The sequence below is a fragment of the Thalassoglobus sp. genome (assembly GCF_048270125.1).
GTDB lineage: Bacteria > Planctomycetota > Planctomycetia > Planctomycetales > Planctomycetaceae > Thalassoglobus.
On sequence record NZ_JBLWTN010000008.1, the window covers coordinates 1 to 57,671 of the forward strand.

Below are 57,671 nucleotides of genomic sequence, written 5' to 3' on the forward strand. Positions count from 1 at the left end.
GCGAGCCCCACACAACCAATAGACTAAATCACCAATCACCTCAAATCTACTGAAAAACTAAAAGAAAGATGCTCTAGTCGAGCACCCAGCGATGTTTCATTCAAGATCAACCCAATATCAGTCGCATTTCAAACGTGAACCTGCCTCAAGAAATCCAGCTAGCCCGTATTTCTCACGGGGTGGTCTTGGAGGTCGCTTTTTGGGGTGTTCGGGTGATTGACGCTCACTCGCGACAGACCGGGAGCGGTGAGCTGGGCTCCAGGGCGCGATTTCCATGGAGAGAACTCTCAACTCAACTGAGGTGGGGGGAGATTTGTTCGCAGGTTGCTCAGAATTGTTCCGAACATTCTCTGTAGCGGATGCGTAGCTGAGAGTCTCACTCAAATTCGTCGGACGCTGACCTTGATCTGAGCTCCGATTTTCAGCACTCGTGTGCGGACGGTTTCTGCCTGAGCCGACTCGAATTCCGTCCCGCTCAACCCGAACGTCCGCAACGCATGGTGCAACACGTATGCAATCGTCGAGAAGGTCAGCCGTAATTGATTCGCACGCATCGTGTGAGCACTTGTGCGATCAGCGAACAACATCAACTGTTGCTCTTTGATCGAAGTCTTACTACCGCTCAGCAAGTGACTGCTCAGCCGCAGTCACGCCGATTGCTTTTCACCCCGAACACGATAAATCTGTTCATACAAAGACTGTGGATCAGCCCGAGCCAACTCGAGACTGGTCACCACGAACCGCGGCCACCCATCACAGAATGCATACAGCGGCAGGAAACAGTGGTGACCATAGTACCCGTGAAAGAACTTGCCGAGTTGGTCCCCATGCACCGGATCGTCGGTTGCATCGAAGTCGATGACCAATTCCTCCGGCGTCCCTTGCAGCGACCGCAACCGAATAAACAGATCGATCAGCGTGTCATGGATCGATTCCACATTGGCTGCAATCTTCTTGTAGCGGCTCTGTTCACTGGCTCCGGGTGGCGTGAGTTGCAGCCGATTGAGAGTACTTTTCCCCGCCAACGGCTTGCCGCGGTCCTGTTCGTCGCGTCGGTCTTGACCGGTGATGTCAGAACGTCCGACGATCAAAGCGAGCAACCGGTCGCTGCGCAGAACATCGTGATCATTCAGATCTTCATACCCCAATGCGAGTCCCATGATCTGCTGACTGAGCAACTCTCCTACAGAAAATTCAATGCGATCAGGGTCACGGTAATCTCGGAAACAATCGACAAAGGAGTCGATGATCCCCAGTCGCTGTTCGATCTCCCGCAGCAGCAACCCACCCCCGTCCGAAAAGATCGGCTCCGCCGAAAAATCAGCTTGGACAGAACGGGCCTGATGAGGTTGAAAAAGCGTGAGCTGCTCGAGACACTGTGTCATGACGAAACGGTCCGTTTAAAGTTGCGAAGGTGTTGTGTTCAAAATCACTTACGCAAAAAACGACCGTTTCGTTTATTCTTCCAGTGAGAAATCCGTGCTAATCACTTCTCAAACGCTTCAGTCAAGGAGACCACCTGCCTGCATTTCTTGAAATTCGTGAGCGCAGGCTAGCGGTAATCTGATTCTGCTCACGCCAACTCGTGTGTGGTTTTTTTAGCTATCAGAATAATCTCTTGCAGGAAGCGTCTGGCAAGCGATTATCAAGCAGGTCTCTGTCAGCGAAAACGGTCAACAAATGGGTGTCGTGACCGCGCCATAGTCTGGACCGTTCGTAATCGACCGGAATGGCAGTTCGCCGCTGAAATCGGATTTGAGATCAAACTTCGACTCGAGTGAATGAGACACGTTTCCTTCGCCAGGCATCGACGCAGAAATATCTTCGGCTTCTGGTTGATTGAGAACATCCTGTGATATCAACCTGAATCGATAGCAACGTGTTTTTCACCTTGTTTACCTCCACCGCGTTTTCGACATAGACCTTCTCAAGCAGAGACTTTAGAGGCAGGGCTAAGTGTTTAACTCGAGGGCGACATTAGGTAATGTTAGAAATCTACGAGAGGAATTATTATAAAAAACAAAGGTGCTGAGAATTCTCTTAGAGTCTTTGAGTTGACAACTGCTGCTTGAATTTGTCAATCTCTTTTCATCATGAGCAGGGCCACTCGAACAAACAGACATTTCTTTGCACACTCCGTTGAGGATGCGGACCAGAGTCAATGGGAACCACTTGAAGTTCATCTGCGAGAGGTGGCTGAACTCTCTGAAAAGTTCGCTGCCAGTTTTAATGCTGCCGACTTCGGTTATCTGGCAGGTCTGTGGCATGACATCGGGAAGTTCTCGCGAAAGTTTCAGGATTATCTGCTCACCGCGAATGGTTTTGAAGCACACATTGAACAGCGAACCAAAGTCGACCACTCCACTGCTGGGGCAAGACACGCTGCGGAAACGATTCCGCCTTGGGGACAAATCATTGCGTACGTGATCGCAGGTCATCACGCAGGGTTAGCGGATCGAGAAGGACCGCGTTCCAGCCTGACCTCTCGTCTCCAAGAGAAAGAGATCGAACCTTACAATCTCGCTCCGGCGGACCTATTGAAGCCACAGCGAGTTCTCGCAGTCCCCTCGATCAAGATGCCCGACAATAATCGCGAGACCATCGGGTTCCAACTCGCCTTCTTCACACGGATGCTCTTCTCCTGCCTCGTCGACGCGGACTTCCTGGCAACTGAACGGTTCATGAGTCCACAGCGAGCGAAACTGCGACCACAAGATTCATCACCATTTGAAGAGATGCAATCTGCCCTACAGTCGCTTCTGAACGAGAAAGCTGAAGCTGCTCCTCCAGGCAAAGTCAAAGAATGCCGGCAACAGGTTCTCGCAGCCTGCCGAGAAGCCAGCCTATTTCCAACTGGACTCTTCTCCCTGACCGTCCCCACCGGCGGCGGCAAAACACTCTCTTCGTTGGCTTTTGCAATTGATCATCTGCTAAAGCACGACCGTAGTCGCATCATTTATGCCATCCCTTTTACCAGCATCATCGAGCAGACTGCCAACGTCTTCCGCGAAGTTTTTGCAGACCTTGACTCCAGTCTCGTTCTCGAACACCACTCCAACGTTGATCCTGATAGTCAGCACGAAAGCCCTCAATCGAGACTCGCTGCCGAGAACTGGGATGCACCACTCGTGGTGACTACGAATGTGCAATTCTTTGAATCGCTCTTCGCAGCCAAAACCTCTCGCTGTCGTAAGCTGCACAATCTGACGAACAGCATCATCATTCTCGATGAAGCACAAACACTGCCGGTAGACCGTCTGAGACCATGCCTCGCGGTGCTGAATGAGTTGGTCCTCAACTATGGTTGTACGATCATTCTGTGTACAGCGACGCAACCCGGTATTCTGCATCGTGAAGATTTTAAAATCGGGTTGCAAGATGTTCGAGAGATTATTCCGAAACCCGCGGAGTTGTATCAAACGCTCAAACGCGTGGATGTCACAAAAGCGGGAACACTGACCGATGACGAACTCATTGAACGACTGAGCAAACACGATGCGTTCTTAACCATTGTTAATACACGGGCACACGCAGCCAAGTTGTACCGTGAACTCAGCGAGCAATTGGATTGCCAAGATTCAGTATTCCATCTCAGCACTTACATGTGCGGACAACATCGATCGGAAGTCATCTCGGAAATCCGTCAACGCTTAAATGATGGAGAATTTTGTCGAGTCATCAGTACACAACTCATCGAAGCCGGAGTTGATGTCGACTTCCCCGTTGTGTACCGCGCGATGACCGGAATCGATTCGATTGCACAAGCTGCCGGTCGTTGCAATCGTGAAGGCCGTTTACCGACCGGTGATGTCTTCGTCTTTGAACCGGCGGAGGTCAAGCTGAATGGGTATCTCAAGTCTGTTGCGCAAACAGCAAGGGAGATCGCCCCCGACTTCGATGATCTTCTCGACCCTGAAGCAGTACAGAAATACTTTGAACTGCACTACTGGAATCAAGCGGGTGAAAATAAATGGGACAAAACCAGCGACAAGGGTGTTATGAATTGTTTTCCGTACGGCAATAACATGCCGTTCAATTTCCGCACTGCTGCTGAACGCTTCCGCATGATTGAAGAGAACGGCCAGACCATTTATGTCCCTTACAAGAAAGAAGGAGAGCAACTCATTCAGCAACTTCGCGACGACGGACCTGACCGTTTCCTACTACGAAAACTGCAACGATATTCCGTTACGCTGCATGACCATCTCTTCATACTCATGCGACCTGATATCGAGATGATCCACGACCAATATCCTGCCTTACTCAACCCCAGCGCCTACGACGTAAAACTCGGAATTAGGGTCGACCGACCGGGGTACATTGAGTCTTCGGTCCTGATGCCATGATTCATAATAGATTAGTAAAAATACAAAATCTTGTTAAACAAAATTGAGTTCATCACTCACTTACGAATAACGCACGACTTCTGCTTTTCAATTCCTGACACGTCCATAGAAGATTTCAACTATGCCATCGACATCACCAATCAAACTCAAAGTCTGGGGCGAGTACGCCTGTTTCACCCGTCCTGAAATGAAAGTCGAGAGAGTCAGCTACGACGTCATCACCCCTTCCGCTGCGAGGGGAGTTCTCGAAGCGATCTACTGGAAGCCGCAGATTCGCTGGGTGGTTGACCGGTTGCATGTCCTCAAGCCGATTCGCTTCACGAACATTCGTCGCAACGAAGTCTCCTCGAAAGCATCGGCATCGAATGTCAAATCAGCAATGAAGAAAGGAACATCGGACAGCCCGCTCGGGATTTTCATCGAAGAGAACAGGCAACAACGGGCAGCGACGATCTTGCGGGATGTCGCCTATGTCATTGAAGCCCATATCGAACTCATCGACAACAGCGATCCTGTAGAAAAACATTTTAACATGTTCAAGCGTCGGGCTGAGAAAGGTCAATACTTTCATCATCCTTACTTTGGTTGTCGAGAGTTCCCCTGCGACTTCGACTGGATCGACGGAGAAATTCCTGCTTCAGAACTGACAGGTGAACAAGACCTGGGCTACATGCTGCACGACATCGAGTTTCAACCAACCAGCGGAAAGAAGTCGGACACCATCTCCGCCCACACCGGTGAAAGGCTCAACACCATCCCACATTTCTTCCGAGCTAGCATGACTAACGGAATTATCGACGTCCCCGCCCTCGAACGGACTCAACCAGAGGAGCAAGCATGATTCTGCAAGCACTCAATAATTATTACGAACGTCTCTCAGCTGATCCCGAAGCGGACGTCGCAGCGTTTGGGTTTAGTCGACAGCGCATTGCTTACGCTGTCGTGATTGAAAAAAATGGCGCCTTTCACAGCATTGAAGATCTTCGCACGCAAGAGGGCAAGAAACTTCTCGCTCGATCGCTTGTCGTCTGCGGTGGTGCGAAACCGTCTGGCTCTGGGGTCAACCCCTGCTTCCTTTGGGATAACCCAACATACATGTTGGGCTATAAGCCGGATGACCCAAAACCAGAACGAACGCTCCAATGTTTTGAAGCTTTTCGCCAACGGCATCTCGACCTCGAAGCCGCCATCAACGATCCCGAATTCTCTTCCGTTTGTCGTTTTCTGGAAAAATGGGAAACTTCAAAAGGCGCCGAGCAAGAAACCTTAGTCGATATCGCGACAGGCTTTGGTCTCTTCCGCATTCGTGGGGCAAAGCATTTCGTCCACGAGCAACCAGCCATTCGTGATTGGTGGTTAACACAAATTGGTAATAACGACGAGAGTTCAGAAGAAACCACCGGGCAATGCCTCGTGACTGGAAAGTCAGCGACCATCGCACGCTTGCATGAACCAAAGATTAAAGGAGTCATGGGAGGTCAATCTGCCGGAGCAGCGATTGTTTCCTTCAACCTAGATGCCTTCGAATCGTATGGGAAAAGCCAATCCAACAACTCGCCAGTCAGTGAATTAGCGACCTTCCAGTATTGCACCGCCCTTAATCGACTCCTCGCTGACCGCAGTCGTCGTATCCAAATTGGCGATGCGACTACGGTCTTTTGGACCGAGCAGAAGACTGAAGCAGAGAACATTCTCGGTATTGTCCTCGGTAACCCTCCCCCGGAAGATCAGGCACAATTGAACGTGCTGCAAGCGACTCTTAAAGCGATTGCCAGCGGTCAGTATCCCAGCAACTTCGGAGATCAGTCGACACCGTTTTACGTCCTCGGACTCTCTCCCAACGCAGCCCGAGTTTCTGTTCGGTTTTGGTATGTTACGACCTTGGGCGAGTTCGTCAAACATCTTCATCAGCACTTCGCAGACCTCGACATCGCCCGCAGCGAACGAGACAAAGAATTCATCGCCCCCTGGCAAATCATTCGCGAAACCGCCCGCGAATCGAAAGACATTCCACCGTTGCTCAGTGGGGCGCTCATGAGAGCCATCCTGACCGGGCAACCTTACCCAACGATGTTGCTCTCCGCCCTCATCCGCCGCATCCGAGCCGACCGCAGCATCAACCATACTCGCGCCGCAACTATCAAGGCGTGCCTTAATCGTAACACCCGTTTTAATATTTCCCCTCTTGAAAAGGAGCTTCCCATGTCCCTTGACCCTGACCGAGCAGACGCCAGTTATCGCTTAGGTCGACTCTTCGCAGAACTTGAGAAAACTCAGGAGGACGCCATGCCCGGAATTAACGACACGATCAAGGATCGTTACTTCGGAGCAGCCTCTGCCACTCCCGGAAGTGTCTTCCCGCGTCTTATACGGATGAGTCAACACCACCTGGGCATGCTCGAGAAGCCAACAAAAACCTACCACGAAAAGAGGATTCAGGAAATCTGTTCAATGCTTGATGTCTTTCCAAGCCATCTCAACCTGAAAGACCAAGGTCTGTTCGCCATCGGCTATTACCATCAACGACAAGACATCTTCACTAAAAAAAATAAACTAGCCACCACCAATTCTGAAGAGGAATAGAACCATGATTTCACGATACGATTTCGTTTACCTGTTCGATGTGAAAGACGGAAACCCCAACGGCGATCCCGATGCTGGCAATTTGCCCCGTGTCGATCCAGAGACAGGACAGGGCTTGGTCACTGACGTTTGTCTCAAGCGAAAAATTCGCAACTATGTAGGTCTCGTGAAAGAAGAGCAGCCACCATTTGAAATCTATGTGAAAGAGAAAGCGATTCTCAACAATCAGCACGCTCGCGCTTATGAAGCCCATGATATTGACCCCAAAAAACGGAAGTCGAAAGGCAAGGACAAGGCAGCAGAAGACAAGGAATTGACGAAATGGATGTGTCACAACTTCTTCGACATACGCAGCTTCGGAGCAGTCATGACGACCGAGGTCAACTGCGGGCAGGTCCGCGGTCCTGTCCAGTTTGCTATGGGACGCAGTGTCGATCCTGTCGTTGCTTTGGAACATGCTCTCACACGCTGTGCTGTGACTACAGAGCGAGAGGCGGAAAAGCAAGATGGTGGAAACCGTACCATGGGACGCAAGTTCACCATTCCCTACGGTCTCTACCGTGTCCATGGTTTCATTAACCCGCAACTCGCTGCTCAAACCGGATTCGATGAGAATGGAGAAGACCTGGAACTCTTCTGGTTGGCACTTCAGCAAATGTTCGAGACTGATCGCTCTGCATCCCGAGGAGAGATGTCACCGCAGGCACTGATCGTTTTTGAACATGCGAGTAAGCTCGGAAATGCGCCTGCCAACAAATTGTTCGAGCGAGTGACAGTCAAGCGACAAGAAACCGCTGACGGTGAAGCAGTTCCCGCTCGATCCTTCTCCGATTACGCCGTTGAAGTAAACGAACAGAATTTCCCCGAAGGAGTTACTATTCTCCGAAAGCTGTAAGTGTAATGATATGACCTACGCCGAAGACAATCTCATTCCACTCTCTGCCATGCAGCATTTGTTGTTTTGTGAGCGGCAGTGTGCGCTCATTCATGTAGAGCGGTTGTGGGCAGAGAATCTGTTTACGGCGGAAGGGAACTGGCTGCACGAGAAGGCTCATACCGGCAAACCTGAAACCCGCGATGGTGTCCGCATCACGCGGGGGTTGCCGCTGCAAAGCTTTTCTCTCGGGCTCTCTGGACAAGCGGATGTCATCGAATGGGAACCACCCACAGAGCAGAGAATTGGTCGTAAGACACTCGTCGATGTCTTACAGCGATCAACCGCAGAACAACGTGCCAAGTGGCGCGTCACGCCGGTCGAATATAAACGGGGGAAACCGAAGTCCAACGATTGCGACCGAGTACAACTCTGTGCACAGGCGATGTGTCTTGAAGAAATGCTCGGTGTTTCCATTCCCACCGGGCAACTTTTCTACGGAGAGAAACGTCGTCGCGTCGATGTCGCTTGCGATGAAAAGTTAAGAGCAACGACGACCGCAACGGCAATTCGTCTTCATGAAATCATTGACAACATGCTCACACCGCCCGCCGTCAGAGAGAAGAAGTGCGACACCTGTTCGCTGTTCCATCTCTGTCTGCCTGATGCCACATCAAACACCAAATCTGCCAAAGAGTACTTAAATCGAATGCTTCAGTAATATCACTTCTTATTACTCCCACACGTTTCTACTTACATCGAATGTCGACCACGGAGTTGAGGCATTGTTGTTCTAATTACGTTTCTGGTTAATAATAAGGGCACCTGTGAAAACGCATCTCAACACGCTGTTTATCACCACAGAAGGGACGTACCTAGCAAAGGACGGAGAAGCAGTCACAGTCAGGGTTGAAAAGGAAACGAAGCTCCGCGTTCCTCTCCACAATCTCGACGGGATCATGTGCTTCGGTCGCATCAGCATGAGTCCACAACTGATGGGGGCATGTGCCGAAGCCAACATCTCCATCTCATTCCTTTCACCAGAAGGACGCTTTCGTGCCGCTGTGGTTGGCTTCTCGCCCGGGAACGTATTTCTGCGTCGCCAACAGTACCGACTTTCCGACGCCTCTGATGCTTGCGGTGCGATTTCCCAGGCAATCGTCGTGGGAAAACTCGCGAACTGTCGCGCCGTTCTACTACGTGCAGCCAGAGACTCCACCGATCCAAACCGCAGCGAACGTCTGCAAGCTGTCGCCGGTCGATTAGCTGCGAATATCATTGATGTGCGAGCGACAAATGACGTTGATCGCTTGCGGGGTTTAGAAGGCGAAGCAGCTGTCAGCTATTTCTCGGCCTTTAATGATTTGGTGAACGCCGCTCCCGATGAATTCATCTACACGAAACGCTCGCGTCGACCGCCACGCGACGCACTGAATGCGTTGCTCTCACTCATCTACGCCCTTCTTACACACGATGCCCGCTCCGCTTGTGAAGCATCTGGCTTAGATGCGGCTGTCGGTTTTTTGCATCGCGACCGTCCAGGTCGTCCCGGCATGGCACTCGACCTGATGGAGGAATTTCGACCATTTCTCGCTGACCGCTTGGCATTGTCATTAATCAATCGACGTCAGGTGACCGAGAAAGGTTTTGATTATCTCGAAACCGGAGCAGTGAAGATGGACGACGCCACCCGCAAAACGGTTCTCGTCGCCTACCAGGAACGCAAGCAAGAGGTCATCACACATCCTTTCCTCGGAGAGAAAACGTCCGTCGGTTTATTGATTCACTTGCAAGCCCGACTCATGGCGCGCCACCTTCGGGGCGACCTTGATGGTTACCCTCCTTTCATCTGGAAATAAGAGAGAAAATTTATGTATGTCCTCGTTACATATGATGTCGCCACATCAACTCCGGGAGGCATCAAGCGCCTCAGGCATGTCGCCAAGACTTGCTTGAACTATGGGCAACGCGTACAAAATTCCGTCTTTGAAATGAAAGTCGATCCCGCACAATGGACTGACTGCAAGTACCAGCTAGAATCAATTATCAACCCCGCTGAAGACAGCCTCCGTTTCTACTATCTGGGAGCCAACTGGCATCGCCGCGTCGAACACGTTGGAGCCAAGCCCAGCTACGACGTCGACGGTCCCTTAATTGTCTAACGCGAACCCAAAGCGCACGCACCATCCCCTTTAGGTTCGCGATAGCCATAAGCACAATGAAGTCTGGAACTTAACACTTCCGCCCAGCAAAAGAACAATGCCTCGTGACTATCAAATCACCCGGTTCGCACTTTCCATTCCCTATCCCGAATGCTCGATTCAAGTTAACCTCTCGGTATCGCTCCCTCACAGGAGCGCGGATTGAAACTCATTCCCGTTTTCGTCAGTCACCATAACCGCGAAATCGCTCCCTCACAGGAGCGCGGATTGAAACTCTGGACGCCCACCGCCTAGACGTAAACCACCTGATCGCTCCCTCACAGGAGCGCGGATTGAAACACTCATATCGCCTACCAGTTTGAAAGATGTCCTAAAATCGCTCCCTCACAGGAGCGCGGATTGAAACAATCCGCCGTCGACGCCGTTTCGGCGAATCACGCATCGCTCCCTCACAGGAGCGCGGATTGAAACGCGCCAGGGCTCGGTTCCGTCGACCTGATCGGCGATCGCTCCCTCACAGGAGCGCGGATTGAAACTCGTCAATCGATGCCGTCTCGACTTACGGCCAGGATCGCTCCCTCACAGGAGCGCGGATTGAAACCGATTGTCCCAGTAGTCGCACGCCAATCTGCATATCGCTCCCTCACAGGAGCGCGGATTGAAACCGTGGTCAGTCGTGTCAATATCACCGTCACCGGATCGCTCCCTCACAGGAGCGCGGATTGAAACTGGTAGGTGGCGCCAACATAAACCTGATCTCATCATCGCTCCCTCACAGGAGCGCGGATTGAAACAATTCACGGAATCGACGGCGCGTCGCATCGTCCGATCGCTCCCTCACAGGAGCGCGGATTGAAACAAGACCTACGCGACAACAGGTTACACGGAACCGGATCGCTCCCTCACAGGAGCGCGGATTGAAACACTTCGGGGTTGAGAACTACGAGCAGAAACAAAATCGCTCCCTCACAGGAGCGCGGATTGAAACCGTTGCACCTGAAACCACAGCTTTGCGAAGAAGCCATCGCTCCCTCACAGGAGCGCGGATTGAAACTGTGCTGCCAGTGCCGTTGCTTCTGCGTCGCCAAATCGCTCCCTCACAGGAGCGCGGATTGAAACAGCAACCGGTGTTGATTATCTCGCTGGAGATAGAATCGCTCCCTCACAGGAGCGCGGATTGAAACTGTTAAACATGATTTTCGCCAACTCAACGACCAGATCGCTCCCTCACAGGAGCGCGGATTGAAACACGTCGATTACAGACATCTAGCCGAATGCTCCAATATCGCTCCCTCACAGGAGCGCGGATTGAAACTGCAACGACAACACGCTCCAAACCTCGCACTCCAATCGCTCCCTCACAGGAGCGCGGATTGAAACAAGGCGTCAGAAATCAACGTTGATAAGCAGCTGAATCGCTCCCTCACAGGAGCGCGGATTGAAACACCGAGCGGGGATTGCCAAGATCCTGTTCGTGGAATCGCTCCCTCACAGGAGCGCGGATTGAAACTGATTTGTTTTTCTTGTCCGTTCATTCCGCTCCCCATCGCTCCCTCACAGGAGCGCGGATTGAAACATTGCTCCACCTCGGTTATTCGTCGTCGCTGGAATATCGCTCCCTCACAGGAGCGCGGATTGAAACAACATTGGCGACGTGATTGGTGACTTGCTCGGTGATCGCTCCCTCACAGGAGCGCGGATTGAAACAATGACCGCAACTCAGCGACCATCTTGCCCAGCAACATCGCTCCCTCACAGGAGCGCGGATTGAAACTCAGCAGCCTCGGCTTTGGTGAGCTGCTGCTGACATCGCTCCCTCACAGGAGCGCGGATTGAAACAATGACTTCTGAGAATACGGCCTGCTTGTGCCAGTATCGCTCCCTCACAGGAGCGCGGATTGAAACCCCTCGAAAAATCTCTAAAAATCCGTCCGGCGAAGATCGCTCCCTCACAGGAGCGCGGATTGAAACCAGTCATTGCAGGAGGAGGCGAGAGAGGCGATTGATCGCTCCCTCACAGGAGCGCGGATTGAAACCCCGCACCGAAAGTGCTCAAGATTGAAGGCAGCCATCGCTCCCTCACAGGAGCGCGGATTGAAACTTTACAAGCAACTTGAGTCCGCGTGAATTGGTGCATCGCTCCCTCACAGGAGCGCGGATTGAAACGCTGTCGAATCTGAGGGCTGCTGAGGACTTCGTAGATCGCTCCCTCACAGGAGCGCGGATTGAAACTGTTTTTGTGATCGCCATTATTCTTGAGCACCTATCGCTCCCTCACAGGAGCGCGGATTGAAACGTCACCGCTTGCGGGTGTGCCTTGATGATCGACCTATCGCTCCCTCACAGGAGCGCGGATTGAAACAGCGGAGTGGACTCCCTTCCAAATTGGTCCAACTATCGCTCCCTCACAGGAGCGCGGATTGAAACTTTGATCTGCTGCTTCAACTCCTCCAGAAGAAGATCGCTCCCTCACAGGAGCGCGGATTGAAACACCAGTGTTGCGAACTCGATATCGTCACGTTTCCATCGCTCCCTCACAGGAGCGCGGATTGAAACCAGATGCCGCCTCAGAGAGTTCTGGAAGCGAGTATCGCTCCCTCACAGGAGCGCGGATTGAAACAATGGCCATCGAGGTCAGACGGCGGATTCGCTCGATCGCTCCCTCACAGGAGCGCGGATTGAAACACGAAAAACGGAAGCAACTGGAACAAGCTCTCGCATCGCTCCCTCACAGGAGCGCGGATTGAAACTTCCTGCTGCAAGGTCGACGGCATTGTTGTGACATCGCTCCCTCACAGGAGCGCGGATTGAAACATGTTGGATGCGATCAGGGCGTTTGACTCGCGTGTATCGCTCCCTCACAGGAGCGCGGATTGAAACGCAACGACTACAGAAACCTTGAATCGCAAATCCATCGCTCCCTCACAGGAGCGCGGATTGAAACTGCGAAAGTTGACCTCCGACGAAGTTGATGAGTTGGATCGCTCCCTCACAGGAGCGCGGATTGAAACAACTATGCTTAAAAACACAGCCGGGCAATCCGTTGATCGCTCCCTCACAGGAGCGCGGATTGAAACAGCGAAAATGGCGGAATGATCGCCGGAACTGGAGGGATCGCTCCCTCACAGGAGCGCGGATTGAAACGGTATTCGGTGGGCGTCACGCGTGAAGTCGAACAATCGCTCCCTCACAGGAGCGCGGATTGAAACGATTTGCCAATCGTTATTGGTGGTGTCTCCGATATCGCTCCCTCACAGGAGCGCGGATTGAAACGGCACTCTTAGTGACTGGTTGTCTTCAGGGTTGATCGCTCCCTCACAGGAGCGCGGATTGAAACGATGCCCTGCACAACTTCCGAGCCTCTGACCGGTATCGCTCCCTCACAGGAGCGCGGATTGAAACCGTGTCCCACCAAAATACACATCAGCAGTTAAGATCGCTCCCTCACAGGAGCGCGGATTGAAACCACGGAGGGATACATACAGAGGTACCTCGCTGACATCGCTCCCTCACAGGAGCGCGGATTGAAACCGGAATCCGAACCAACCGAACAATCACAAACCGAAATCGCTCCCTCACAGGAGCGCGGATTGAAACAGTCGGCAACGTACACGATGGACGGGAAGACCTAATCGCTCCCTCACAGGAGCGCGGATTGAAACACGACGGTCGGAACCGGAACGCATCGAATCGGCGATCGCTCCCTCACAGGAGCGCGGATTGAAACAATCCGGTAAGTCACTTCCGCAACAGTCTGCTTAATCGCTCCCTCACAGGAGCGCGGATTGAAACAACAGAAAATGAAGAGGATTACCCATGAGCGGGAATCGCTCCCTCACAGGAGCGCGGATTGAAACCAACCACTCCCCTGCGAGGCGGGGGAGGCATTATCGCTCCCTCACAGGAGCGCGGATTGAAACACCGTCCGCGAAGTCGTACACAAAAGCTAATAATCGCTCCCTCACAGGAGCGCGGATTGAAGCTCTCTGGCATGCTCAGGCATAATAGGCAACTGAAATCGCACTTCACAGCACCCCGTTTTGGTACCAGTGTTTGGTAGATATCTAGAATACCGAAAAAGTTTTAAACAAGGAGAATAATGCCATCAGTATGTTTTGAAAATTCTATCAGAAAGCTCTCCCGCATCGTTGTACGAACAAGACCATGTACACGACACCATGCGGGGATGCTTTCCAGTAAACTTTGATACTGCTACTGCCTACCCGGAAGGGACTTACACTCCATGCCATCTGAAGTTGTCTCACGCCATTCTGTTGAGTCTAGCTCTTTCTCACTGCTTAATGTTCAAACTCCCCTTCTCGCAAAGGGTTTCGTCAAGCAAGCTCCATCTGTGGTTCGATGCGACAGATTTGTTTGGCAGACAATTCGATCTCCGCGAACATCTATAAAGCCGCACCGCTCGTTTTCAAAGCGGAAGACCGCACGTTCAAATCATGTCGCCCCGACTCAACTGGATATGAGGCCGTTTTGCGAGCTCGCAAAACGGCTATCTCTTTTCTTGTAGACGTCAGTGAGAAAACGTGGCGCTCGACGGTCGAAAAGCGGAGCGCTGGTTCGAAAAAAGAACCCGACCAAGTGGATGTGAGCGACTCGACCGGAAGAGTAATCTCTCTACTTTTATGTCGTCTTTGTTTTGCTTGAGCGTTTTGTGCGTCGGCGTTTCGCATCTTGAAGACGGAAGCTTTCTCCGGAGGCCTCCAAAATGTGGCAGCGGTGAATCAGTCGGTCGAGAGTGGCACCTGTGAGGCGTTCACTCCCCAACACTTCTGTCCAGTTCTCAAACGGTAGATTGGTCGTGATCACCACGCTCAGGCGTTCGTAGGCGGTGCTGATGACATCGAAGAATAACTCGGCGCCCACTTTACTGGCTGGAACGTAGCCGAGTTCATCAAGGATCAGCAGGTCCAACTTGGAAAGTTGCTTTTTGAGTCTGAGCAGATCCCGTTCTTCACGAGCTTCCAAGAGCAGTCTGATCAATTCCGTGACGCGGTAGAACTTCACTCGCTTCCCTTGACCACATGCTGCGATTCCCAATGCAGTTGCAATATGCGTTTTTCCGGTCCCGCTATTTCCAACCAGGAGAATGTTTTCCTTCTTGTCCAGATACTCTCCACGCAGCAGTTCGGTAATCAGTAACTTGTTCAGCGATGGCTGCGATTTGAAGTCGAAGCTCTCCAACGTTTTGTGGTTCGGAAACTGTGCTGCTTTCAGCCTCCGGTCCGCAGCGCGACGTTCTCGATCAATCAGTTCCAGCTCACAGAGTCTGAGAAGAAAACCGAGATGATCAACATTGTCCGTGGCGCACTGGTTGGCGAGCTTCTCGCATTCAGCGAGCATCGTCGGCATTCGTAACGCCTTGAGATGGTGCTGCAAGAGCACCAGACTTTTCGTTTCGATCTTTTTCATGAGACGGAACATCTTTCAGGGTTCGTGGTCAGTAAGGATTGGTAAGCAGAAACGTTGGTTTGCTGGACGTTGACCTGTTTCAAATGAGGTCGACCATCCAAACAGAACAGGTCGATGGCTGGCTCCTGTTGGTACTGGAGGATCAACAGGATGGCCTCAGCACTGCTGGTGCCAATTTCCAGGGCATAGCGCACTGCTGAGGTTAGTGTGGCCAGCGAATGACGCTCTAAGAGTTGCAAGACTTTGATGAATTCGCGTGTTCCTAAACCGTTTGGTTCTGACTCCATACGCCTGCGGAGAATGCCAAAGCAGACTGGCAATTCCCAATCTTCGAACGGTTTGGCGTGATCGAAGCCTCCTGGCTTGCGTTCTAGAAGCTGCAAATAATGCAGCGGATTGAAGAAGAATTGTTCTTTCTCCCAACAGCGAGGGTGAGAGGCGATCTGTTCCTCGGCACAGACGATACGCACCTCATCAACGCTCGCCACGACAGTCAGCGACCGATGTGCATAGTCTGTCGGAACCGAATAGCTGTTTCGATCAAAGCGAATCAGAGACAACGAGTTCGCATGGACTGTTTGCAGGCGTTTGGCTTCAAACTGTTCTTTTGGATTCGACAGGAAACGCTGCTGTTCCTCTTTGAGTAACTCTCGTTTCGATGCCGCTTTTCCCCGGAGCGTGCGTTCCAAATCTTTTTCGCAAGAGGCCAGCAATTGTTCGTTCAAGGCTTCCAGAGAATCAATCTGTGGGACCGGTACCAGAAACGAGCGACGAGCAAAGTCCAACAGACGTTCAACATGGCCTTTCTCGTTTGGTCTTCGCACCAGACAAAAGTGATCTTCGTAGAGGAAATGGCTTTTGAGCCGCAGAAACTCCTTGGTGACTTCACGTTCACGGTTGCCGACGATTTTTCCGACAGCCACTTTGCTGTTGTCATAGCTGATGCGAGTTGGGACGCCACCAAAGAACTCAAAAGCCCGTACATGACCTTCCTGAAACGACTCGGTACATTCCCTCGGAAAGGCTTGAATGCAAATTGCGTCCGAGTAGGGCAGCGTCATCACGAACAACGCGACCTTTGTCTTCTCGCCATTCAACACGACATCCGCATACCCATAGTCCACTTGGGCTTCTCCTGGTGGGTGAGACAGCGGCAGGAAGACTTCCTTGTCCTGCTGCTTGAGCTTGCGGACTGCCGTGGAAACAATCGTGTATCCACCGGAGTAGCCGTGCTCATCTCGGAGCCGTTCAAAGATCCGCTGAGCAGTATGCCGCTGTTTGCGATGAACCTTCTTGTCCGACTTCAGAATCTCCTCAATGATCGACATGTAAGGATCGATCTTGGAACCACGAGGTTGACTCAACCGGTAACCTGGCGGTTCGATGAACGTCAGAATTTTTTCCAGCGTCTCCCAGTGAATACCGTATTCACGGCACGCGCCTCGTTTACTGATCTCGCCTGTCAAAACACGACGACGAATCTCCGCCCACTTCTGCATGTCAGTGAACACCCGTCCCTCGCTGTCTTGAAGTTCAAAGAGTTGGTCAAAAGACCAACAGTCTGAACACCTGACAACAAGTGATCATCTGGGCGCTACACTTTCATTCCGGAAAACATCCCCCCGACAGACGCTACATTTTCTAACCGGTGTCTACAGGTGAATGTCATCAGGTACATTTTGAAACATCTCTTAGCTGACCTTTCCAAAACAAATCCTGCTCCCAAGGAATACAAAGAATGGAAAAGTCTGATCGAAACTCTTTTGGCTGGTTTCCCAGTAGTCCCCATCATATGGATTCAAGGAGAAGACCTCATATGGATCAAGGAAGAAGGAAGATATGAAGTCAGGAAGAAAAATGATGATCGCTGAAGAAACTTACCTTTGACTTCAGGCTGATGAGGCATTAGACAAGAAAGCCGCACACTCGCGATCGGAGTCTCCAGTGGATTTTCAGACGCTCTCAGTCTCCTGTTGAGACCCATCACAATACGGGCACTTCCGTTCAATGCAATGGAAGTAGACATCAAGAAGTTCGACTGGACAATCATCTTGATCGAAGCTTGAGGATTCATCTCGGAGACTCTGCAGCAAACGGACACGTTCGGTCGAAGGACAAAATGCAGAGGTGTCACGCACGATCAGCATGTGAACGTGCCTCGAAGATTGCATGGATGCGATCTCTTCAGCGACTCGCTGAATGTCGTCGAGAGCCTTTGCGGTTGGTTCTCGATTTTCGAACCTGACTGGCGTTTCTAGATTCTGTTCCAGTCGACGTTTTGGAGTTGTGTCAAAAACAGTGTCGTGAACATCGTGCGAATTGCGAATACTTATAATTTCTCCCCATCCATCGGAAAGATCGCTTTCGTAGAGTTTTATCGGGGCTTTTGAATTTCCGTATTGCTGCATTTCCAGAATGGTGTCCTCTTTCATCTCGCCGAGAAAATGGCGCTCCAGAGTTTCTTTGATACGTAGCCACCGACCACCTTTCTCCTCGCAGAAAGCGACGAATTCTCGAAATGTGTCACTCAATTTCCATCCTTGTCGAACTCGTCGGTCTTCATTTTCAAGTGGTGTGAGTTTTACTGAATCGTCTGGTGTCAGGATTGTTTCAATTTCCATCGAAACTTGTTTTTTTGTTTTGTTCTGTTTCTTTCGTAAGAAGTTTCGAACTTCCAATTTCGCTGTTTCGGTCATCCATCCACAAGGGTTTTGAATCGGTTCTCCTTTGTGACCAGTCATCATCTTCTGACACGTCTTGAGCATACTTTCGTGAGCGACATCTTCGCAGTCTTCCCAGGATAATTGAGGATACTTCCGTTTTAAGTTGCGAGTAATTCGTTCTACGTACTCCACCAGAACATCTGCGACATCTGCAAAATCGTGGTCTAATTTCAATATCTCATTCATAGTTCAATTCGCCTTGCTGAGTGCAGTATGTCGGATTGTCATTGGAGCATGTTGGTAAGTTTTTTGAAAAAGTAATCGACAGTTGAGCCGGGCTGGGATTTCGAGTTCATCCTCATCGAGGACCTCCCCCAATTGCCCTCTGGATTTAAGAATGCCGCGATGCGCAACAGCAACAATGCATTTTTTTTCGTATGATTCTAAGTACTCGATAGATTTATCATCTTCTTCGCTTCCCGATGAATTATTTGCCTGTGTTCCAATGTGGAGTTTTTTGTCAAACAGCACGACACGTTTGCATTGGATTCTGTTGCAGACAAAATACGGCTTATTCAAGTCGTCTGTTGATCCTGAATGATCGAACTCAAGAGTCGTAGATGTTCTGTTTTCTGGAAACGACTGAAAGGAAAATCGTAAAGTGACGCTGCCTGACTCGTGGCGATCAGGTTTTCCATGCAAGTGGATGAGATCACCATGATTCAGTTTATCACTACGAGCATGACCATCTTTAAGTAGGTTTTGTTGATTTCCGTCAGGCCGTTCAATTGTGACATAATTATTGTCGTAACTGGGATGCGGGGTGATCCAATAATTCATCACTCCGCTGTGACTCAAGTGCCTGCAGATGACTCCATGCTGCTGATGGAGTTGCCCACTTGGAATACGGATATCTGCCAGCGTTCCATCGGACTTTGCGGAACCGATGACATGTGAGTGACCGAAGAGCACCAACGTGTTCATCTCTGGCGAACAGAAATCTAGAATGACCCCCTTGTCATCAGCTGAAATCGCTCGGTCCTGTTCGATTTTAGCGTCCTCGGAGTGCAGCGATTTCGCCAAGGTCTGAATTTTTGCCTCTAAGCCTGGCAGTCGTTTTCCACTCTTGTTGATCCCTTTCGCTTTCTCCAGCCAGGATCGAGCCAGGTCCAAATTCTCTCCTTCAAGGGCTTCGGAGCAGCTGTCACAACTACGCTCGTATGCCTTCAGGCCGGTCCCGATTCGATCGATGATTCGCTTGGCTTCGTCGAGATGACTCACTGACGCCAATTGTTCGGCTGCCGTTTGTAACCGCTTCGCTGCATGAAGTTGCCTTCCCAACTCAAGGTCTTCCTCTTCTGCGATTCGTTGTTTTTTCCTATTCTCCAACTCAACTTGAATGGCTGAAGCAATCTCCGCATCTGATCCACTAAGTACGAGTAACCTCTCGGCAATTCGGCTGTGCTTCGACGCGATTTCAAGATCGCTCTTGGCGTATGCGCGTTCTGCGAATTCGATGAGTTGGCGAACACACTGGATAACCAGCGGACGGACAGCCTTATGTTCTCGATGTTTTGAATTTAATAACGTCGCGGCTGCTTGAAGAGCTTCACCCTCATCAAGCCAATCCGCAACTCGCTGAACTTCAATTGGATCGAAAATCGACATCTGAATTCTCCTCACCAAGTCACGTTGTACATGGGTGCTTCTTCAATATGAAAAGCAGTGACGACACACAGGTCCGGAGTGCATATGACTCTCAAGTTTTCCAAAAGAGAACGCCAGTACTCGTCTTTGATTCTATTGAGGTTGGCAGACCAAATACAGCTTCCGTACTGATTCCGGAACCTTCCGTATGCCAGCAATCGGTAAACTTGGGCAACGGTGATTCCTCGAGCTTCCATTTGAATTCGAGCATGACTGGTGAATTTGACTGGCATGTTTTTCTCTCAACATGAACTCAATTGTTTGCCTCTGTACTCTCTTGAGTTCACTCCGAATCAATTCTGGCAGCTTTCTTATAAAAAACTTGAAAACTTCACCATATTGCTGTTTTCTTGTCTCGGTCAGAGTTCACTTCACCATTCCAACACTTCACTGGCCTCAATTTGCTCAGAGTTTGTTCTTGAAGAATCTTGAGATTGTTCCAATTTGATATTTTTTCAAATTAGTTCTCCAGACTACGCCTTGTCATGCTTCATTCATTCCAGAGGCCGCATTGGGCAGCCTTAGGAATAACTTAGATGAATTGGAGAATTGAACATGGTGTTGTCTACAGAGAGGGGCAAGTTTGTTGCGGGGGGAGCTGCGGTCGTCCTGCTGATCACCGCCTTGCTAGGCGGTGACTTGGCCTGGAGTTACTGGCAAGGAATGCAAGGGGTCGTGCAACAGGGGTTGCGAGATGCGACGAGTATTGAGTTCGACTTGCGACGACTTGACCAAGCGATTGAGGCATTGACTCCTCAGCTACAGAAGAACCGCAAAACCGCTGCTGAACTAGATGTTGAAATCGAATTTCTTGCAGCTGAAACTCAGAAGATGGAGAAGAAACAACGCCTTGCCAAAGCTGAAATGCAAGAACTGCGTGATGGCCTGAGCAGAGGTGTCGGATCAATCTGGATAGATGGTCACATGTACGCCCGGGCGACAGTTGAGTCCGACTTACAGCACAGGCTGGAGATCTACGAGCAGACCGACAAGCAGATACGGTCGCGACGTGACTTATTGGCAAAGCGTCGCCGGACACTGGAGCAAGCGGTCACATGTCTTCGCGACAATGAAAATCAACAGCGGAGTCTTTCTGAATTAGCGGACTCATTAAATGCAGAACTCAAACTTCTGGAAGTCGCCACTGCGACCAGCGGCATCAGCTTCGATCAACCAAACTTGGCAGCTGCCGAAGAGTTGGCGACAGAAATTGAAAAACGCATCCGTACGCTACAACTCATGCACGATCAAGGCGAATTGAAAAGTCAAATCCCTGTGAACTTGGATCGTAGAAGTGCCGCTGATCGATTCGACCAAGTCTTTGCGAACCAGTGAGAATTGTACGGTTCGCTTCTTTGAACTGAAGAAGGCCAGGGGCACTTCCGAATATCGCGCGGTGCCCCGCACTTCTTTCACAGTGCGATTCCTTGACAAAGATCAGAACATCCAAGATTGGCAGTACCGATATGAAACTTGATTACAGCCAGCTGATTTTCATCGCATTACTCACGTGGGGACAGAATGGTCGGGCAGAAGAACAGAGTACCGTTCACAACTTCAATGAGTTTGAAGTTGTCTCAAGTTGGTCTCTTGATTTCGATGAGGCGTATGAGGATGCCAGTTTGAAATTACGAGAATCGGTTCGACAGTTCGCAGGCCTGGACAATCAGAATTTTGTAATTCAACAACATCTTTGGTCTGAGTTAGAGGGCGAACTCTTTGAAGATTTTCAGCAAATAACTGAAATCAAGCGACGAGCGTATGGGGACCTCCACCGAGTCGTACTCAGAGGCACGATTTCTTCGGATTCGATCCGCACTTTTCATACTCTCTCTGAGAAGTCTGTTCGAACACGCTGGTGGAAATGGACACTCTCCCTCGTCATCGCCCTCGTAGGAATCTTTGTAGGTTTACACCTGACCATTCGGCTGGATCAGGCTTCAGGCGGAGATCGCCGCACCATTATGTGCGTGATTTCTACAGCCTGTGTGGTGCTCGCTGTGCGTATGGTGCTTTGCGGCATTTGGTAGGTTTGGTATATTCAAAAATCATCATTTCGAATGTTGGCCAAAATTGAGATATTCATTGATGCGGGAAGAATCGACCTTTCAAAAGCATGAAGAGATCTTGTTGAAGAAGGGGTACACAGTTCACAAGAGGCTGGGGGCAGGGGGGCAATACAACGTTCTTCTTGCGTCGAGTGAAGAATCGCATGGCAAGTGTGCCGTTCGCGTATACAAAAATCCAATTCGAGATCTGGAGAGCCTTCCTCGGGGAGTCAAAGAAGAACTGAATCTTGCACGCGAAATGGGACCGTCACCATATTTCGTAACACTCTTTGGTTACTTCTTTGAAGATGGCTGTTTCTTTACAACCTGGAACTACGCTCAACACGGTAGCCTAAGGGCTCGAATCAACCCTGAGAATCCTCTCTCTCGAGAAGTGGTTTATAAGTACCTGGAAAAGGTCGCGCGCGGTCTTGATGAATTGCATCGACCCGACGTTGGAAGGGAGAGTGGTGCACATGGGGATATTAAGCCTGACAATCTCCTGCTTCCTGCACCAGATTTTGCGATCATAGGTGATTTAGGGATCGCTCGGCTCAACGAATCCGCTACGAATGTGCGAACAACAGAAGTGGGAACCAGAGCCTACTCTTTACCAGGGGTACCTCTCGGAAAACCGACAAGAGAGCGTGACATTTTCGGCTTCGCAGTCACCTACGCGGAATTACGATTGGGACGGCACCCCTATGGAATTTATGATCATGAGATCGTGGCCAACCTGGAAAGTAATTCACCGAATCTTGAAGGTCTATCTAGTCATGAAATTAAGCTTCTTAGACTGATCTTAGTACCATCTCCAAAGGTCAAGTCAATTTATGAGTGGCTATTAGAAATATCAAAAGTGGCCGAATCTGATAGTCACAGGTCCATGTTTGTCTTAGATGGTGAATTTCGCCATGTCGCTACGAAATTAGAATCAGAACTCAGAGACCGCGATCGCTTGCAAAGGAAATCTAAGCGTGCGTTAAAATTTCAGGAGTTAGTAAAAGCAGAAGAGTCACTCAAGGACATTCGAGAAAAAGTCCTGGCATCAATTCAAATTCGCAACGATTGGGCTCATAATAATAATCATGGACACTCAGTTGATGAGATTAAACAAGCGGTGGAGATTCTCGACGAAGCTTTTTTTATAGTCGTGAACACTAGGAGCCAGGAAGTCGTGGAGCCTGGAAAGCCGGCGCCGAGTGAGCAAGACAAGAATCCTGAAAAGAAGCTTAAGCCTTCGCAGAATCAGGCTCATGAAAGTCAATCCAATCAAGCGAAGCCTCATGAACTCGAACCGGAGCGGGTCTCAACGGATGTTCCAGCGTGGATTCTGGAGTATCCGAGAGATATCAAAAGTGCCCAGGCAAAAAAGTATGGTGCAATTTTAAAGAGTGAACTTTCTGAAACCTTGCTGACGTCGCTGCCAATCTTGTTTTTTGCATACGGGTTATCACCGATGCAAATTCAAAAAGTCACGAACCTTCCAGATATGCTCCGCAAAAACTTGGAGTACTATCTCATCTCACTTTGCGAGGAATCTTCTGGCAAGCCATTCAAGGAAATATGGCATGCAAAGAGAGGCGAATTTCTAGGTGCCACTTTTCCGGATTGGATCAAAACCTATGTCCCTGCATCACAAATTTCCGGAGTCTCGAAGGAGACCGAAAAGGCGATCGAACGCCAGTTCCTCGAACTGAATGACTCTCCTGGAACGATTCGTAAAGCGCTGAAGCTCCCTCCGAGTTTAACGATCCGCATCGGTGACTATCTTGCTCACGTCATAGCTGAATCAGGAGGACGAGACGGAGATCTTGCATCTAAGTGGGGACAGGCAAAGGGTGAGTATCTACTGCGTCATATGCAGAATGGCGCAGTGATCGACGAGGCCTTTATTTCAAAATACTGTAATCTGGATACGATCCCGCATACTGAGACCATTTCAGTAGAACCGAAAGCGAAGGCTGCGCAGTCAAAGGGAAGCAAAAATAAAAAAGCAAAGCAGCCAAAGGGCAAGAAACAAAAAATTGATGTGAGCATTCCATTGGAATCAGCTCTGCGTAGTTGGCCCCAAAAGAAATGGAAAACCGGGGGGCTGGCGAAGCTGACAAATTCTGAGAAGGAGCGTCTGAAGAAAATCATTCTTTCAGATTCTCACCCAAGTACAGTCAAGGCGTTTTGCGTGGCGACGAAGATCGATGCTGGGAAAGCTCTTTCCGCACTCAATTACGCCTATCAGTTCATTCTTTCGCAGGGAGGAAAGGGGCTGAGCTTTGATGAACGCTTGAGCTACTGCAAAAGTCCTACAACTGACCATGCAAACAGTAGAGGTGAAGCTCAAGCTACCGTTTCGGCACCTCCCTCAAGCCCTTACCCCTATAAAACGCAGAAAGGTATTAAAAAAGTATATGATGCACGCCAAAGATTAAAAGGAAGCCCTGCTTTGGTCTTTTCGTCGCAACAAAAGTTGACGATACGAGTCGCTTTTCTGAGCGTGACAAAATCATTGAATTGGCCCGCTGAACAGATGGTCTATGATAAAATTCGTCACCTTGCGGGTGTCTATCCAGATTTCTTCAAAACAATTTCGAAGCAGCAATGCAAGTTAATTGGCATGTATGTCAATAGCTTGCTACGGGCCCAAGGTTGGCAGAAATCAAATAGCTCTGCATGGAATTGCGTTGTCGCTGAAACTCGGAAAATAATCTCTAGTAAGCAAGGAGTAACTCCCGTTCAAGTAGAAGAGCTCATGCAGCATATTCTGTCTTGGGAACAGCTGACAAAGTCGAAATCCCAGTATTCACAGGGCAAAGCTGCCAATGAACTTGAAACGAGCAATTCAATCTCCAACGAACACCCCAATGAACGCAAGCAGGTGGTTGAAAATACAAGTCTGCAATCGAAAACTGGAGGGCGTTGGCCTTTTACTGTCGGTACCACTTACTTGGGATTCATATTGCTCGTCTTTGCATTGGTCCCGAGTGGTGTGGTTCAATCAACAAGAACTGGACATACACACACAGCCGATTTCATCCTGTTTTTGGGAGTCATTGCACATTTTCTCGAGTTCAGTGACAAGCCAAGTGGAAGTCCGATTTGGCCACCATCTCGCGAATGGAAGAAGCCCTTTTCGATAGCTTTTGTATCTTTAGCAGGGATTCAGCTTCTGCTGAGTCTTTTTGTGATCATTTCCCGAGCACAACAATCCGAACTGCACAAAGAAACGTTCGTTGAACTTTCTATGATCTTAGTACTGTGCTTGCTCTTATTTTTAATTGAGAATTTCAAGTCATTTCGGAAAAAATGAGCGTTTCCCGACAAGCGGTAAACTCTCTACATGTACGTTCATGTCAATGAGCGTTTGAAGAGCAGGGGGCATCTCAATTGTCGGATCGAGCTTTGCCCCCAGTTCGTTTGTTCCCTTCGATGTTTGTGGCTGTAAACCACTTTTCTATTTCGTTCTGAATACGTCGAATAAATTCTGATGCTGCCGTAGCGGGTACTCCTTTGCCTGTTGGAAAACTAGAGGAATTCGCTCTACCGTGTGTCAGTGAAAAATGTATTTCACTTGTAGAATCGCTGATCACCACGAGTCAGAACCTGACACCAGTTCGCAAGACTCTTGGAAAGATATTTTCTCTAGAACCAGTCCGAAAACCTCTGGAATAGCCGCTTTCCTCAACGTTTGAGAGAGCAATTTCAGGTTTCAGGATCAGTTCTAAAAAAAACTGCCAGGATTTCGGCTCTGACGACTCATGTAGTTAGAGAACAGTATTTTAAACAAAAGGAGTCGTCATGGAAAAATCTGAATCTCAGGAAAACAGCAATCCAGTTCGTGCAACAGGAGTCGTTCGAATAGTGCGACGAGCACAGACCTTCCAACTTGATCTTCCCGTTCCCTGCATTGAAAGAACCTGCATCACTTGCGGTGAAGAAGTCAATCTGACTCTCGAACAAGCAAAGAGGATTCCACCCGATTCGACAGAGTGTGCGGACTGTTTTCAAAATTTAATTAGAGAGGGTTTTGAAGAACTGCAAAGGCGAGGAATTATCTTGTCTACGGTGACACGGTCAAGCAAACTGCTTTAGGTGAGAAAATTAGATGCCTGCGGTTGATTCTAAGTACGATCTCCAGGAACTGAAGGACGGTTTTATTCTCAAGGGCCGTGACCGTGTTCCAGTGACAGTCAAGCTCTGCGATACTGGTTTCCGAGTAAGAATACACCGCTTCCGACAACAGTCGTTGTTTTCAGCGGCGGAGTTCGGTGAGACAAATTTCAGCCAAACTCCAGCCACGAATCTGGTTCAGTATCGTCGATTATTAGACCTTGTAGTTCATGGAGTGATGCTGGAATGGCAGCCCTCTCGTTCCCGAAGTGCTCCCCATCGCATACGAAGTTGGGCTCTTACCCAAACACGTCAAGCACTTGGTAGGCGAATCCATCAACAGTGGGTGCGACTCATTTTAAAAGCCGACCCAAATGTTCTTGGTGTGCAAAAATCTGTCTTCGCTGCGACGTTCCGAAGCACTCCTTTGCTACATCAACGCTCACTTTACGAGGACGCATTTCTCGTTCAGGACATTTTGAATTATAGAGCTGCAGCTGCATTGGTTCCCGTCGCCGACGCTTTATGCAACGGTCATCCATTGGAGAGATGTTGCGAAGAACTCAATCCCGAATTCGACGCTCAGGGCTGGGCGCGGGGAGAACAGGTTTCATTGCAGCATCCAGCAGAAAAGACGATTGCGGCATTGTCGAAATGGCAAGAGCTATGCTCTCAGACGGGGAAACGTTATCGGAGCTTGAGTCGTACGCTCATGAATTTCCCCGGCGGAATTCCTTGTGACCTTCTTTTTTTCTTCCCCACTCTTCAGCTCATCCGGCCAGTCACGCATCGATTAGAATTACTCGCTTTATTGCTGACTGCAGGGGAACTACATGAAAAGGTTTCACAGAGAGCATCGATTTTGAAAATTATTCAGCAGAGTCATCGCCTAGAAATTCGTGACGGCATGCAACGTGTGTCAGAGAAGTTTGAGTCCCCCCTGACTCATCGTAGGACTTGGGATGTTGGCCAATTCATTGCATTTCTTTTAACGAATCCAGAGCCATATCATGGACGACTCTCAGGTCTGGTCAGCAGGGCAATTCGTTGGTATGAGTCACAAGAGAACGCTCCTCCTCTCCAAGCTTCAGTTCCAATTCGAGGATTGGATCGATCTGTGAGAACACGGATTCCACCAACTGGTATTCCCTGCATAGATGGGGTTCGTTTCCTGGAGACGATTGGTGATATCATTGATGAAGGCAATACTATGCAGCATTGTGTCAGTGCATATATTGGACGAGCAGTCGAGGGGACTTCATACATCTTCCACATCGAGCATCGAAGTGAACACGCTACGGTAGAGTTGGACAGTCGTGGTCAACTACGCCAAGCATTTGGCCCAATGAATTGCAAGAACGCTGCTACGGACTATGCGGCTAGAGTCTTCAAAGAATATTGCGAGTCACAAAAAAAATTGGACACCTTTTAACGAGAGAGCATTAGTTTGAAACTTGCAGTGAGAATTGAGTCGTCGAATGTTGGGAGCGAAAGTTTTCAGCAATTAACAACGGTGGGGAAACGTGTTAGACGCCACGGAGTACAAAAACCTCAAACAGACTTGAATGGGAAAATTTCGAATCGAAACTCGCAGCAGAGATTGACATGCTGGGTTTTCGAATGGCTGGTCTCCATCTGTCAACAACGTAGAAGTCATTTCCCCGAGTTACGAATTCCCTCCGCGCAGATCGCGAGCCCAGTTAACCCTCGATCTTCAATTAAAAGAGATTTCAAGCAGCCCGTCGCCAGTAGTGTTCCAGCAGTCCACCCAGCCAAGTCGAACAGGCAACATCCTTCAGCCTGATGGTCTGCACTTCTTCCGGTGGTTGTTTCCAACTCGGTGGTAAATTCTCTCTCGCCAAATGCCCACATTCATTGTTCTCCCCGTAAACAACTTCTTTAATAAGTGTTCACTTGTCGAGAGTCGTCGGAAGTCCTGATGGCGAAATAGGATCGGAGTTCGACTCTCAAGTGGGTGTTGGTTAACGCAAAAACAACTTTTGAACAGCGGGATGGTTCAAAAGCAGTTTGTCAACCAAGACCACAATTGCAGGCATTTCTGGAAGAGTTTTTTCGGTCGTTAGGCCATGCAAGTGATTTCCCAGTTGCCGAATCATCGATAGCGTTTCGGGGCCTCGGTTGATGCGAGATTGAGTTGTATTCTTGCGGACTCTCAGCGGGGTAAAAATACGTCACCGCCTCCAGAATACTTAGAGCCTATCCGGAATCTCAGTTATGTTGTAAGTCGATATTTGAAGGGAGCTTGGTTCGGCGAAGGGGCCAGGCGCCGGAGCATGCGACCGATGGAGGCCACATAGATCATCGCTTCGCTTGATTTGGTGTGATGCTCATAGTCTCGACTGAGTCGGCCCGGATGGCACCGACGAGGACGTCGTTGATCTTCTGGAGAGTGCCATCATCCCGCCAGCGTTTGAAATAATCGTAAACCGTGCTCTTGGGCAACAGGTCGTGCGGGAGCATGTCCCACTGGCATCCCGAGCGGCATTGATAGAAGATCGTGTTGAGCACTTCACGTCGATCAACCGTCTGCGGTCGGCCCCCCTTCTTGCTGCGGCGTGGCTTGGGGAGAATCATTTCGATCATCTCCCACTGCTGGTCAGTCAGATCACTTGGATACGCTTTTCGAGAGGTCTCGGACATCGCACAATCCCTTGCATTGGATGAACCAGAAAGCATGATTAGATCAAGACTTCCAAAAAACGCCAGTTACCGGATAGGCTCTGAGTGAACCATGACCACCATAATCATTCCCAGTGTGTCGACGACAATGTGGCGTTTTCGTCCGGTGACCTTCTTTCCCCCATCAAAACCGCGATCAAATCCCCCTTCCGCAGTCCGGACAGATTGTGAATCGATGATGCCCGCTGTTGGTGTCGGAGTCTTTCCGGACGCTTTGCGAACCAACTCACGCAGTTTGTTGTGAATGCGTTCCCACGTCCCATCGATTCGCCACTTTCGAAAGATGCCGTACACCCTATTCCAGTTTGGAAAATCGTTCGGCAAGTATCGCTGAGGAGGCAACCTGGAAATGATTCGCCATTGCCTGTTTGTGAGATGGCTGGGATACTTTTTCAACAACATCGCTGCAGTTCCTTCCATTTCCTTCCATGGGCTTGTAACACCCGCAGCGGGAGCGATTTTTCGTCGATCAATGCAATTTCAAAACGCGTTCATAGTCACAGCAGGCTCTGACCTATGCGGTTTTGCGCAACGCGATTGAGGTTAGAGAGGGAGTGCTTGATTGACAATGGACAACCCTCTTCGTGCCTCTGGTGACACAAGATCAAATTCGATAAACTACCCAATAAAGCAAAATTCATGACGTAACAACAAATGGGCCACCAGAATGTTTCCTGAACTCGAAAAGACCAAAGATGCGTTTGTTGAGTACATCGAAGCCACCTATCACATCACAAATCGGAATCTGTTGGACAGACGACGAAACCTTCTCCTCTCTGAAGGTGTCGTGACACAGAGCCCATTCATTGAAAGTACGGCGCGATACAGCCCTGCAGATCGATACGAGTCTCTCGAACTTCCTCCAAGTGTAAAGGAACTTTTCTGCCTTTTGGCTTCAGCCGAAGGCGATCGTGTTATTTTTGACCCGCCCTACTCACATCAGGCTGAGGCTCTCCAATCTGTCGTGGGTGCTGAACCAAGTAATCTTATTGTCACAACTGGAACCGGTTCTGGCAAAACGGAGACGTTCTTGTTGCCAATTCTAGGTCGTCTTGCTCGTGAGGCTGCAGACGTCCCCAACGGATTTCGCCAGCGTGCTGTGAGGGCATTGCTTCTGTATCCAATGAACGCTTTGGTAAACGACCAACTTGGGCGTCTTCGAATGCTATTCGGTGCAGATGCAACGAGGGAGTGGTTTATCTCTAAATCTGGCCGTCCCGCAAAATTCGGTCGTTACACGAGTCGGACACCCTTTCCTGGAGTTGTACCCGGGCCAAACGAGACATCAAAACTGACGCAGCGTTTTCGCGGACTGCGTTTCTACGCTGACCTAGAGGAGCAGGCATCTACAGGTGATGCAGTCTCGAGGCGAACAATTCAAGAGTTGAAGAAGCGGGGAAAGTGGCCTGCCAAAATAGATCCGACAGGTGGCGATCAAGGTTTCACTTCATGGTTCGGACGGGGTAGATGGCACGATGCTAATGGGCAACTCACTCGTACTAAGGAACGAGTTGCCGATCCTGAGTTGTTGACGCGATTCGAAGTACAGAATGCTCCACCGGATCTCCTGGTGACAAACTACTCAATGCTCGAATACATGATGTTGCGTCCGATTGAGCGAGGGATCTTCGATGCCTCACGGGACTATTATAAAGACAACCCAAACGAAGTGTTCCTGCTCGTATTAGACGAAGCACACTTGTATCGTGGCGCGCAGGGAACCGAAGTAGCTATGCTAATTCGAAGACTTCGGACACGACTTGGACTGACGCCAGACCGCGTTCGAGTAATTTGTACAAGTGCATCTTTTGAGGATCCTGAGAAAGCAAAAACCTTCGCGGCAGGTCTCAGTGGAACATCTAGAGACTCCTTTTTATGTCTTAGTGGGAACAAGGCCTACACCTCGCCATCGGGTGATGGTGACATTGCATTCGCAAAAGGACTCACATCGGTTGACCTGGCCAGTTTTCGGGCAGAAACAACATCTTTGCGTCTGTCTTCCTTAAACGGTTTGTTTAAGCTGTGCAAGAAGCAGTTACGCGAATATGCGTACAACGTTGAGGTCCCTGTCCAAGACACAACTCTTCCGGGCACCATCGTCAAAGTTCATGGAATCTCAGGTCAACTCGAGAAAGTCTCAGAGGAGTTGCGAGTGCCTGTTGGAGGAAAAATCGCCACAGAACGAAAATACTTGGCGATCACCAATTTAAGCGCGAATCTCAAAGCAGTCGCAATGCGAGAAGACGAAAGTGCAGCGATCACCACTAAAGTTCAAGGTCAAGGTGAGACACCTGAGGAAATGGACGCTGTATCAAGGGTTTTGTTCGACATCTTAAGGCAGCAACCAGTTGTGGGTAGATTGATTAATCTAACGAGTGGGGCAGAGAATCCAAATGATTTCGCTACACAAGACCATGAAGGCCCAGCGCGTGAAGTGTCACACTTGGCGATAAAGCTTTTTCCTGGGGTTGATGAGGCCATTGCGCGCGAGGCCACTGACAGGTTGATCGAACTAGCAAGTTACGCAAAGGAGAGGCCACACGGTACGCCGTTATTGGCTGCACGCCTTCATAGGTTTTATCGAGGCCTTCCGGGAATGTGGGCCTGTAGCGATCCGCACTGCTCAGAACTTGAAGCCCATGAACGAGGGAAAGCGCCCGTGGGCAGAATGTTCGTGCAGCCAGTGAGGACATGCCCGTGTGGATCTCGCGTGTTCGAGATGTACTCATGCCGAACTTGTGGTTCTGCCTTTTTTTATGCATGGAGTCTCGAGCCAGATCAACCGAAATACTTGTGGCACCAAGATGTCGGTGAGGTCGATGAAGTTGATGCCGCAGTTCAACCAGTGCACGTATTACTCGAAGATCCTGGGCCATATTTTGATCCGGAGGACGGTGATGCGCAGTCGTTTCAGGAGCGATACCTCGATCCTGTCACAGGTAGGCTCTTCGATCAAGAAACGGAAACGACTCGTCCTGTGTGGCTTCCTCCACAGGCGATTGAATCAACACCTGGCCAGTTCAACAAATGTCCACGGTGCCAAGCAACTGAACGAGGTGGGCGTAGCCAAATTCAAGATCTTCAAACTAAAGGGGATGAACCTTTCCAGCAACTGATTGCATCTCAGTTGCTTGAGCAGCCCCCTAGGCCAGACATTAACACTCCCCTTAAGGGCCGCAAGTCACTCATATTTTCTGATGGTCGGCAGCCAGCATCTCGTTTGGCAGGGAAACTCGGAAGTAATTCCTTGAAAGACAGCATTCGACCGCTAATGCTTGATGGATTTTCATTTCTGCGCACGAGATGGTCAGACCATCTTGACGAAGTTCAGTCCCTGCGATTCGCTTACATTGCACTTCAATGCGGTGCAATAGAGAACGACGTCACGTTGACTCCTCAACTTAAGGGAAACGAACAGTCCTTTTTTGATCACCGTGCAAGAATTTCCTCTGTCATTGAGATCGGAAGCGATTGGGATTCATTCAAGGACGTGGCTGATCAGGTGGCGAACGAATCGCCTCAGTCGATTTTACAAGCTCTTTATGAAGTCCTGTTCAATAAACAAACGGGAGTGCATTCGTTGGCATTGGCCGTGATGGTGCCTCGTCTCTCAAGGGCACAAGAGAAGGAATTTAAATGTCTCGGTGTACCTCCAGTGTCAGCGGAAATCTCGGAAGAAGACAGACGCATTCTGCTCTTAACTTTGTGGATCAGGCTCATGGCAGACAAGCGTGGAGTTTTCATTCCGGGGACCCCTATTCAATGGGTCGATTCCAATGAGGGGGCGACAATTACTCTTCAATCTGGAAAGTTTACTACGACCCTGCGTCCACTAATTACAAATGCTTTTTTAGGCTCGCAATTCACAGGGTCAAAACAACAATTTGGCCCTTGGCTTAAATTCTTGAGTACATCGCTTGGGTGCCACGCAAATGCGGGCAAATTCTTGCTCAACGGTTCGGCTGTGGGACTTGCACCTCCCGAAGATTTTGAATGGCAACGTTGTCGTCGTTGCAGTTGGGTTCAGCCGAGACTCGAACTTGCTCAGAATCACTGTTTTGGGTGCGGTGGTTCGCACACCGTCGCTAGCCTAGACGTCGAAACAGATGAAGCGTTTCGAAAACGAAAGGCGTTCTATCGTCGGCTTACCGAGCGCATGCATGCGTCCGATAGAGGAGTTTGGGCACCTCATCCATTCGTAGCGAAAGAGCACACGGCGGCTATCGGTGCAGTGGATTCGCAGAAGTCATTTTCACTAGCAGAGTGGTACGAAATGCGATTCCAAGATCTGCAAGTCCCTGGGCCAGTAGATGATCTCGGTGGACCGGTAGATGTCTTATCTTGCACAACCACAATGGAAGTCGGAATCGATATTGGCAGTTTAACTGCCGTTGCGCTACGAAATGTTCCGCCCAATCGGGCTAACTATCAGCAACGCGCGGGACGCGCTGGCCGGAGGGGATCATCACTTTCTACGGTTATCACTTACGCTGATCAGGGTAGTCACGATCAGAAGTTTTTCGACGATCCTGCGGCCATGATAAGTGGTCCAGTTACGGATCCTATTCTGAACTTAGACAATCCAGACATCGTGATCAGGCATGGTTTTGCGTTCTTGCTGAGTCTATTTCAACAAGAGAGAATTGGTATTGCCCCAAGCCAAAATGCTAACATTTTCTCATCGCTTGGGTTGGTGGATGACTTTCGCCGAGGAAGTGAGGACGAATTCTCGTTCCGAGGCTTGGCGAAATGGATCCAAGAAAACTCACAACGATTGAATGACGCATTGCGAGACTTGCTGCCGCAAGAGTTTGCGTCAAACAGTGACAGCAGTATTGAAAAAATTCCGGAAAATTTATTGAGACAACTTGAGAGAGTTGGCGCCGGTCCTCTTGAGAATGCCCCCTCTGACTCAACAGGTGTGGCTACTAATTCGGAAACAATCTCCTCTTTTGGAAACGATTGGGGGTCCTTCAATGAACAGGAGTTCAATGATGGTGAACAGAAACAGATTGCTCCTGCGGAATCAGTACAGTCAGACACCGCGGAGGTAGCAGACGCTCCACGTGATGTGGCCAAACTGCTCGATCTTCTGTTCGACAAGGCAGTCTTGCCTTCGTACGCATTCCCCACTGATGTAGTCAGTATGACCGTATTTGACCGATCGTCTACGCCATACAGGGCAGTCGTCAAGTATGCTCCACAACGTGGATTGAGCCAAGCGTTGTCGAGCTACGCTCCTGGCCGGGAGATTTATATTGACGGACTCCGACATCTTTCATTTGCCATTTGGACGCCGTTCGATCGAGAGCGTAGAGAGGCTTGGGAGAATCGGTCTCTTTATTATCAATGTAGCCAATGTGGCTTTGTCGAAGTTAAATCTCCAAACGAGGAAGGCCGCTTTGAAGGGGAAGCAAGAAATTGCCCTGCCTGTGCTGAACCGAAAGGACTCGGACCAGCTTTGTGGTGGGTAACGCCGCCAGGGTTTGCACATCCCTTTGATCTTGAGGAACGTCTGGTAGATGACCCTCCCGAACAAACTCGACCAACTCAGGCCAAACTGAGCGCAGAGTTTCAACAAACTGCAGTTCCTGATAAGGAAATCAATCAGAACGGGCGCGGATTTCTGAAGTGGGCGAGAAAGGAAGATCTCTTCATAACTAATGCAGGATCACGCGATCCACAAAACTTGGGCTTTCGTCTCTGCACATTTTGCGGGCGTATCGAACCGAGCGGTTGGATAGCAGATAGTTCCCAACTGACGCATTCGACTCACGCGAAACCGTACCCTGATCATCGCGGTCAGGATGGTGGGCAAGTGTGCTCGCATCGTAACGCAATAAAGACAACAACCCTGGGAACCAAATTCCGCTCTGATGTAGTGCTTTACCAGTTTCGTCTCGGAGACGAAGTGCGACTCCGGCCAGGTTCAACTTTGGCGCGAATTGTCTTAGGGACATTGGCAAACGCGATGAGTGCGACCGTGGTGAACTCGCTTGAGATCGAACGGAGCAATGTAGGAGGGGAGTTTAGACCTGCTCTGACCCCCGGAGGTGAGGCCGGGAGTGAAGTCGACGTCTATCTTTATGATACTAATGCCGGGGGAGCTGGTTTCGTGCAGGCTGCCACCCGGAATGCAACAAAGTTTTTGGAACGGACACTTTCTCTTCTTGAAGACTGCGATTGCACCCACTCTTGTTACAAGTGTTTGCACACATACGAGAACCGATTCGACCACGCCGATCTGGACCGGCGTATTGCGGCAAGTTTTCTTAGGCACGTGCTGTCAATTGAAGAATTTCCTCAACTGGACTCTGAAACCGAAGACCGGTTGCTTTGCGCATTGGCAAGAGATCTTGAGGACTCAGGAAAAAGCGTGACATTGGAGAGCGGCTATATTGATATCCTTACCGACCCCAAACGAAGGATCGTGCTTGCAAACTCTTTGAGCCCAACTCGCGGCAGCACTGAGCGCGCAGACTTGGCTATCCGCGCGTTTAGTAATCATGTGGTGCTGCCCCACCTCTTGGTTGAAAGAGCATTACCCGTAGCTGTGAATCGCTCACTTGGTATCCCGGATAACCAACTCGTTGAGGTACCTACAGCGAATTTGCCAGTCGTCGAAAGTGGAGGCATCCCCGTATTCAATCTTGAGGGGCTCAGCGCCGGATGGGAATCAGCAAATGAACTCTATCAAGTCAATGTTCCAGAACTAAACGGAAAGGATGCAGTCTTGCTGCAACTCGATCAACCAGTTCTCGAACAACGTCCTGTGAAGGAACCTGTAGGGCGTACGGCAAAGCTTCAAACAGTCACGAGAATGAAAGCGGGCAGCATGCTTGTTATCCAGAAACTCGCTTCAATCTCTCCGACGCCGAAAATGAATTCTCACATCGTAGTCCTGCATCACAGTCACGATGTCTTTCGGGCTACAGAACTCTCTTCGACAGTTGGCTATTTACAACTACGAGGCGAAAATCGATTGCGCATCGGTTATGCGTCTTCAAAGAAGAGATGTCAACCCGAGATACTTGGTATGGACGGTATTTCTGCACTAGGCGTGGTTCGTGGAATTCTTCACCAAGGACGATTGATTACCACGCAGCGAGACGATAGCAACGATTGAGGTGGCCATGGCGAGAATGTATCCGGAAATTGACCCCGACTCGATCACAACTGAATCTGAGAAAATTCTCTATAGAGTCTTTCAGCGCGATCTACCAGACGAATTTGTCTGCTTCCATTCGTATCCATGGTTGAGGCCGAATCGCGACCTATTACTGCGCGAGGGGGAAGCCGATTTTGTCATTCTGCACCAAGAACTAGGAATGCTTGTTGTTGAGGCAAAAGGAGGCCAGATCGACTACCAAGCACCACTTTGGAAACGCAAGGTTGGCAAACGCTGGGAAGTCATTCAAGATCCATTCGAGCAGGCGAAACGCAGCATGCACAGGTTAAACGAAATCATTGAAGAGTCGGCGAATGGAGACTTATTATCGAGCGATTACACATACGGCTTTTGTTCTGCCTTTCCAACCCATGACTACGTCGGTCGAGTGCCCCTCAATGCTGACCCTTCAATCGTCATTTCTCAATCTGATCTCGACAGCATTCAGGTGAAGATCGAAAAAGCTTTCGCTAGTTGGGCGCGGGGGAAGACAGCATTGTCAAACGAAAGTTACTCGCAACTGGTGAATGCATTATTACCTCAGTTTCGCTTATTCCGACCGATAGCGGTGAATTTGCAGTCGGATTTTGAACAAATTAAAGAATTGACCGATGAACAATCGCGATTCTTCAAAAGCATATATGGTGCGAAACGAGTCTTTGTGGAGGGAGTTGCTGGTTCCGGAAAGACTCTTTTGGCTCTCGATCGAGCACGAGACTTTGCGCGACAAGGGATGAAAACGCTATTAGTATGTTACAACAAGCAATTAGCTTCGTGGTGGAAAGAACAGTTTGAATCCTCGGAACTTGACCGTCAGTTCCTCCATAATATCGAGATATTGAACTTTCATAGTCTGGCCCGGCGGCTTGCTAAAAGAGCATCCATTGCGTTTGAGGTTCCGAGCGAAAAAACAACACAACAAACGTTTTGGCGAGATGAAGTTCCTGCAATCATCGAGCAATCGGCTGTAGTTTTGATGGACGACGATTTTCAGTACGACGCTATTGTGCTTGACGAAGGACAAGATTTTCACACATCTTGGTGGGACTGCCTAAACTACTGCTTGCTGAAAAACGAAGATAACGGCGTGTTTTACGCATTCTGTGATCCAGACCAAAGTCTTTGGGACTGGTCAAACACGAAACCGAGCATCTCTTTTGGTACACCAGTTACTCTTGGCATCAACTGTCGAAACACTCGTGCAATTGCCCAATCAAGTTCCACACTCGCACACATCAAGGCTGAGGTGTACGGGAGATCGCCCCTGGGGCTGAAGCCCACAATTAGTCGCCCTCCCACGATCGAAGCCAGTAAAGGCATTTTGCTCCAGGCAATACGGGATTTAACCACAAAGCATAAAGTGAAATCTCAAGAAATTGTTCTAATTGGCGCCCGGAGCCACGCGCAAGGATCACTGTTTGGACGCTGTGAAATTGAAGACATCCTACTCACTGATTCCGCCACTGAATGGCGATCAGGCAAAGGAGTTCTTGTAACGACGTCGCGATCGTTTAAAGGCTTAGAGGCTGATGCAGTTATTGTTTACGACATTGGGAATATCGGTTCACATTTCAGCATTACTGACCTCTACGTGGCTTGTACTCGTGCGCGATCTTACCTGCATCTAATCGTCCACGAGACTGAGACGGCGAAAGTGATTCAGGAAGCGATTGAGAACGGTTGGGATCAAGCCTCCGGAGCGACTGGGAATGAATCCGCTTAGCTCAAATCAAGTTGCCCAACGATTAGGGCTGGAAATAACTGAAGACTACGAAACTTTCCTTCAGGATGAGTTCGGGCTCGCGAATTTAATTCGCATGTCTTTGGTACGCAGAGGAATTGTGACCAGGAGGGAATTGCTGGCAGACTGGAGGCCGCACTTCACAATGTTTGGTTTTGATGTTGATGCCATACGTTCCAGTCTGGTTGATCTTGCTAATTTGCTTAGCGATATGGGTGAGTTCACACGTGTACGTGTGGGGAACGAACACGGTTGGGCAAAAACTCCGCGACGTTGGCTCCAGCACTGCGATGCTTACGCAATTGCTTTTGGAGCGATTGATCAGCCACTTCAAAAAGCACTTCGGAATTCGGTACCTGAGACGTCGCGTCGCGACCCGCTTATAAGGTTCGATCCGAGTTCCGAAATCGGTACAGAATTTGTTGAAGACGCTGAAGCTATATCATTTGACACATGGTTGGGACCTCCAGGTTGGTACGAACATTGGGAACGCAGAGGAGGGACGATGGAGAGTTTGCCATCGCTGCAAGAGTTTTGGGAGTTTTTAAGACAGAAGCTTCGTGAGAGTGAATCGACTGCTGGGGATGGCTCATCCCTTCGCATACTTGGGAAGACGGGCAACTTTTTCGGTCGAATTGATGCTTCTCAGTCACATGGACGTTGGGTCGACGGAGTTGATGGCCTGAGGGATGGCGATTACTTGGGGGCAATGCAAGCTTACAATGAAAATGACTGGAGGTTCCTTCTAATTGAAATCACAAACTCAGAACCTCGCAAAACGTTGCTACTGGAAAATTGGGATGAATTTTGCTGGTGTCTCTTGGCTCGGGGAGTAGCTTGTGGGCAGGAAGAACAGTACTCGCTCGAGGGTGACGAAGTTAGCTTCTCTTTCCCCATCCCCAAACAGGTTTCCCGCGTTATTCGATTATGGGGATGGCCAATTCTTCCATGGCGTTGGAAGTTTGTTGGCGATGTGAATCTTGAGCTTTTCGAGTACTGGAAAACCTAGCGTCCACTCTAATTCTTTGCGTCTAAGTTCTCCGGTTTGATCAATTCAATGAGCAAGTCAAGGCATTGGTAGAAATCCACATACGGAGATTCAAACCCCTGAAGTACTTCTGAAAAGTATTTCTTACGTAGATCAAGCCGTCTATTCGTTAACTCAACTTCTTCCTGAAGCCTGACTTGCTTAGGCCGAAGGTTGAGGCGAATGAGACGGTCATTTCTTTCGCTTGGCCATTCTTCGAATTCATGGATCCTACTCTCAACCTGCGCAATGCGAGAATTCAGGTCTGCTACTCGATCTCGGCTTTCGATCTCAATCAACAGCATGCGTTCGCGAAACATCTTGCGAGCGGGAAGCCGAAAAGGTTGCCACTTTGCAGTCACCTTTTGTGCTAGAGCATTGCTCATCGCGTTTATTATGACAGGAATTCGCTTTCTCTCCTGTTCGCTCCAACGAATATCTTCACACCAGGGTTTGTTTGATTCCTCCCAGACCAGTGTCACTAAGTCTACTAAATGCCGATCGTTGCTGATCCAACTCCAATCTTTCCCATCATGAGTTAGGCCAACTATGGGCAATTGAGTCGGAATGTGGCTTCGAACGAAACGAATGTCTGCTTCGATGTCGGTCGAGAATCGACGAGTTTCGAGATCCCTTGCTCTAGCTTGAGATTGATTCGGTGCCTCGTCTAACCCGTCTACCAGGCGTGATTGCCAATTGCCAGTTCGGATTGGATTGGCAGGGTCGGCCCAGCCAACGGCGATGCTGTAGCGGCCCACACTCACTCCGGTGTCCTCTGGTAGATGCGATGATGACAAATGCAATCGGAAACTGTGAAAGTGACGTCCGTTTAAATCGCTTGTTGCATGGCCAATTGCCAACCACCTTTCGACAATCTCCTCGTGAGTTGGACAACCGTGGTCAAAAAACTCAAGTGACCGCTTGAACACTCCCTTTGGACCATGTAGGTGCACGAATCGTCTTGGGGGCCGTTGGACGTGCTTACGCGCCACCAGAAACGGAACCCACGGAGGGTTGAGTGCTTCTAGATGGTGGACAACGCCCGCTGGCTTTGAGCGATTTATTCCAATCGTGTGGAAACGTTTTCGTCGGTCGAAATCTTCGGTCGCGTCAGTTTTAGTACGAAAGTGATACTGCTCCTGTAGGCACAAAAGCTTCAGCCATCTCGAAAGAGCTGCTTCGAGATTTGAACTCACAAATCCCAGCGTGCTCGCGGCACGCAAGATCGGCTCGGTGGGCTCTTGAAAACGGAGATCGTCGTACAATTGTGACGCGGCATCTGGATGACCGAAGACTGCAGGTTGGTCGATTGCCAGTGCGTCCTCCTGCTGCCGTCGCTCATCAAGTTCGCGTTGAACTTCATCCCAAGTCGAGGAGATTCCAAGTCCCGCCTCAGCGAGTTCCTCGCTAAGGCGGTTGGATTCATATGGATCTAGTTGAAGGGGCCGATCAAATACGCCACTTGTTTTATAAACATCGATCAATCGATGATCGATTTGTTCTCTGAAACCGATGGCTCCGATACAAACTGGAACCGGTGGTGTATGAGGTCGCTCAGGGTCAATTGTCTCCCTCCCTAGCCGATCAACCCGACCGATCCACTGATCGACGTGCCCTGGCTCCCACGGAATATTGTAGAAAATCAGAGCATCCGCGGATTGAAAGTTGTAAGCCTCCCGATAGTCTTCGTGAGCAATGGCGAGTTGAGCATCACCGTGTTCGAAGGGAGTAATGGAATCTTCTGCAGATTGGAAAGCGTCGACAAGATCTCGATCCGTCTCGTCAGTTGCCGAAAGCAGTGTCACAATCTCCAGGGGAACTCTTGCACCGCGTACACCTATCGTTGGCAGCCGAAGCATTATTTCCTTATGGAGATACCGTACGGTTGGATTATCTTGAGCCGCAACAAGAATTTTCTTCCTTGGAGCGTCCCGCCAGGTTTCGGCTAGCCAATCGACCAATTCATCGAGTCTTGAATTTCCATATTCCGCACGACAGAGTTCTCGAATTTCATCGAGTTGGTTTTGCGGATCTCGTCCCTGACGCTTCAACTCACTAATTCGCTCACGCAAGGCGTCTCCACCGACTACAGTTCGCCGTGCAATAAGTGCTGCTCGATGCCGGTCATTCTCTCGCTGGAGAAAACCGTCGAGATAGGACGAGATTAACTCTAAACGTCTTTCTTCTTCCTCCAGTGGTTCAATGATGAGAATGTCTTGCTGGCGGCGCGGCAGATGGTTTGGGTAGTCGCGTCGTCGAGTTCTGATTACGCGACGGAACATCCACCAAGCTTTGTCGTACAACCTCTCAAGTTCGAAGACTGAAAGTGAGGTAAGGTCTAATTCCTTGGATGCACTCAACGCACGCACTTCACGAAGCGACTGAAGATCTGCAATCACTTGCCCCTTTGCTTCGGTTGCAATTTCCACTGTTTCGTCTTCACCTTCAAACTCTGGCCGCTCTGATTCCGATTCAGCTTGCTTTGACTCTCGGTAATACCGGGCGTTTCGGTGAGCTAGGTCGACACGATCCGGCTCAATGATTTGCATTAGGCTACACAGATCAGTTTGTGATCGAAGGTCGGGCGTAGCAGTGAGTGCAAGGATATGCTGAAAACTGGCGGCGCGCCGTGTAACTGCTGAAAGTACATCCGCCCGTAGAGAATGAAGTTCATCCAAAATTAGCAGATCGATGCGCGAAGGATCAAGAATTTCGTTGGTTTTATCAATCTTGGCGGACCATAGGATCTGGACCCAATCGTCACCCTTAGGTTCATTATCAATAAAGGGAACCATATGCGCTCTTCGCCAGATCTCGTCCGCCCACTGTCGAGCCTGTTGTTCTCTGGGAACTATGACGATCGTACGCAATCTTCCGTCTCGTTGAAGTCTCAGGGCATTCATGATCATGAGCGCCTGAACAGTTTTACCCAGCCCTACCTCATCAGCGATTAAGTGTCGGACCTGAGTGTCTCGTAGAATTCTCAAAACAGTCTGCAATTGGTGTGGATAAAACTGAGCGCGCACACCCGTAGCCCCTTGGTACGGCGAGGAGAGTCGCTCGACACGCCGCCTAAGTGCCTGCACACCATGAATGATATTTTCAAGGCGCTCAACTGCCGTCACTTGCTGGTTTCTTCTCATAAATAAGACTGTGTAAGTAATCAAATTGGCCGATCCGCCATGCCAGGAAGGCGATAGCTCGGGCAGTGACCCTGTCGGTAACGAGGGCCGCAAGAGATGACTCCCATGGTTTCCTCCGAAGGGTTTGTGGTCGCAAGAGTAAGTCAAAGCATATCTGGACTCTGTCAGTTGTCCATGACATGGATGCTCGGTGATAAGGAAGGAAACGGTGACGCCATTCCATGACGATCGAAGCGAGTTCTTCCGTACTGGCACCCTCAATTCCCGAATACAAAAGAAAATCACCACCTTCGGCAGGATAAAGCAAATCAGCGAGGATACTCCCGTTCAACTCTTCGCAAGTTTGTCTAATAGTGGCTCGCCATTGATCGATATCAGTAAACGGTTGTGCTTGCCGCCACAATTGCGCAATCGAAGCCTTCTCTAGGTCCAACTCTGATGCTGCTGACAGATATCCGCTAGCAAATGCCTCGTCGAATTTTTCACATTCGTCGGCTCCAATAGGAAAAGCAGGCAATCGCCACCAATCATCTGGAAGAAGCGTTGCAAGACCCGTTTCAACTTTACTCAAAAGACTCGATGTGGGTGTTTGATCTACGTGCAGAGTCAGATCAAATCCTGCACCATTTCGGAATGCACAATCCAGAAGACTTCTGAATGGGTTTCCGCCAGCAATATCGTTCTGCCCTCGTTGAAATCGGCTCCATCGATCCCCGCAGCACGTCTCGATGATTAGACTTCTTAGAAACTGCTTGACTCGAATTCGATTGAATTCGCCTGCTGTATTTGCCGCTCGCGAATTAGCGATGCAGAGAAATAACTGACAAATTTTTCGCAGTCCAATCGTAGCTCCCTTGTCGTGTAATTGCCGCAATAACCTCTGTGGAAACGCAACGTCAATTAGACCTGATTGCGATGGACTCAACACCAGTCCACCGTCCTCATAAAGTGCCTCCTCCTCTGAGACTGCAACCCACAAATGTGGCATAGTAGCCCTAATTTCCGGGTCATGTCTGTCATTCGAAGCGTCAAGTAGGAATTGCAGTGGTATACCGATCGCCCCCAATTCCTCCTCATCCGTCACAACTCTAGGTGGATTGCCATTCGAACTAAGCCATCTTATCGAGGCGTTTTCGTTTTCGAGAAGAAATGTCCTGTCTGTGAGTCCTGGGACTTTGACCCTCAACTGCACATCCTTTCCCCGCACAATGCTACTTCGGGCAGTATCGTCAATCAGATAACTCCACAAGCGATGTTGTGGACCGATGCTTGTAGGCAAGTCATCAAGTTGAATGGACGCAACTTTCGTCGTGTTAGATAAGTGCACTTGAAGATTGAGAGCACGAAGCGGTCGTGAGGACGATACGGCAAGCGATAGCTGACGATCAAGCAATGCGGACACAGAGGGACCTGAACCGATTAACTTGATTTCGCAAAGAGGGGGGCCGCCGTCGGCGTTTGCAACGTCGATGACTTCAAACAACAACTCGTCGATTCGCTTACCGTTTTCCAATGCACTTACACGATAGCTTCCAGTATTGTTAGTACAAATCTCGTAGCTACCAGCAGGCCCAATTTCATGGATCGACTTAAGCGAGTCGTCGCGAATCGTTTGAAGCTGCGTCTTATTGTCGCTCGACAGGTCTTCTGGTATATGGAGTGCAACGAAGTCCCCAAGTGCAAGTTTGATGGGCGTACCAACTTCAAGTGAAGGCGGAAATAGCCATCGCCAGGACTCCTGCTTCGTCGTCGAAATGCCTTGACTTTTAAGCCACTCCTGGGTTTCATTGTGGCTTGTGTCAACGCGGACCACTTGAGTGGGCGAGCAACTCCCCAAGATTTGTGCACCTTCCGGGAGCGAATTCGCGACCGTAGCGTTTTCAACTAGAATCCAAGCAACCGAATTACGAGGTACGAAGGCACGGAGCCTTTGGATTCCCAAAGCATGCTCCTCATCTGGCTCGAATACCAGCGGTAGACTTGTTTTAAATGAAACTTCACGCAACCATTTGTTTGTAGACTCACCTTTAAACGCCATAGACTCTTCAGGTTTAAAGAATCGAGCCTCGCCTGACAAAGCGAGAACCTTACGAGGACTGACTTGAAAGGGAGTCGAATACAGAAGTTGGCTTAGTGTAAGGTATGGTTGCTCCCTCATTCCCCAAGGTTGCGGTCGCCACCGACTATTACGAATAGACGGTTCTAACTCGCGCCGAACTGGCAGTGTCGGTGGGGGAATTGTTGCCTCAAGTACAAATGTCCCCTGTGCATTCATGCGCAGTTGGAAACGTCCATAGCATGGTTTTGCCTCAGCTTCATCTGATTCTGGACGGATGAGGTTTGTTCGACTTGGCATCCCAGCCTTATTCTGCCGTCCTAGAATTTTCTGCCGCCGCATTGCGTCGCGCAGAGCACGTCGTGAGGCACTATCTCTCAAGATGTCTTGACGAATCCTATCTCGTGTTGAGTTAATTAAGAACTCGGACTGAGTCGGGTGCCCCAATAAATCGCGTGTGAGATCAACTGCTATGGATCCTGTAGCTAACCAACTAGCGTATCGCTGAGACCAGAAGTCGACTCGTGTATTAAGTAGAAGCGACTGCAGTTCTTCGTCAGAAAGGTTCCGAACATTTCGGCTTAGTCTCCCCAATGAATCCGCGAATGGTAGCCGCATGTCAAGTGGGAGTGCCGCGTTCGCTATCGGCCATGCGATGTGGCAGAAACTCTCAGCCCAAACTGTCTCTGGCTTTTTGACGCAGTTGTATTCTTCATGGCACAGTTGGAAGTACGAACTTATCTTGTGTCGCTCGTCGTGGCTGAAGTCAATCCCAAGCCTTTGCTCGAGTAGTGGCCAAAAATCAGTGCCGTTCCCCTCATATTCGTAGCCAGTTTCGGTCGCAATCACCAAGAGTGGTAGAAAAGCCTGCCTCCACCACGAGTTCTCTAGCGTGTGTTTGCAGAGTTCCTGCCTTACAGAAACCACTAATGCTGCAATTTCCGACTTAGAGAAAGTGTGTTCAATAAGGTAAACAGGACGCCCACTCGCTGATCGACTGTTTCGTAGTTCTGAAAACTCCGCATGCAACCAGCAATGGAGTTCTTCCACGCTTTGACCGTGCGGTGGCAGGGCGTTTGCGATCACGTTTTCCCCTCAATCCTCAACAGAAACTGTGATTGTACTAGCTTCTACAGAAAAACTCATCCTTGAGGAATGATAAGGGAGAGAGAACATGTCGTCGCAATCGAAGTTTTTCGTTTGAAGCGATAAGCCATTTCAAAGATCCCTTTGCTTTCGGGAGAAGGATAAGATGAGGGGTTAATACCAGGGTCCCCCCTCCTCGAGCGATCTCCCCTCAGAAAGGAGAGAAGGTTTTAAAACGACTTCCAGAGAAACTCTTGGTCATGGATGGACCAGATCTACCACCATCCAAGGAAGTTTTCAAAGGCAAAAAGACTACGCCTCCCTGTTCCAAAAAGAATCTTGACAGGTTTCCACCTGGCCATTTGTGTACTGGCCAATAAGCCTAAGCGATTATTCCTCAAACGTCTCCATTGTTGACTTTTTTTGGTTCGTTTGCACATACTGTCAGTCGGATTCACTGTCCTCCCATCACTCAACAATGTCGCCGTAAAGTGTTTTTGCAGAATGACTTCCGGTTTTCACCAGAAGTGAGGTAGACTCACCACGGTCGTGTCTATTCACATAAATGCCAGGAAGGAGTTTTCAGGAACATGACAACACCACTTGTCAATGAACAGAGGTTCATCGAGGCAACCCGTGACACGGGATATCGTTCTACCTCAACGGCAATTGCAGAGTTAGTTGACAACGCAATTCAAGCCGGGGCTTCCATAGTCCGAATCTTTACAGACCAAACTGGAGTGGGTGTTGACCGCGAGATTTCGATCGCAGTACTCGACAATGGAACGGGTATGGATACTTTGACATTGTCGATGGCGATGCAATTTGCAGGCAGCACTAGATTCAATGATCGATCAGGACTTGGACGATTTGGAATGGGACTTCCCAACAGTTCGGTGAGTCAGGCGAGACGAGTCGATGTTTACTCATGGCAAGACCGCGGCAAGGTCAACCATACATACTTGGACGTCGACGAAATCATCAAGGGCGATCTTCGTTCAGTCCCTTTTCCCAGGCGAAAGCCGTTACCAAACTGGGCAGACAAGCACGTTCGCAAGCGGACAGGAACGCTCGTTGCTTGGAGTCGATGTGATCGACTCGACAACCGAAAGGCTACTACTATTGCTGACAAACTGCATCGCTCACTCGGGCAAAAGTTTCGGTACTACCTCTGGGATGGAAACAAGATTTACATCAACGACACTTTGGTTGCGCCGTTCGACCCGATGTATTTCCGTGTGAGAACTGGACTGGAATCTGCAAGGCCGTTTGGAGGAACGCTCACACTCGAGTTTCGTGTTCCCGCTGACCCCCACAGAACGTCATCCGTGGAAGTGCGTTTTGCAGAACTGCCAATTGATGCTTGGTATGATCTTCCGTTGGAAACTCGTCGTGAATTGGGAATAACCAAGGGAGCGGGTGTGTCCGTCGTTCGATCTGGCCGTGAAATTGATCATGGCTGGTATTTTATGGGAACAAAAAGAAAAGAAAACTACGACGATTGGTGGAGGTGCGAGGTTCGTTTCGAACCTGAATTGGATGAACTTTTTGGAGTCACACATAGCAAACAAGAGATTAACCCATGCAATCTACTTCGCTTCGAGTTGAGTCAGCATCTTGAGGGTATCGCGCAAAGCTTGAATTCCAGAGTCCGAATGGCATTCGCAGCAGTTAAGAAGAAAGCTGATCGACCTCCCACTGAGGCGGAGTCGGTTGCAGAGAAACGCGAGCAAAAGTTGCCTGCATTGTCGATCCCCTTGAAATCCAATCAGAAGTTGGGAAGTCACTCTTTCTCATCAAAGCGGCTGAAGTATCGACTCGACTTCGAGTCACTGAACACTCCTGATCTGTATGTATGGAGCATCAGAAAAGATGGTACTCTGAGTATTACCGTCAATCAGAATCATGCATTCTGTGAACAATTGTTTGGAACGTTGAAAGAAGCAGAGCATTGTGTCATTCGTCATCGGCTCGAATGCCTGTTCTTGGCATTGGCTCGCGCCGAACTTGCTTGCACCGACGAAACTACCGCTGACATTCGTTTTTTTCGAAGAACGTTTGGCAATCTGCTTGCTACCTACCTGGGAGACTGACCATGTCCAAGACCAGCAGCATCTCAGGACGCATGTCTCCGCGGTTTAGTCGGAGCCGTAAAGCATGGCGACTCTTCACCGGATTCATTCAAAGCCTTATGGATGCCGATCCATTGAGTCCTGATGCTGACGGATTAGTGGAACGGGTCCGAAAAGAAGCGGGATTAGTTGAGATATCGCCTGAATTCGATGCAATGATGAAAGTCGCTGTTTCCGTCATTGCAGACCTCAGACTGCAAGGTTGGTCATTTGTAGTGGAGAAAAAGTCTGTTGGGTTGATCCGACCAACGACACATATTGACCCAGAACTCGAACGACATAGAGTTCGTCAGATGCACTCCGTAAACCGTAATGCACAATTGATCAAAGAGTCAGTGCGCGACTTCGTTCGAGGATTGGAGAGAAAACGGATTGGTCCGGCGGGATGGGTGTCGATCTTTTCCCTGATGAGAGATGGTCGAGAGCTTGGAGAGAAGTTACGGCCGCTGACGAAAATGGCGTCGAATGATGAACGAATCGCGCACCTTCAGACAGTCATCGAACCATATTTGCAGGTTGTTGCCAACGGCGTCAAATGTGAACATACCGGGATTCCCCTTGCAGATATTTGGCGTTACTTTCGGCATACCTGGAGCAACGAGTATCAAACAGTGCCTGGCCGTAATTTGATGTTACTAGTGCGGGATGCTGCCGTTGAACACCACCCAGTTATTGGAATTGCAGCTGTCACCAGTCCTGTCGTGCACCTCCAGATTCGAGATGAGTGGATCGGATGGACTTCACAGCAATTTACGAATCAACTGCGAGAGAATCCGACGACTGTATGGGCAAAATGGATTGAAAGCCAACTTGAGAATTTAACAAGCGATATTTTTATTGACGACTTGATTGAAGATGGAATTGTTGCAAAACCTGAATTAGTCATGCCAACAGAGGAAACATTGGCAGCGCTCGAAGAGGAGTCGGTTAGAGCAAGAGAACGTCATCGCTTGCACCCCGAGAAAAACATCCACAAGAATCCCAAAAAGCAGACTTCCGACGAGGAATGGTTGACTCGTGCCAAGACAGATCTCTTTCGCTCAAAGCGATGTTCGGCGCTCGCATCTCTTCTCCGTGCCAGGCTTCGCTTAAAGAATGCAGGATTTTCGCAACCTACCTCCGCATGCTTGCTAAAGGCTTTGTCGAGCAGTGAGGGCAGGTTAGCGATTGATACGATCAGAAAGCAGGTTAAGGCGATTCACATTGGCAACGATGTTCTCGATATCTCCGTATGTGGTGCAATTGCACCTTACTCCGAATTGGTTGGCGGCAAACTCGTGGCAATGCTGTTAGCGAGCCCGGAACTGGTGAAATTTTACGCCCATAAGTACGGCAAGGCCGCAAGCATTATCGCTTCGTCAATGGCTGGTCGGCGACTCACTCGAAAACCAAAACTAACTGCACTGACTACTACCAGTTTGTACGGAAGTGAGCCAAACCAATACACCAGAATCAAGATTCCCTCAACACAAGTTGGTGATGAAGGCGATGGACAAATCAAGTACTCTAGACTCGGATTAACGCGAGGGCAGGGTTCGTATCACTTCTCAGCAGCCACTGTCGATGCAATTGAGATATTACTGAGTCAATTGTCCGACAATCGAAGCGTTAACAGCATTTTTGGTGAAGGGGTCAATCCACGACTTCGCAAGATTCGAACAGGGCTGGACGTATGTGGATTCCCATCCGACGAAGTTCTAACCCATGGTGCGCCTAGAATCGTTTATGGCGTGGCTCTGACTGACAATCTAAGAGATGTATTGCTAGCGCGAGTGAAAAGACCTCGATATTTGTTCTCACACAATCGATCCGAGGAAACCACACAAGCAATTGCCACTTATTGGATGCGTCGCTGGCTCTTGAGGCGTGCCCAACGATCAGACATCGTTGATCGAGTTGTCGAACACACATTGGTTAGTCCCGTTCAACATGGAGCCCGTGTTACGCTTCCACGGATCTTCGATGAAGAGCCTCTTTTTTTTCACTCTGAGCAGTGACGTTACTCAATTAGTCGTCCCTGAAAAAGTTGTATTAGGGGATTTTATTTGTTTCTGTACTTGGGCGGCGACTCACTTTTTATTTGGAGCGGGGTACGGTGATGAATTCAGACTGCTTGAACGGGATTGGGTAAGCTTTTTTGCGCCCAAATTCCTCCTGAAATCATGCGCCTGAGCCAGAAATCGAGCGCACGCGAGAACGCGCGCAGCAGTTTCTGAATATTTGAATCGGCTGCTGCCAAGACAGCGTTGCTGGCATCCCCTGCCAAACCTTTCAGGTAACAACGCCGCATCCGTGTTCCAAATTGCAAGCTTTCGAGTTCCGACGGTCTATTTCCTTGCAATTTTAAACAATCATAAACTCACTTTCACCCCAGTTTCCATGCAACAATGGTATATATTCAGGGACGACCAATTAGGACTGCCAGCATTTTAAATGCTGGCAGTCCCTTGAGTTAATTTTCGGTAAGGGGGCAAAGAAATCAGGGGTTGACTTCTTCCTCTTCCATCTCAGCTGACTTTTCGTCTTCTGATTCTCCCGAACCGTCCAGCACTGCAAGCACATCTGTAAATCGCTGGGAGAGAAAGATGCGCCCCGCCTTGTAGAATGATTCCTGCTCAGATTCTGCGTCAAGTTCTGCTTCGGCGATAACGAACATTGCTGCCTCAAGTTTCGAGCATAATCCTGCGACCTGACGTGCTGGCTCATACACGTCATCATAGAATCTATGGCGTGTATTGATCACCAGTCTATATTGCCCTCCCATCCTCTCACCACGGAACACAGGGCCATCCGGTATACCCTCAAACGCAACCTTGTATGGCTCTTGCACTGTCTGTTCGACAATTCGTTCTTTAGCCTGTTCAACGGGTTCTCCCGTAATATCGGATTGTTTTCTCGCTTCGTGATCGAGTTGTTCTTCAGCTCGCTTTTTCTTCTGAGGTGATGACGTTGCCGAACGAGGCTTCCGCCTCTGTGCCTCTTTCATCGCCTCTTCACTGGCTCTCTTTTTCTCGCGATTCTCAAGCGCTGTCTTCACTTGGCTGCGGGACTTTTTCATCGCCGCTCGCAAATCCTTGATCAAATCTTTGAGTCCCTTGTTCTCAAGATGTCCGAGCATACTTTCGCTGAAAACAACTTGTTGTTTATGAGTCGTTATTCCGAAGTACTCATCGAGAACTGGATCAAAGTCAATCTCGATTGCAAAGAACCGGTCGAAGTTTACGAAAGTCGTCCAAGGGAGTCGCGTAACGCAGTCGATCTGCCTACCAGCACGGCAAACCAGTATGCCATTTAGATCTTTCATGATCGCATATCGGGCATTATGATTGGAGGAATTCAGCGGTCCATCTGGGGCTTTCAAATGAAAGTTGTAGGGGAACGCGGCGCCTCGAATCCGAACAACGCCGGTTTGTCCTTCCTTTCCTACTAACTCAAACTCGATTGACTCGACTGATTCGGCCATTATCACTGTTTCTTCGTACCATCTTGCATTTGGGTCCAGGAATAATGGGTCTACGGGCAGAACTCGGTCACCACCCACTTTGATGTCGATCTGTGGCATCAGTTTCCTGTAAATCACCCCTACGTGCTCTTTCATATTGTTAACGAACGATCGGGTTGTCTTGAACCCACTGCTTAGACGATCAAGCGTCTCGATCACGATGATGGTGCCCGAGACAAATGAAGTAACATCGAGATGTGCGGTAACGTACCTAGGTGGGGTCTTCTTTCGGACCACCACGTGGTATCGCTCTTGCCCAACTGCAGCACTTGCAACCTCGTCAATATCCACTCTCACTGCATGCCAATCGCCATCGGGAGTCTTTGAGTAGACGGTGTATGCTCGGCCGATGCTTACACATGCGCTCGGCAGGCCGAATCCATATCGTCCAAAGCCATTACGGTCGTCATGGCGGTGAGTGCCCCCCCATTTTACTGCAAGTCGGATCATGTCTGGTTCCATGCCATGTCCGTTGTCAGCAACTATCACATAATCCGGTTTGGCCTTACTCTTATTTCCGGAGCCATAGGCGAGGAACACGTCGACCATATTCGCATTTGCCTGCACAGCATTATCCACGAGTTCGTCAATCGCCGTGTAGGTAGATTTGTAACCCAAGTCACGGATGCTCTGAACGAAAGCTTCGGGAACAACAAGGCTAAACGCTTCTTCGTGAATTCGCTGCTCTACAACAAACGTGTGCTGGCGTTGCAGATCGTCCTCGATTCCTGGAATGATTGGGGTTGTACTCATCGATTTCTCCTTTTTGTGAGCCTCTTTTTGGACTCGTGAGAAACTGGAACCTGTGAAAATTACTGTGGAGTGATGGTCCCGGGATCACTTCACAGTGTAAGTTACGTGTTCAAAAAATGCCGTCCGCGGGCGAGTAAATCGGAGTGGATTTGGCTCACACGAGCAGGGCTGAGTGACAATTCGTCTGAAACTTCACCCAAAGTGCATCCTTCCCAATATATTAGGCGAAGGATTTGGTGATCCCTGACTTCGAGTTTCTTGAGCCAAGTGTCCAAGTCTAAAGTACCGTCCAGGCAAGAACCGTCCTCGGTAACCGCATGACAAAGATCAGTTGGACAGCAAAATTGAACACATGTAGCCGAAGCGGAATTGCGGCGACGGAGTTCAGAAATCATGCGATTCTGAACGGCGCGGTGAGCGTACGCCTCAAAGTTATGGTGTGTTGAGCAATCAAATGTCGACGAACATTCCCAGAGGGCAATTAGACCAATCTGTTTGTAGTCTTCAAAATCAACCGACGACATCTTGGATGCTTTTGCGCATATGAGAGGCATCCATTGATCTACGAACCTACGGGCTTGATGTTCGAATTGTGAGTGGAATACCGCGGCAGTGCGGTTAGTTTTACAGCAGATAGGATGGTGCGCAGAAGCAAACATTGGGATCTCCAGAGTGAATCAGGCTTTGACAACTGATACAGTTGCCAGGTAATGGCCAATCGGAGATCCGTCGAAGTGATAGGTTCAACCTTCTTCTTGGGCCACTATTTGGACCCGTGTCTGGCGAAACCCCGTCGGCGTCATATTCATATAGTCGCAGCAAACAGAAAAACATTCAATGAAAAACATGTTTTTGACAAAAAAACATGTGCCCCTCTGTATTAACCTTCTCAGCCACTCCTTACCTTCAGGGCTTTCAAACCCGATTCACCAGGCCGACGATGGTCTTTTATGCGAGCGCATTCTTCTCGGTCAGAAACGCATTGTCGTCGCGGACACCGATCTCGCTTCGCAGCACAAGTTGCTCTGGCGTAAGACATTCCTGCAGGCATTGAAGGAAGGATTTAATTTTCATTAGTTGCCTGCACACAACCTTTCCACAACTTCCGCTGCTTCCGCCAGTCCGGTACCCATGCGATTGGCTGTAATTGTCGCAGGTGGATCGAGTCGCGACCACTGGTTGCACGCGATAGATGCAGAATTTCTTCCTGGATGTCGGGGGCCAGCATCAGTAGGTTCATGATCTGCGAAATCCGGGCACGGGAGACGTGACCGAGGCGGGCGAGTTCCGCGAAGTTGGCCACCGTGCCGTTTCGAACGAGTCCTTCGAATCTTATCGCAAGGGCCATCAACTTCGTGACACGTGGCAACCTGGGCGGAACGGTGCCGTTTGGTGCGGCTCCGTCCTGAAACTCTTTCTTGGTTTTACGTCCTCGCGTGAAATGGACCTTGGTGGTCACGGTCAGTTCTTGCATGGTTCTTCCTCAGTCTGGAATTCTTGTTGGAACATCTTGATGCCATCGGGATGAAAGGTGACCGAAATAGTCCCCGCTTCCCCGTCGTAGTTGACACGTTCAATGAGCAGTTGCAGGACGTGTGTCTTCTCTCGCGTCGTCAATGATTCCCAGACAGGTTCGAAGTCCCGCAGGGAGTCGGCCACATCCTGTTCGGTGAAGGCTGTCGCTTCGATCCTTTGATGTTCTTCCCGGATCGCAGTCAGCCGCTGCTCACCAGTTCGGATTTGCTCATGCAAGTCCGCTAGCAGTCCCATCTCTGGATTTGGTCGGCTGGAAATGTGGCTGAGGAGTGCGGTCTTCGTTTCCAAGTCATGTTCGATGCCTTTCTTCTCCTCTGCCATCTGCTCGACCTGGGCTTGCGACTGCTTGCGTATGGCGTTAATCGTCTCGGTCATTAGCGAAGCATTGATGCCGACCCCTCGGATCTGGTTGACAACATATTGCTCCATTTCCTGCGCTGGTACCGATTTCGATGTGCAGGTATGCCAGCCTCGTTTCTGTGCATACATGCAGACGTAGTAGCGGTATCGCTTCGCACCTTTGGACGTGTAGGTGTGGATCATTCCACAGTCGCAGGAAGAACAATGCAGCAGGCCTTTGAGCAGTGCTCCGTATTTATTGCGGGTCTGGCTGCCGCCGTTGCGATAATTGTTCTTGAGCGTTCTCTGGACATTCTCGAATAGTTCTGCATCGACGATGGCTTCATGTTGACCTTCATAGGTCTCATCGCGGTAGCGAACTTTGCCGAGATAGATCACGTTCGTCAGCAGGTTGTAGAGCGAGTTCCGATCGAACGGACGGCCACCGCGTTGCTTCCCTTTCTTCGTGGTCCAACTCTTGGTTTTCCATCCGAGCCGCGTCAGTTCCTTGACCGTTTCCAGCAGGGATTCCATTTGGAGATACGTTTCAAAGATTCGGCGGACATGCACCGATTCTCTGCGATTGACCACCAATCGTGATGCACCCCGATCGATGTCGTATCCCAGGACAGGGGCTCCACCGACATATTTCCCTTTACGACGTGCGGCAGCCATCTTGTCTCGTGTTCTTTCGCTAATGATCTCCCGTTCAAATTGTGCGAATGAAAGGAGCACGTTCAGCATCAACCTTCCCATGGAGGTCGTCGTGTTGAACTGCTGCGTGACGGAAACAAATGAGACGCCAGATCGATCAAACGTCTCCATGATCTTGGTGAAGTCGAGCAGCGAGCGTGATAGCCGGTCGACTTTGTAAACCACCACGATGTCGACTTTCCCGGCTTCAATATCTGTCATCAGCCGTTTCAACGCAGGCCGATCCATATTCCCGCCGGTGAACCCGCCATCATCGTATCGCGTGGTGCTGCAGTCCCAGCCTTCTTCGGTCTGGCTGAGAATGTAGTTTTCGCCAGACTCACGCTGGGCATCGAGAGTGTTGAATTCCTGCTCAAGCCCTTCCTCTGTCGATTTGCGGGTGTAGATCGCGCAGCGCAGTCTTCGTGGCTTCTTCGATTTGTCGTGGCGGCTCATTTGCTGCCTCCTTTCTTTTCAATGCGGAAGAAGAGATATCCGCTGGTGTGAGTTCCGGTGATCGCGTTTGCGACGGCGCTGAGCGATTTGTAGATCTCGCCTTCCCATTCAAAGCCATTCGAATGGACAGTGACCTGGTACGTTTGGCCTTTGTACTCGCGGGTCAAGATTGCACCGGGAAGTGGCAGGCGACTATCTCCGGAAAAGGAAACAGCCGCCGTTTTCACGGCGGCTGTCGATGGTGTGGTTGGTGCTTTCTGCGGTGGCGCTTTTATTCGTAGGTCCGCATCATTGGCAATCTCCGCAGCCCGTTGCCGAGCCCGTTCGCTCAGGTCTCCTTCCTGGTTGGCCTGTATTCGCCAAATGATGCGTTTGATGAGCCATTGACGATGGTTCGAGCGGCATTGCTCGTCGAACACTTCCTCGTATTTCTCCTTCAATTCCTTCGTTGTCATCCGCTTCAACGCAGCCAGTTCTCTGGTGACGTTCATCCACATGCTATGCCTCCTCTTGATGGTGATCAGATTGGGCTGATCTCACAATCGTCAACCCGTGGGCACAGTGAGCCGAGTTAACGCACGCGACTCAAGGCATGTCGCGGATAAATTCTCAGCTTTTGCTGTATAGCCGCATTTCATGCTCAGCTTCTGCCGCCGCAGAAACCCGGTAGCGAAGATCTCCGCAATCTCCGTCACGCGTTCATTAGGTTCATCACCACTTTGAGCTATCTTGTCTCGCATCAACCTTCCCCTGCTGAGCAGCGGCAGCAGAGATGGCAACGGTGACAATCCTCACAGCCACGACTGACTGCTTCACATTCGGTGCAATGAATCGGTTTTGATTCCTTCATGGTGATTCCTGTTGATTGGAGTAATGGTCGACCAGCGACGCGACGCAGTCGGCTGGATTGGCAGATCGGGGTCGAATGACTGGAATGCCGACAGCGTCAGCGAATTGTGTCTCTCGGGTTGCGCCACTGGAAAATCCGGGAACGCGCAGTACGGCGTCACAGTGAGCCAGCAACTGGCGGTCATATGCAAGCCATGTCTCGTATTTCTTGGGTGATACGAGATGCCAGGCGAGCGTCAGGTGTGGGATGAGCGGCGTGAATCCAGCATCCAACATGGCATCTGCGATCTTGATCACCGCATGGGTGTTCTCAACTGGATCTGGTTGCGTGTAAGCAGCAGCGATGTAAATTAAGGACTGAAGCTCAATTCCCGTTTGCCGTGGCTGGCTTGGGCGAGACTGCATTTGTGTGAGAGTCGCGATCATCTTGTGATCCCTTGAAGAGACGTTGAACAATGGGGCCGTAGTAGGCATCACGAGCCAGGAGATAACGGGCTCGCATCACTTTCAATGCATCCCGATCGACCGGGTTGTGAACGTGCGGGTGTATGACTTCGAACTTTTCAGGGAGCACATCGTCTGAAACAAATCCCCAGGGACGAACCTTGATCGCATCGTCAACGCCACCACCAGAGAATGGAATGATCGGGCTGTATTCGACGGAGAGATCGACTATCTCTAACAGTTCGGGAGTGATTCCTTCTTTGGCCAGTTCATCGCCGACAAAGCGTTTTAGGACATTGAGTAAACTCAAAAGCAAATCTCCAAAGAACAAAAAACGGTTACCGGCTGCGCAGGAGCCACGGTTCGAAGTAGGCCTGTTTCCCGTTGAGTACGACTCCGCAACCAAGAATCGGTTTGTGTGCGAACTTGCGTCCGTAATCGAATTGCAGCTTATTGACATCAATGCCACAGCCGACTGACATACCAAAGACCCGAAACTCTGGATTGGCCCACCAGCGAACGCCGGCTTGACCGTGATAATGGCCAATGACCGTGGAGCGGAAGTTGTCTTTCGCTTGCCGAAAAGCAGCATCCTGACCACCGCGTCCACAGTCACCATGCAGGTAGTTCACACCATCGATCTGTAATTTGGAAAATCGGGGATGGACCGTCCAATCGACGTCCCACATGTCGGCGTAGTCTTTGAGTAGATCTGGAGGTAGTCCGGCCGTAATCGCTTGCCGTTCGCTCAACGCATCATGGTTACCGATCATCCAGTCCGCTTTGGGAAACGCTCTCGTTAACGTGGCGACTTGTTTTTTCGCACGTTCATATTCGAGAGTCGCATTCCGCAGTGCCGGACTTTTCTCGTGATAGGAAATCGACGCCCAATCGACGAGATCGCCGATATGAACCACGCGGTTAATGTCATAGTTGTCGGCAATCCGCTGCAGAAACCGGACGTAGCCGGTTTTCATACCTGGTGCGTGTGTGTCGCCAATGACCAAGACGCGAGCCATTCACTCTCCTTCCATTTGAGACTGTTGTTCCGCACGCAGACGTTTGACGATTGCCAGGTCTCCCGGCCGATTTCGATACCAGTAAGATTCGGGGATATTGTGAATCTTTCGGACACCTTCTGAGACCATGACCCGTTCCTCTTCTGTTTGAGGAAGATTAAAACGGAGGTGATCACCACGATGCGGTTCGCAGAAATGAGGATCACCTTCGAAACGGAGCAGTGACCCACACGTAGGACATTCGAGCATGAATTAGCCGTCCAGTTCTTGAAGCATCTCGTTGACAACCTGACGACGAACTTTTTCCGTCGCTTCGATAAGATCAAACAGTTCGCCAATCGGGGAATGAGGCGAGCGACACAAGCAGAAGAACTCCCAGCGCGGGACACCGTTCGCATCGAGAAACACAAGACGCAATGCGTTCTGAAAACGCTCAACTCGTAATGCGCCGTGATCCAAGAGAGCAATAAAGCAGTTACGTCGAAAACCTCGCCGCCAGCGAAGCTTTCCCCGTTCGGTCGCCTGAATCAGACAAGCCAGCATGAATTCAATCTTGAGCATAGAGTTCCTTACAGGTTCGAGAAGATCGGTTGGCGGAATCGCCAACCGGTGTGTTAGAAATTGCAAATCAGCCTGCTGCGAATTAGACTGATGACCCGTCGACTGCACAGACTTCTATGACTAGGACCTTGACATGTCCCCTGAGATCACTACCGTTCAGCAGCAGACCTATCTGGCATGGATGATCCAATCGCTCGGCGGGCCGTGTTTAATGCTGCTACTGATGTCCAGCTTCCTGAGCATCATTGTGTCGCTGGTGATTGTGGTACGCGGGAAAGGTCCAATGGCAACGGCGGCGTTGTTGCTGGTCGTTCACTCACCATTTTGGGTAGGACTCTTCTTTGCGATTACTGGTGGAATCAATTCATTCCGCGTCATTGCGACAAGTCCGGTCAGCCCCAAACCTTCCGAGTTGGCCGAAGGTATATCGACAGCTTTGTTTAGTCCTCTGGCAGGATTGTTGCTTATGGTACCGGGTTACCTGATCGCCGGACTTGGTTCGTTCATTCGCTCGATGAAAGATCGTGATTCCGTGATAGAGGAAAGTCA

40 protein-coding genes and 1 CRISPR repeat array (1 of these 41 running past the window's edge) are annotated in these 57,671 nt (G+C 49.9%); of the genes, 18 read left to right on the forward strand and 22 right to left on the reverse strand.

The features are described from left to right. Positions 1-380: 380 nt before the first annotated feature. Both ACN0YR_RS11405 and ACN0YR_RS11410 read right to left on the reverse strand, forming a co-directional pair. Positions 381-629, reverse strand: coding sequence for a transposase (locus tag ACN0YR_RS11405; protein WP_417849346.1), 249 nt, complete (start codon positions 627-629; stop codon positions 381-383). Positions 630-647: 18 nt separating this feature from the next. Continuing rightward, positions 648-1,385, reverse strand: a complete 738-nt coding sequence (locus tag ACN0YR_RS11410; RefSeq protein WP_417849347.1) for a transposase — start codon at positions 1,383-1,385, stop codon at positions 648-650. 708 nt (positions 1,386-2,093) lie between these two features. Here ACN0YR_RS11410 and cas3 point away from each other — a divergent pair. The 7 genes from cas3 (at position 2,094) to cas2 (ending at position 9,965) form a co-directional block, all read left to right on the forward strand. After that, entirely contained in the window at positions 2,094-4,346 is a 2,253-nt protein-coding gene (cas3, locus tag ACN0YR_RS11415; RefSeq protein ID WP_417849348.1) for a CRISPR-associated helicase Cas3', read from the forward strand. Between the two features lie 121 nt (positions 4,347-4,467). After that, positions 4,468-5,187 carry a type I-C CRISPR-associated protein Cas5c gene (gene cas5c, locus ACN0YR_RS11420; protein ID WP_417849349.1) on the forward strand — a complete coding sequence of 240 codons (720 nt, stop codon included), beginning with the start codon at positions 4,468-4,470 and terminating at the stop codon, positions 5,185-5,187. Further along, complete coding sequence (cas8c, locus tag ACN0YR_RS11425; protein ID WP_417849350.1) at positions 5,184-6,929, forward strand: type I-C CRISPR-associated protein Cas8c/Csd1; 1,746 nt, start codon at positions 5,184-5,186, stop codon at positions 6,927-6,929. The genes cas5c and cas8c overlap by 4 nt, the downstream gene beginning before the upstream one ends. Before the next feature lie 4 nt (positions 6,930-6,933). Then, positions 6,934-7,824 carry a type I-C CRISPR-associated protein Cas7/Csd2 gene (cas7c, locus tag ACN0YR_RS11430; protein ID WP_417849351.1) on the forward strand — a complete coding sequence of 297 codons (891 nt, stop codon included), beginning with the start codon at positions 6,934-6,936 and terminating at the stop codon, positions 7,822-7,824. A 10-nt stretch (positions 7,825-7,834) separates the two neighbouring features. Beyond that, positions 7,835-8,524, forward strand: a complete 690-nt coding sequence (gene cas4, locus ACN0YR_RS11435) for a CRISPR-associated protein Cas4 (RefSeq protein ID WP_417849352.1) — start codon at positions 7,835-7,837, stop codon at positions 8,522-8,524. A gap of 106 nt (positions 8,525-8,630) precedes the next feature. Further along, on the forward strand, positions 8,631-9,662 hold the full coding sequence (cas1c, locus tag ACN0YR_RS11440) for a type I-C CRISPR-associated endonuclease Cas1c (protein WP_417849353.1): 1,032 nt from the start codon (positions 8,631-8,633) through the stop codon (positions 9,660-9,662). A 12-nt stretch (positions 9,663-9,674) separates the two neighbouring features. Further along, positions 9,675-9,965: a CRISPR-associated endonuclease Cas2 gene (cas2, locus tag ACN0YR_RS11445; RefSeq protein WP_417849354.1), complete on the forward strand. Its 291-nt coding sequence runs from the start codon at positions 9,675-9,677 to the stop codon at positions 9,963-9,965. 177 nt (positions 9,966-10,142) lie between these two features. Then, a CRISPR array of direct repeats spans positions 10,143-13,948; the repeat unit is 31 nt; unit sequence ATCGCTCCCTCACAGGAGCGCGGATTGAAAC. 655 nt (positions 13,949-14,603) lie between these two features. On the opposite strand, the gene istB is transcribed toward cas2, so the two are convergent. From istB to ACN0YR_RS11470, 5 genes are all read right to left on the reverse strand, one after another. Then, the gene (gene istB, locus ACN0YR_RS11450; RefSeq protein WP_417849355.1) at positions 14,604-15,392 is read right to left on the reverse strand and encodes an IS21-like element helper ATPase IstB; all 789 of its coding nucleotides are present in this window, start codon (positions 15,390-15,392) and stop codon (positions 14,604-14,606) included. Further along, on the reverse strand, positions 15,389-16,903 hold the full coding sequence (gene istA, locus ACN0YR_RS11455) for an IS21 family transposase (protein WP_417849356.1): 1,515 nt from the start codon (positions 16,901-16,903) through the stop codon (positions 15,389-15,391). Before istA ends, istB begins: the two co-directional genes overlap by 4 nt. 441 nt (positions 16,904-17,344) lie before the next feature. After that, entirely contained in the window at positions 17,345-18,301 is a 957-nt protein-coding gene (locus ACN0YR_RS11460) for a hypothetical protein (protein ID WP_417849357.1), read from the reverse strand. 3 nt (positions 18,302-18,304) lie between these two features. Next, a complete protein-coding gene (locus ACN0YR_RS11465) occupies positions 18,305-19,723 on the reverse strand; it encodes a hypothetical protein (RefSeq protein WP_417849358.1) in 1,419 nt (472 codons plus the stop codon). An 11-nt stretch (positions 19,724-19,734) separates the two neighbouring features. Beyond that, positions 19,735-19,995 carry a DUF4258 domain-containing protein gene (locus tag ACN0YR_RS11470; protein ID WP_417849359.1) on the reverse strand — a complete coding sequence of 87 codons (261 nt, stop codon included), beginning with the start codon at positions 19,993-19,995 and terminating at the stop codon, positions 19,735-19,737. A gap of 322 nt (positions 19,996-20,317) precedes the next feature. Here ACN0YR_RS11470 and ACN0YR_RS11475 point away from each other — a divergent pair, with 322 nt between their 5' ends. The 4 genes from ACN0YR_RS11475 to ACN0YR_RS11490 all read left to right on the forward strand — a co-directional run bounded on the left by ACN0YR_RS11475 (position 20,318) and on the right by ACN0YR_RS11490 (position 27,349). After that, complete coding sequence (locus ACN0YR_RS11475) at positions 20,318-21,097, forward strand: hypothetical protein (protein WP_417849360.1); 780 nt, start codon at positions 20,318-20,320, stop codon at positions 21,095-21,097. Positions 21,098-21,228: 131 nt separating this feature from the next. Beyond that, positions 21,229-21,792, forward strand: coding sequence for a hypothetical protein (locus ACN0YR_RS11480; protein ID WP_417849361.1), 564 nt, complete (start codon positions 21,229-21,231; stop codon positions 21,790-21,792). A gap of 58 nt (positions 21,793-21,850) precedes the next feature. Then, positions 21,851-25,117, forward strand: coding sequence for a protein kinase domain-containing protein (locus tag ACN0YR_RS11485; RefSeq protein ID WP_417849362.1), 3,267 nt, complete (start codon positions 21,851-21,853; stop codon positions 25,115-25,117). A 795-nt stretch (positions 25,118-25,912) separates the two neighbouring features. After that, positions 25,913-27,349 carry a PcfJ domain-containing protein gene (locus ACN0YR_RS11490; protein WP_417849363.1) on the forward strand — a complete coding sequence of 479 codons (1,437 nt, stop codon included), beginning with the start codon at positions 25,913-25,915 and terminating at the stop codon, positions 27,347-27,349. A gap of 887 nt (positions 27,350-28,236) precedes the next feature. Here ACN0YR_RS11490 and ACN0YR_RS11495 read toward each other — a convergent pair. Together ACN0YR_RS11495 and ACN0YR_RS11500 are read right to left on the reverse strand one after the other, a co-directional pair. Next, positions 28,237-28,578, reverse strand: coding sequence for a transposase (locus ACN0YR_RS11495; protein ID WP_417849364.1), 342 nt, complete (start codon positions 28,576-28,578; stop codon positions 28,237-28,239). Between the two features lie 66 nt (positions 28,579-28,644). Further along, a complete protein-coding gene (locus ACN0YR_RS11500; RefSeq protein ID WP_417849365.1) occupies positions 28,645-29,019 on the reverse strand; it encodes a transposase in 375 nt (124 codons plus the stop codon). A 265-nt stretch (positions 29,020-29,284) separates the two neighbouring features. Between ACN0YR_RS11500 and ACN0YR_RS11505 the strand changes: the two genes are divergently transcribed. The 3 genes from ACN0YR_RS11505 to ACN0YR_RS11515 are packed head-to-tail and all read left to right on the forward strand — an operon-like array spanning position 29,285 to position 38,535. Beyond that, positions 29,285-35,743: a DEAD/DEAH box helicase gene (locus tag ACN0YR_RS11505; protein ID WP_417849366.1), complete on the forward strand. Its 6,459-nt coding sequence runs from the start codon at positions 29,285-29,287 to the stop codon at positions 35,741-35,743. Between the two features lie 7 nt (positions 35,744-35,750). After that, positions 35,751-37,508, forward strand: coding sequence for an NERD domain-containing protein (locus ACN0YR_RS11510; RefSeq protein WP_417849367.1), 1,758 nt, complete (start codon positions 35,751-35,753; stop codon positions 37,506-37,508). Continuing rightward, positions 37,495-38,535, forward strand: coding sequence for a hypothetical protein (locus tag ACN0YR_RS11515; protein ID WP_417849368.1), 1,041 nt, complete (start codon positions 37,495-37,497; stop codon positions 38,533-38,535). The genes ACN0YR_RS11510 and ACN0YR_RS11515 overlap by 14 nt, the downstream gene beginning before the upstream one ends. Positions 38,536-38,543: 8 nt before the next feature. Here ACN0YR_RS11515 and ACN0YR_RS11520 read toward each other — a convergent pair whose 3' ends face one another. Both ACN0YR_RS11520 and ACN0YR_RS11525 read right to left on the reverse strand, forming a co-directional pair. Then, positions 38,544-41,696, reverse strand: coding sequence for an SNF2-related protein (locus ACN0YR_RS11520; protein ID WP_417849369.1), 3,153 nt, complete (start codon positions 41,694-41,696; stop codon positions 38,544-38,546). Continuing rightward, positions 41,665-42,267, reverse strand: a complete 603-nt coding sequence (locus tag ACN0YR_RS11525) for a hypothetical protein (protein WP_417849370.1) — start codon at positions 42,265-42,267, stop codon at positions 41,665-41,667. Before ACN0YR_RS11525 ends, ACN0YR_RS11520 begins: the two co-directional genes overlap by 32 nt. A gap of 1,008 nt (positions 42,268-43,275) precedes the next feature. On the opposite strand from ACN0YR_RS11525, the gene ACN0YR_RS11530 reads away from it, so the two are divergent. From ACN0YR_RS11530 to ACN0YR_RS11540, 3 genes are all read left to right on the forward strand, one after another. After that, the gene (locus tag ACN0YR_RS11530) at positions 43,276-43,407 is read left to right on the forward strand and encodes a hypothetical protein (RefSeq protein ID WP_417849371.1); all 132 of its coding nucleotides are present in this window, start codon (positions 43,276-43,278) and stop codon (positions 43,405-43,407) included. 2,021 nt (positions 43,408-45,428) lie between these two features. Continuing rightward, positions 45,429-46,931 carry an ATP-binding protein gene (locus ACN0YR_RS11535; protein WP_417849372.1) on the forward strand — a complete coding sequence of 501 codons (1,503 nt, stop codon included), beginning with the start codon at positions 45,429-45,431 and terminating at the stop codon, positions 46,929-46,931. A 2-nt stretch (positions 46,932-46,933) separates the two neighbouring features. Next, a complete protein-coding gene (locus tag ACN0YR_RS11540) occupies positions 46,934-48,967 on the forward strand; it encodes a Druantia anti-phage system protein DruA (protein ID WP_417849373.1) in 2,034 nt (677 codons plus the stop codon). Between the two features lie 482 nt (positions 48,968-49,449). On the opposite strand, the gene ACN0YR_RS11545 is transcribed toward ACN0YR_RS11540, so the two are convergent. The 11 genes from ACN0YR_RS11545 to ACN0YR_RS11595 form a co-directional block, all read right to left on the reverse strand. After that, the gene (locus ACN0YR_RS11545; protein ID WP_417849374.1) at positions 49,450-51,225 is read right to left on the reverse strand and encodes an ATP-binding protein; all 1,776 of its coding nucleotides are present in this window, start codon (positions 51,223-51,225) and stop codon (positions 49,450-49,452) included. Positions 51,226-51,326: 101 nt separating this feature from the next. Then, the gene (locus ACN0YR_RS11550) at positions 51,327-51,884 is read right to left on the reverse strand and encodes a sigma-70 family RNA polymerase sigma factor (RefSeq protein ID WP_417849375.1); all 558 of its coding nucleotides are present in this window, start codon (positions 51,882-51,884) and stop codon (positions 51,327-51,329) included. Positions 51,885-52,173: 289 nt separating this feature from the next. Next, on the reverse strand, positions 52,174-52,299 hold the full coding sequence (locus ACN0YR_RS11555; RefSeq protein ID WP_417849376.1) for a hypothetical protein: 126 nt from the start codon (positions 52,297-52,299) through the stop codon (positions 52,174-52,176). Further along, on the reverse strand, positions 52,289-52,699 hold the full coding sequence (locus tag ACN0YR_RS11560) for a hypothetical protein (protein WP_417849377.1): 411 nt from the start codon (positions 52,697-52,699) through the stop codon (positions 52,289-52,291). Before ACN0YR_RS11560 ends, ACN0YR_RS11555 begins: the two co-directional genes overlap by 11 nt. Beyond that, the gene (locus ACN0YR_RS11565; protein WP_417849378.1) at positions 52,687-54,249 is read right to left on the reverse strand and encodes a recombinase family protein; all 1,563 of its coding nucleotides are present in this window, start codon (positions 54,247-54,249) and stop codon (positions 52,687-52,689) included. Before ACN0YR_RS11565 ends, ACN0YR_RS11560 begins: the two co-directional genes overlap by 13 nt. Then, a complete protein-coding gene (locus tag ACN0YR_RS11570; protein ID WP_417849379.1) occupies positions 54,246-54,746 on the reverse strand; it encodes a DUF2924 domain-containing protein in 501 nt (166 codons plus the stop codon). Before ACN0YR_RS11570 ends, ACN0YR_RS11565 begins: the two co-directional genes overlap by 4 nt. Before the next feature lie 349 nt (positions 54,747-55,095). Next, a complete protein-coding gene (locus tag ACN0YR_RS11575; RefSeq protein ID WP_417849380.1) occupies positions 55,096-55,503 on the reverse strand; it encodes a DUF4406 domain-containing protein in 408 nt (135 codons plus the stop codon). Then, positions 55,463-55,852, reverse strand: coding sequence for a hypothetical protein (locus ACN0YR_RS11580; protein ID WP_417849381.1), 390 nt, complete (start codon positions 55,850-55,852; stop codon positions 55,463-55,465). The genes ACN0YR_RS11575 and ACN0YR_RS11580 overlap by 41 nt, the downstream gene beginning before the upstream one ends. Positions 55,853-55,880: 28 nt before the next feature. Next, a complete protein-coding gene (locus ACN0YR_RS11585) occupies positions 55,881-56,561 on the reverse strand; it encodes a metallophosphoesterase (RefSeq protein WP_417849382.1) in 681 nt (226 codons plus the stop codon). Next, positions 56,562-56,810 carry a hypothetical protein gene (locus ACN0YR_RS11590; protein ID WP_417849383.1) on the reverse strand — a complete coding sequence of 83 codons (249 nt, stop codon included), beginning with the start codon at positions 56,808-56,810 and terminating at the stop codon, positions 56,562-56,564. Between the two features lie 3 nt (positions 56,811-56,813). Then, complete coding sequence (locus ACN0YR_RS11595) at positions 56,814-57,122, reverse strand: hypothetical protein (RefSeq protein ID WP_417849384.1); 309 nt, start codon at positions 57,120-57,122, stop codon at positions 56,814-56,816. Positions 57,123-57,255: 133 nt separating this feature from the next. On the opposite strand from ACN0YR_RS11595, the gene ACN0YR_RS11600 reads away from it, so the two are divergent. Next, positions 57,256-57,671 carry the 5' portion of a MotA/TolQ/ExbB proton channel family protein gene (locus tag ACN0YR_RS11600; RefSeq protein ID WP_417849385.1) on the forward strand. Its footprint extends 16 nt past the window's final position, so only the first 416 of its 432 coding nucleotides appear in the window; its start codon is at positions 57,256-57,258; its stop codon lies off the right edge, out of view.

Bases quoted from the DNA above. Each gene is read 5' to 3' on its own strand.
- ACN0YR_RS11410 (WP_417849347.1), bottom strand. From the start codon at position 1,385: ATGACACAGTGTCTCGAGCAGCTCACGCTTTTTCAACCTCATCAGGCC.
- cas3 (WP_417849348.1), top strand. From the start codon at position 2,094: ATGAGCAGGGCCACTCGAACAAACAGACATTTCTTTGCACACTCCGTT.
- cas5c (WP_417849349.1), top strand. From the start codon at position 4,468: ATGCCATCGACATCACCAATCAAACTCAAAGTCTGGGGCGAGTACGCC.
- cas8c (WP_417849350.1), top strand. From the start codon at position 5,184: ATGATTCTGCAAGCACTCAATAATTATTACGAACGTCTCTCAGCTGAT.
- cas7c (WP_417849351.1), top strand. From the start codon at position 6,934: ATGATTTCACGATACGATTTCGTTTACCTGTTCGATGTGAAAGACGGA.
- cas4 (WP_417849352.1), top strand. From the start codon at position 7,835: ATGACCTACGCCGAAGACAATCTCATTCCACTCTCTGCCATGCAGCAT.
- cas2 (WP_417849354.1), top strand. From the start codon at position 9,675: ATGTATGTCCTCGTTACATATGATGTCGCCACATCAACTCCGGGAGGC.
- istB (WP_417849355.1), bottom strand. From the start codon at position 15,392: ATGAAAAAGATCGAAACGAAAAGTCTGGTGCTCTTGCAGCACCATCTC.
- ACN0YR_RS11460 (WP_417849357.1), bottom strand. From the start codon at position 18,301: ATGAATGAGATATTGAAATTAGACCACGATTTTGCAGATGTCGCAGAT.
- ACN0YR_RS11465 (WP_417849358.1), bottom strand. From the start codon at position 19,723: ATGTCGATTTTCGATCCAATTGAAGTTCAGCGAGTTGCGGATTGGCTT.
- ACN0YR_RS11470 (WP_417849359.1), bottom strand. From the start codon at position 19,995: ATGCCAGTCAAATTCACCAGTCATGCTCGAATTCAAATGGAAGCTCGA.
- ACN0YR_RS11475 (WP_417849360.1), top strand. From the start codon at position 20,318: ATGGTGTTGTCTACAGAGAGGGGCAAGTTTGTTGCGGGGGGAGCTGCG.
- ACN0YR_RS11480 (WP_417849361.1), top strand. From the start codon at position 21,229: ATGAAACTTGATTACAGCCAGCTGATTTTCATCGCATTACTCACGTGG.
- ACN0YR_RS11485 (WP_417849362.1), top strand. From the start codon at position 21,851: ATGCGGGAAGAATCGACCTTTCAAAAGCATGAAGAGATCTTGTTGAAG.
- ACN0YR_RS11490 (WP_417849363.1), top strand. From the start codon at position 25,913: ATGCCTGCGGTTGATTCTAAGTACGATCTCCAGGAACTGAAGGACGGT.
- ACN0YR_RS11495 (WP_417849364.1), bottom strand. From the start codon at position 28,578: ATGTCCGAGACCTCTCGAAAAGCGTATCCAAGTGATCTGACTGACCAG.
- ACN0YR_RS11500 (WP_417849365.1), bottom strand. From the start codon at position 29,019: ATGTTGTTGAAAAAGTATCCCAGCCATCTCACAAACAGGCAATGGCGA.
- ACN0YR_RS11505 (WP_417849366.1), top strand. From the start codon at position 29,285: ATGTTTCCTGAACTCGAAAAGACCAAAGATGCGTTTGTTGAGTACATC.
- ACN0YR_RS11510 (WP_417849367.1), top strand. From the start codon at position 35,751: ATGGCGAGAATGTATCCGGAAATTGACCCCGACTCGATCACAACTGAA.
- ACN0YR_RS11515 (WP_417849368.1), top strand. From the start codon at position 37,495: ATGAATCCGCTTAGCTCAAATCAAGTTGCCCAACGATTAGGGCTGGAA.
- ACN0YR_RS11520 (WP_417849369.1), bottom strand. From the start codon at position 41,696: ATGAGAAGAAACCAGCAAGTGACGGCAGTTGAGCGCCTTGAAAATATC.
- ACN0YR_RS11530 (WP_417849371.1), top strand. From the start codon at position 43,276: ATGGATCGACTTAAGCGAGTCGTCGCGAATCGTTTGAAGCTGCGTCTT.
- ACN0YR_RS11535 (WP_417849372.1), top strand. From the start codon at position 45,429: ATGACAACACCACTTGTCAATGAACAGAGGTTCATCGAGGCAACCCGT.
- ACN0YR_RS11540 (WP_417849373.1), top strand. From the start codon at position 46,934: ATGTCCAAGACCAGCAGCATCTCAGGACGCATGTCTCCGCGGTTTAGT.
- ACN0YR_RS11545 (WP_417849374.1), bottom strand. From the start codon at position 51,225: ATGAGTACAACCCCAATCATTCCAGGAATCGAGGACGATCTGCAACGC.
- ACN0YR_RS11550 (WP_417849375.1), bottom strand. From the start codon at position 51,884: ATGTTTGCTTCTGCGCACCATCCTATCTGCTGTAAAACTAACCGCACT.
- ACN0YR_RS11555 (WP_417849376.1), bottom strand. From the start codon at position 52,299: ATGAAAATTAAATCCTTCCTTCAATGCCTGCAGGAATGTCTTACGCCA.
- ACN0YR_RS11560 (WP_417849377.1), bottom strand. From the start codon at position 52,699: ATGCAAGAACTGACCGTGACCACCAAGGTCCATTTCACGCGAGGACGT.
- ACN0YR_RS11565 (WP_417849378.1), bottom strand. From the start codon at position 54,249: ATGAGCCGCCACGACAAATCGAAGAAGCCACGAAGACTGCGCTGCGCG.
- ACN0YR_RS11570 (WP_417849379.1), bottom strand. From the start codon at position 54,746: ATGTGGATGAACGTCACCAGAGAACTGGCTGCGTTGAAGCGGATGACA.
- ACN0YR_RS11575 (WP_417849380.1), bottom strand. From the start codon at position 55,503: ATGCAGTCTCGCCCAAGCCAGCCACGGCAAACGGGAATTGAGCTTCAG.
- ACN0YR_RS11585 (WP_417849382.1), bottom strand. From the start codon at position 56,561: ATGGCTCGCGTCTTGGTCATTGGCGACACACACGCACCAGGTATGAAA.
- ACN0YR_RS11590 (WP_417849383.1), bottom strand. From the start codon at position 56,810: ATGCTCGAATGTCCTACGTGTGGGTCACTGCTCCGTTTCGAAGGTGAT.
- ACN0YR_RS11595 (WP_417849384.1), bottom strand. From the start codon at position 57,122: ATGCTCAAGATTGAATTCATGCTGGCTTGTCTGATTCAGGCGACCGAA.